The sequence below is a fragment of the Bacillus sp. FCW2 genome, assembly GCF_021228595.1.
Lineage (GTDB): Bacteria > Bacillota > Bacilli > Bacillales > Bacillaceae > Bacillus > Bacillus velezensis.
In genome coordinates this window covers 3,886,183-3,943,076 of record NZ_CP089436.1, presented here as the reverse complement: position 1 = coordinate 3,943,076, position 56,894 = coordinate 3,886,183, and the positions used below count along the sequence as shown (strand labels likewise).

General features: G+C 49.0%; 57 protein-coding genes (1 of these 57 running past the window's edge). 16 read left to right on the top strand and 41 right to left on the bottom strand.

Annotation, left to right across the window (positions count from 1 at the left end; genetic code table 11):
* The 3 genes from K3G25_RS19630 to K3G25_RS19620 form a co-directional block, all read right to left on the bottom strand.
* A protein-coding gene (locus tag K3G25_RS19630) for a BglG family transcription antiterminator (RefSeq protein ID WP_094296384.1) crosses the window boundary here: on the bottom strand, nt 1–1,683 show its 5' portion. 402 nt of this gene lie to the left of the window's left edge; only the first 1,683 of its 2,085 coding nucleotides appear in the window; it begins with the start codon at nt 1,681–1,683; the stop codon falls past the left edge of the window.
* A gap of 299 nt (nt 1,684–1,982) precedes the next feature.
* Nucleotides 1,983–2,885 carry an aldo/keto reductase gene (locus tag K3G25_RS19625; protein ID WP_021495104.1) on the bottom strand — a complete coding sequence of 301 codons (903 nt, stop codon included), beginning with the start codon at nt 2,883–2,885 and terminating at the stop codon, nt 1,983–1,985.
* A 114-nt stretch (nt 2,886–2,999) separates the two neighbouring features.
* A complete protein-coding gene (locus tag K3G25_RS19620; RefSeq protein WP_021495105.1) occupies nt 3,000–5,003 on the bottom strand; it encodes a penicillin-binding transpeptidase domain-containing protein in 2,004 nt (667 codons plus the stop codon).
* Nucleotides 5,004–5,159: 156 nt separating this feature from the next.
* Here K3G25_RS19620 and K3G25_RS19615 point away from each other — a divergent pair, with 156 nt between their 5' ends.
* Complete coding sequence (locus K3G25_RS19615; protein WP_017419255.1) at nt 5,160–5,480, top strand: antibiotic biosynthesis monooxygenase family protein; 321 nt, start codon at nt 5,160–5,162, stop codon at nt 5,478–5,480.
* Here the strand turns inward: K3G25_RS19615 and K3G25_RS19610 are convergent.
* The 9 genes from K3G25_RS19610 to K3G25_RS19570 form a co-directional block, all read right to left on the bottom strand.
* Nucleotides 5,451–5,666, bottom strand: coding sequence for a YczI family protein (locus tag K3G25_RS19610; protein WP_369719110.1), 216 nt, complete (start codon nt 5,664–5,666; stop codon nt 5,451–5,453). The genes K3G25_RS19615 and K3G25_RS19610 overlap by 30 nt on opposite strands.
* 194 nt (nt 5,667–5,860) lie before the next feature.
* Nucleotides 5,861–6,502, bottom strand: coding sequence for a GDSL-type esterase/lipase family protein (locus K3G25_RS19605; RefSeq protein ID WP_017419256.1), 642 nt, complete (start codon nt 6,500–6,502; stop codon nt 5,861–5,863).
* Between the two features lie 64 nt (nt 6,503–6,566).
* Entirely contained in the window at nt 6,567–7,316 is a 750-nt protein-coding gene (locus K3G25_RS19600) for an IclR family transcriptional regulator (RefSeq protein ID WP_017419257.1), read from the bottom strand.
* A gap of 17 nt (nt 7,317–7,333) precedes the next feature.
* Nucleotides 7,334–8,341, bottom strand: a complete 1,008-nt coding sequence (locus K3G25_RS19595; RefSeq protein WP_014720726.1) for a 5-oxoprolinase subunit C family protein — start codon at nt 8,339–8,341, stop codon at nt 7,334–7,336.
* Between the two features lie 2 nt (nt 8,342–8,343).
* The gene (gene pxpB / locus K3G25_RS19590) at nt 8,344–9,075 is read right to left on the bottom strand and encodes a 5-oxoprolinase subunit PxpB (protein WP_021495106.1); all 732 of its coding nucleotides are present in this window, start codon (nt 9,073–9,075) and stop codon (nt 8,344–8,346) included.
* A 29-nt stretch (nt 9,076–9,104) separates the two neighbouring features.
* Complete coding sequence (locus K3G25_RS19585) at nt 9,105–9,899, bottom strand: putative hydro-lyase (protein WP_269770603.1); 795 nt, start codon at nt 9,897–9,899, stop codon at nt 9,105–9,107.
* Nucleotides 9,900–9,903: 4 nt separating this feature from the next.
* Nucleotides 9,904–11,118: an NRAMP family divalent metal transporter gene (locus K3G25_RS19580; protein WP_014416919.1), complete on the bottom strand. Its 1,215-nt coding sequence runs from the start codon at nt 11,116–11,118 to the stop codon at nt 9,904–9,906.
* A 22-nt stretch (nt 11,119–11,140) separates the two neighbouring features.
* Nucleotides 11,141–11,905, bottom strand: a complete 765-nt coding sequence (locus tag K3G25_RS19575) for a 5-oxoprolinase subunit PxpA (RefSeq protein WP_007609444.1) — start codon at nt 11,903–11,905, stop codon at nt 11,141–11,143.
* Nucleotides 11,906–12,111: 206 nt separating this feature from the next.
* On the bottom strand, nt 12,112–12,861 hold the full coding sequence (locus K3G25_RS19570) for a Cof-type HAD-IIB family hydrolase (protein WP_014416918.1): 750 nt from the start codon (nt 12,859–12,861) through the stop codon (nt 12,112–12,114).
* Nucleotides 12,862–12,988: 127 nt separating this feature from the next.
* Between K3G25_RS19570 and K3G25_RS19565 the strand changes: the two genes are divergently transcribed.
* On the top strand, nt 12,989–13,153 hold the full coding sequence (locus tag K3G25_RS19565; RefSeq protein WP_003156294.1) for a hypothetical protein: 165 nt from the start codon (nt 12,989–12,991) through the stop codon (nt 13,151–13,153).
* Nucleotides 13,154–13,191: 38 nt separating this feature from the next.
* On the opposite strand, the gene K3G25_RS19560 is transcribed toward K3G25_RS19565, so the two are convergent.
* From K3G25_RS19560 to K3G25_RS19540, 5 genes are all read right to left on the bottom strand, one after another.
* Nucleotides 13,192–13,587: a 3-hydroxyacyl-ACP dehydratase FabZ family protein gene (locus tag K3G25_RS19560; RefSeq protein WP_045508470.1), complete on the bottom strand. Its 396-nt coding sequence runs from the start codon at nt 13,585–13,587 to the stop codon at nt 13,192–13,194.
* 68 nt (nt 13,588–13,655) lie between these two features.
* Nucleotides 13,656–14,777 (bottom strand): mannitol-1-phosphate 5-dehydrogenase, encoded by a 1,122-nt coding sequence (locus K3G25_RS19555; protein WP_021495109.1) that lies wholly within the window; start codon nt 14,775–14,777, stop codon nt 13,656–13,658.
* A gap of 1 nt (nt 14,778) precedes the next feature.
* Complete coding sequence (locus K3G25_RS19550) at nt 14,779–15,210, bottom strand: PTS mannitol transporter subunit IIA (protein WP_012116817.1); 432 nt, start codon at nt 15,208–15,210, stop codon at nt 14,779–14,781.
* 25 nt (nt 15,211–15,235) lie between these two features.
* Entirely contained in the window at nt 15,236–16,675 is a 1,440-nt protein-coding gene (locus K3G25_RS19545; protein WP_014720723.1) for a PTS mannitol transporter subunit IIBC, read from the bottom strand.
* Nucleotides 16,676–16,850: 175 nt separating this feature from the next.
* A complete protein-coding gene (locus K3G25_RS19540; RefSeq protein ID WP_003156306.1) occupies nt 16,851–17,192 on the bottom strand; it encodes a hypothetical protein in 342 nt (113 codons plus the stop codon).
* A gap of 176 nt (nt 17,193–17,368) precedes the next feature.
* On the opposite strand from K3G25_RS19540, the gene K3G25_RS19535 reads away from it, so the two are divergent.
* Genes K3G25_RS19535 through K3G25_RS19525 form a run of 3 tightly spaced genes read left to right on the top strand, consistent with a single transcriptional unit; the run spans nt 17,369 to nt 20,226 of the window.
* Nucleotides 17,369–17,941: a DeoR family transcriptional regulator gene (locus K3G25_RS19535; RefSeq protein WP_007609432.1), complete on the top strand. Its 573-nt coding sequence runs from the start codon at nt 17,369–17,371 to the stop codon at nt 17,939–17,941.
* Nucleotides 17,942–17,973: 32 nt separating this feature from the next.
* The gene (locus K3G25_RS19530; RefSeq protein WP_100262118.1) at nt 17,974–19,602 is read left to right on the top strand and encodes a copper resistance CopC/CopD family protein; all 1,629 of its coding nucleotides are present in this window, start codon (nt 17,974–17,976) and stop codon (nt 19,600–19,602) included.
* A 12-nt stretch (nt 19,603–19,614) separates the two neighbouring features.
* Nucleotides 19,615–20,226, top strand: a complete 612-nt coding sequence (locus tag K3G25_RS19525; RefSeq protein ID WP_007410287.1) for a YcnI family copper-binding membrane protein — start codon at nt 19,615–19,617, stop codon at nt 20,224–20,226.
* 45 nt (nt 20,227–20,271) lie between these two features.
* Here the strand turns inward: K3G25_RS19525 and gdh are convergent, their stop codons facing one another.
* The 4 genes from gdh to gabT form a co-directional block, all read right to left on the bottom strand.
* Nucleotides 20,272–21,057, bottom strand: coding sequence for a glucose 1-dehydrogenase (gdh, locus tag K3G25_RS19520; RefSeq protein ID WP_022552594.1), 786 nt, complete (start codon nt 21,055–21,057; stop codon nt 20,272–20,274).
* Between the two features lie 20 nt (nt 21,058–21,077).
* Nucleotides 21,078–21,941: a RhaT/GlcU family sugar-proton symporter gene (locus K3G25_RS19515; RefSeq protein ID WP_014416913.1), complete on the bottom strand. Its 864-nt coding sequence runs from the start codon at nt 21,939–21,941 to the stop codon at nt 21,078–21,080.
* A 154-nt stretch (nt 21,942–22,095) separates the two neighbouring features.
* On the bottom strand, nt 22,096–23,484 hold the full coding sequence (gabD, locus tag K3G25_RS19510; protein ID WP_109566696.1) for a succinate-semialdehyde dehydrogenase: 1,389 nt from the start codon (nt 23,482–23,484) through the stop codon (nt 22,096–22,098).
* 105 nt (nt 23,485–23,589) lie between these two features.
* A complete protein-coding gene (gene gabT / locus K3G25_RS19505; protein WP_022552592.1) occupies nt 23,590–24,897 on the bottom strand; it encodes a 4-aminobutyrate--2-oxoglutarate transaminase in 1,308 nt (435 codons plus the stop codon).
* A gap of 107 nt (nt 24,898–25,004) precedes the next feature.
* Here gabT and K3G25_RS19500 point away from each other — a divergent pair, with 107 nt between their 5' ends.
* Nucleotides 25,005–26,414, top strand: a complete 1,410-nt coding sequence (locus K3G25_RS19500) for a MocR-like transcriptional regulator GabR (RefSeq protein ID WP_022552591.1) — start codon at nt 25,005–25,007, stop codon at nt 26,412–26,414.
* A gap of 27 nt (nt 26,415–26,441) precedes the next feature.
* Here the strand turns inward: K3G25_RS19500 and K3G25_RS19495 are convergent, their stop codons facing one another.
* Entirely contained in the window at nt 26,442–26,756 is a 315-nt protein-coding gene (locus K3G25_RS19495) for an ArsR/SmtB family transcription factor (protein WP_012116810.1), read from the bottom strand.
* Between the two features lie 141 nt (nt 26,757–26,897).
* On the opposite strand from K3G25_RS19495, the gene K3G25_RS19490 reads away from it, so the two are divergent.
* The 4 genes from K3G25_RS19490 to K3G25_RS19475 all read left to right on the top strand — a co-directional run bounded on the left by K3G25_RS19490 (nt 26,898) and on the right by K3G25_RS19475 (nt 30,426).
* Nucleotides 26,898–27,185 (top strand): putative quinol monooxygenase, encoded by a 288-nt coding sequence (locus K3G25_RS19490; RefSeq protein ID WP_014416909.1) that lies wholly within the window; start codon nt 26,898–26,900, stop codon nt 27,183–27,185.
* Nucleotides 27,186–27,201: 16 nt separating this feature from the next.
* Nucleotides 27,202–27,948, top strand: a complete 747-nt coding sequence (gene nfsA / locus K3G25_RS19485; protein WP_014416908.1) for an oxygen-insensitive NADPH nitroreductase — start codon at nt 27,202–27,204, stop codon at nt 27,946–27,948.
* A gap of 160 nt (nt 27,949–28,108) precedes the next feature.
* On the top strand, nt 28,109–28,984 hold the full coding sequence (locus K3G25_RS19480; RefSeq protein WP_014416907.1) for a TetR/AcrR family transcriptional regulator: 876 nt from the start codon (nt 28,109–28,111) through the stop codon (nt 28,982–28,984).
* 17 nt (nt 28,985–29,001) lie between these two features.
* Nucleotides 29,002–30,426 (top strand): MDR family MFS transporter, encoded by a 1,425-nt coding sequence (locus tag K3G25_RS19475; RefSeq protein WP_121984532.1) that lies wholly within the window; start codon nt 29,002–29,004, stop codon nt 30,424–30,426.
* Nucleotides 30,427–30,467: 41 nt separating this feature from the next.
* On the opposite strand, the gene K3G25_RS19470 is transcribed toward K3G25_RS19475, so the two are convergent.
* From K3G25_RS19470 to K3G25_RS19455, 4 genes are read right to left on the bottom strand one after another with little or no spacing between them, the layout of a single operon-like run.
* The gene (locus tag K3G25_RS19470) at nt 30,468–31,412 is read right to left on the bottom strand and encodes a siderophore ABC transporter substrate-binding protein (RefSeq protein WP_021495116.1); all 945 of its coding nucleotides are present in this window, start codon (nt 31,410–31,412) and stop codon (nt 30,468–30,470) included.
* Nucleotides 31,413–31,433: 21 nt separating this feature from the next.
* On the bottom strand, nt 31,434–32,192 hold the full coding sequence (locus K3G25_RS19465; protein WP_022552588.1) for an iron ABC transporter ATP-binding protein: 759 nt from the start codon (nt 32,190–32,192) through the stop codon (nt 31,434–31,436).
* Nucleotides 32,186–33,133 (bottom strand): iron chelate uptake ABC transporter family permease subunit, encoded by a 948-nt coding sequence (locus K3G25_RS19460; protein WP_014416905.1) that lies wholly within the window; start codon nt 33,131–33,133, stop codon nt 32,186–32,188. Before K3G25_RS19460 ends, K3G25_RS19465 begins: the two co-directional genes overlap by 7 nt.
* Nucleotides 33,123–34,076: an ABC transporter permease gene (locus tag K3G25_RS19455; RefSeq protein WP_015239156.1), complete on the bottom strand. Its 954-nt coding sequence runs from the start codon at nt 34,074–34,076 to the stop codon at nt 33,123–33,125. The genes K3G25_RS19460 and K3G25_RS19455 overlap by 11 nt, the downstream gene beginning before the upstream one ends.
* 413 nt (nt 34,077–34,489) lie before the next feature.
* Between K3G25_RS19455 and K3G25_RS19450 the strand changes: the two genes are divergently transcribed.
* Together K3G25_RS19450 and K3G25_RS19445 are read left to right on the top strand one after the other, a co-directional pair.
* A complete protein-coding gene (locus K3G25_RS19450; protein WP_014416903.1) occupies nt 34,490–35,854 on the top strand; it encodes an aspartate kinase in 1,365 nt (454 codons plus the stop codon).
* Between the two features lie 79 nt (nt 35,855–35,933).
* Complete coding sequence (locus tag K3G25_RS19445; protein WP_369878517.1) at nt 35,934–36,044, top strand: YjcZ family sporulation protein; 111 nt, start codon at nt 35,934–35,936, stop codon at nt 36,042–36,044.
* A gap of 150 nt (nt 36,045–36,194) precedes the next feature.
* On the opposite strand, the gene K3G25_RS19440 is transcribed toward K3G25_RS19445, so the two are convergent.
* The 4 genes from K3G25_RS19440 to K3G25_RS19425 all read right to left on the bottom strand — a co-directional run bounded on the left by K3G25_RS19440 (nt 36,195) and on the right by K3G25_RS19425 (nt 39,702).
* Nucleotides 36,195–36,314, bottom strand: a complete 120-nt coding sequence (locus K3G25_RS19440) for a phosphatase RapC inhibitor PhrC (RefSeq protein WP_003156334.1) — start codon at nt 36,312–36,314, stop codon at nt 36,195–36,197.
* Complete coding sequence (locus K3G25_RS19435; protein WP_014304340.1) at nt 36,298–37,446, bottom strand: Rap family tetratricopeptide repeat protein; 1,149 nt, start codon at nt 37,444–37,446, stop codon at nt 36,298–36,300. Before K3G25_RS19435 ends, K3G25_RS19440 begins: the two co-directional genes overlap by 17 nt.
* A 158-nt stretch (nt 37,447–37,604) precedes the next feature.
* Entirely contained in the window at nt 37,605–39,032 is a 1,428-nt protein-coding gene (locus tag K3G25_RS19430; protein ID WP_100261600.1) for a two-component system sensor histidine kinase YclK, read from the bottom strand.
* On the bottom strand, nt 39,019–39,702 hold the full coding sequence (locus tag K3G25_RS19425) for a two-component system response regulator YclJ (RefSeq protein WP_014416901.1): 684 nt from the start codon (nt 39,700–39,702) through the stop codon (nt 39,019–39,021). The genes K3G25_RS19430 and K3G25_RS19425 overlap by 14 nt, the downstream gene beginning before the upstream one ends.
* 212 nt (nt 39,703–39,914) lie before the next feature.
* Here K3G25_RS19425 and K3G25_RS19420 point away from each other — a divergent pair, with 212 nt between their 5' ends.
* Both K3G25_RS19420 and K3G25_RS19415 read left to right on the top strand, forming a co-directional pair.
* Nucleotides 39,915–41,348 (top strand): ABC transporter permease, encoded by a 1,434-nt coding sequence (locus K3G25_RS19420; protein WP_232489476.1) that lies wholly within the window; start codon nt 39,915–39,917, stop codon nt 41,346–41,348.
* Between the two features lie 14 nt (nt 41,349–41,362).
* Nucleotides 41,363–42,046 (top strand): ABC transporter ATP-binding protein, encoded by a 684-nt coding sequence (locus K3G25_RS19415; RefSeq protein ID WP_022552585.1) that lies wholly within the window; start codon nt 41,363–41,365, stop codon nt 42,044–42,046.
* Nucleotides 42,047–42,149: 103 nt separating this feature from the next.
* On the opposite strand, the gene K3G25_RS19410 is transcribed toward K3G25_RS19415, so the two are convergent.
* The 10 genes from K3G25_RS19410 to gerKA form a co-directional block, all read right to left on the bottom strand.
* A complete protein-coding gene (locus K3G25_RS19410; protein ID WP_167409270.1) occupies nt 42,150–43,496 on the bottom strand; it encodes an MmgE/PrpD family protein in 1,347 nt (448 codons plus the stop codon).
* A complete protein-coding gene (locus K3G25_RS19405; RefSeq protein WP_022552583.1) occupies nt 43,493–44,644 on the bottom strand; it encodes a M20 peptidase aminoacylase family protein in 1,152 nt (383 codons plus the stop codon). The genes K3G25_RS19410 and K3G25_RS19405 overlap by 4 nt, the downstream gene beginning before the upstream one ends.
* A 17-nt stretch (nt 44,645–44,661) precedes the next feature.
* The gene (locus tag K3G25_RS19400; RefSeq protein ID WP_014416896.1) at nt 44,662–45,411 is read right to left on the bottom strand and encodes an amino acid ABC transporter ATP-binding protein; all 750 of its coding nucleotides are present in this window, start codon (nt 45,409–45,411) and stop codon (nt 44,662–44,664) included.
* 13 nt (nt 45,412–45,424) lie between these two features.
* A complete protein-coding gene (locus K3G25_RS19395) occupies nt 45,425–46,099 on the bottom strand; it encodes an amino acid ABC transporter permease (RefSeq protein ID WP_007410261.1) in 675 nt (224 codons plus the stop codon).
* A 22-nt stretch (nt 46,100–46,121) separates the two neighbouring features.
* A complete protein-coding gene (locus K3G25_RS19390; RefSeq protein ID WP_014416894.1) occupies nt 46,122–46,913 on the bottom strand; it encodes an amino acid ABC transporter substrate-binding protein in 792 nt (263 codons plus the stop codon).
* 28 nt (nt 46,914–46,941) lie between these two features.
* Nucleotides 46,942–47,433 (bottom strand): GNAT family N-acetyltransferase, encoded by a 492-nt coding sequence (locus tag K3G25_RS19385; RefSeq protein ID WP_014416893.1) that lies wholly within the window; start codon nt 47,431–47,433, stop codon nt 46,942–46,944.
* 13 nt (nt 47,434–47,446) lie between these two features.
* Nucleotides 47,447–48,772: an LLM class flavin-dependent oxidoreductase gene (locus K3G25_RS19380; protein ID WP_095273126.1), complete on the bottom strand. Its 1,326-nt coding sequence runs from the start codon at nt 48,770–48,772 to the stop codon at nt 47,447–47,449.
* Between the two features lie 168 nt (nt 48,773–48,940).
* Nucleotides 48,941–50,059 (bottom strand): endospore germination permease GerKB, encoded by a 1,119-nt coding sequence (locus tag K3G25_RS19375; RefSeq protein ID WP_053285474.1) that lies wholly within the window; start codon nt 50,057–50,059, stop codon nt 48,941–48,943.
* A 24-nt stretch (nt 50,060–50,083) separates the two neighbouring features.
* Nucleotides 50,084–51,310, bottom strand: coding sequence for a Ger(x)C family spore germination protein (locus K3G25_RS19370; protein WP_021495126.1), 1,227 nt, complete (start codon nt 51,308–51,310; stop codon nt 50,084–50,086).
* Nucleotides 51,297–52,937 carry a spore germination protein GerKA gene (gerKA, locus tag K3G25_RS19365; RefSeq protein ID WP_088056329.1) on the bottom strand — a complete coding sequence of 547 codons (1,641 nt, stop codon included), beginning with the start codon at nt 52,935–52,937 and terminating at the stop codon, nt 51,297–51,299. Before gerKA ends, K3G25_RS19370 begins: the two co-directional genes overlap by 14 nt.
* Nucleotides 52,938–53,058: 121 nt before the next feature.
* Between gerKA and K3G25_RS19360 the strand changes: the two genes are divergently transcribed.
* On the top strand, nt 53,059–53,280 hold the full coding sequence (locus K3G25_RS19360) for a YczF family membrane protein (protein WP_014720711.1): 222 nt from the start codon (nt 53,059–53,061) through the stop codon (nt 53,278–53,280).
* Nucleotides 53,281–53,372: 92 nt separating this feature from the next.
* Here the strand turns inward: K3G25_RS19360 and K3G25_RS19355 are convergent, their stop codons facing one another.
* Nucleotides 53,373–55,118 carry a right-handed parallel beta-helix repeat-containing protein gene (locus tag K3G25_RS19355; RefSeq protein WP_232489475.1) on the bottom strand — a complete coding sequence of 582 codons (1,746 nt, stop codon included), beginning with the start codon at nt 55,116–55,118 and terminating at the stop codon, nt 53,373–53,375.
* A 278-nt stretch (nt 55,119–55,396) separates the two neighbouring features.
* Here K3G25_RS19355 and K3G25_RS19350 point away from each other — a divergent pair, with 278 nt between their 5' ends.
* Nucleotides 55,397–56,875, top strand: a complete 1,479-nt coding sequence (locus K3G25_RS19350) for a peptide MFS transporter (protein WP_012116786.1) — start codon at nt 55,397–55,399, stop codon at nt 56,873–56,875.
* The last annotated feature ends 19 nt before the right edge of the window (nt 56,876–56,894 follow it).

Sequence of the window (56,894 nt, the reverse complement as noted above, 5' to 3'; positions counted from 1 at the left end):
GTCAAACATACGGTTCAAAAACAGCTCATACGCCGTGTTTGAATCAATGGATTTGATCGAAAAGTTCCGCAGCACGCTTTGGATAACCGCCGCGTAATGCGCCATACGGCCGGCCGCTTCCAGCATATCAGGCGTCTCCGGCTGCTTCTCTTCTCTTTTACCGTTTCTTTTTTTGTCAAGAATCAGCGGAATTTTTCTTTTGATGTACTGCTTGACCTGATCAGCGTCTTCTTCGTTTAAAAGCGGACTGACCATGACGTAATCAATGTTTTCATACGGGATCGGAACAGTGGATACGATCATGTCATACGCAGCGGTGTCTCGGTCCTTCAGTTCGATGAGGGAAGACATATCAAAGGAACGGATTTCCGGAAGCTCTTTTTTCAGCCTGGATGCGAGCATTTTGGACGACCCGATGCCGCTAGAACAGACGATCAGCGCTTTGATCTTCGCTTCTTCCCGTTTGATTTCCAGAGCGGAGCCGAAGTGAAGAACGATGAAAGCGATCTCATCATCAGAGAAAAGAAGCCCCGGAAAGAATTTTTCCATTCCTTCTTCTACGGCCATGTACAGCAGAAAGTAGTCGCGTTTAATTTGCTCGGTCATCGGGTTGTACATGTCGATATTTTCTTTTACCCGGTTGATCGCAGGCTCCAGATGGGCGATTAAACCGTCGTATAAAGAACCGTTTTCCGTCAGATCAATTTTAATTTTTTCAGAAATGAAGCCGATCAGCTGCTTCGTTTGCAAGGCCGTTTCAACCTCTATGTCTTCCGGTTTGAATTCCGTTTTGTATTTGCGGTTGGCGCTCCGCAAATGAATGGTGATATAACCGATCTCAGCTTCCGGAATTGAAACGCCGAACGCTTTTTCAAGCTCTTTTGCCATTTCCAGCGCAGAGCCGTACTCCCTCGTCTGCTGCAGCGCTTTTAGTTCCGAAGCCTCCATTGTGATGGTTTCTCCGAGCCTGATCCGGTCCATCGCAAAGGTTAAATGAACCGCAAGCGCCATGTATGAGCTGTCAGATAAGGCGATCGCGATTTTTTCCTTGAGCTGAATTAAGAGCCGGTCCATTTTCAAAAGTTCCGCTTTATTTACGACGCCGAACATTTTTTCAGCATCGTCCGGTTTTCCTTTAATATTCAATTCAACCGCTTCCAAAAAGCTTTGAATATCAAGGCGGTTGACGATGAGATTGCCGACGATTTTCCGTTTCGCATTTTCCGGCCCCGTCAGCTGAATGCCGAAGCCCCTTTTTCGGATCAGCGTCAAGCCGAAGGGCGCAATCCAAGTCTCCAGCTCATCCAGGTCATAGCTGATCGTCGCGTTTGTCACTTGCAGTTCGTTCGCCAGACTGTAGAGCTTGATCGGCTCTTGAGACTCTAATAGTGAACATAGAATTAAAAGTTTCCGCTCCTCAGCGCTGTATTCATGCTGTTCATAGGACAGGTCTGACAGGAGTTTTTGTTTGTCCTCCGGGTTTCCTACCGCTTTCAGTCCTTTGCCGGGCTGTTTATCAAGTGCCAGACCGAATGATTCCATCATCGGTTTGATTGTTTTCAACTCGCGGTGAACGGTTCTTGTGCTGACTTGTAAAGCTTCCGCCAGTTCATGCACTGTCTCGTACCGGTTCTGCAGTAATAGATGTTTCATTAATTTTTGTTCTCTCGCTGTCATATACATGAAACGCGCCTCCAGATTTTCTAGTTGTGAGAAGTATGGCATATGGGGAGTGCTGCCGGGGAAAGTGGTGTAAGTTATAATATAAAACGCTTTCAATGATTATTCAACCATTTTCAAATGGCAATTTGGCACTGGGCCGTGTGACAGTATTGAAAAAGAAAAATGTGTCAGATAATATGCCATGACGCTTGTTACTCTTGATCCGCACGGCTATACTTCAAAGTGACCTTACTTGTTTTTAGACATTGCACACCACATAAACAAACGCCCGGAAGATAGCTTCCGGGCGTTTGTTCTGTTTATGGAATATCGCAGCCTTGGACACCGGTATAAATCCGGAACCACTGATCATGGCTGAGTTTGTACGCGGAGGCACGCACCGCGGCGGAAATGCGGTTCTTTTTTCCGCTGCCGACAATCGGCATGATGTCCGCCGGGTGGGTGAACAGCCATGCGTACATGACTTCGTCAATGGAAGCGGCGCCGATTTCTTCCTGTACAGAACGAAGCGCGGCACGGATACGGACGTCCTTATCTGATTGTCCGGTAAAGACGCTCCCGCCCGCAAGCGGTGACCACGCCATCGGCGGAATGCGTTTTTCCTGACAGAAATCCAGCGTGCCGTCATGAATATTTTCCAGCTCGTACGCCGAGATTTCAATTTGGTTTGTGATGAGCGGATCATCCAAATAGGATTCGAGCATTCTGTACTGGTGCGCTTTAAAATTCGACACCCCGAAATATCTGACCTTTCCCGAGCTTTTCAGCGCGTGAAACGCTTCAGCCACAGCCTCCGGGTCCATAAGCGGGTCCGGTCTGTGAATGAGCAGCACATCCAGATAATCCGTATTCAGATTCAAAAGCGACTGCTCCGCCGACGCTAAAATGTGAGACTTCGACGTATTATAATGATGCGACTTGTTTCCGGGCCGTTCCGGTGATTCAATGACAATCCCGCATTTTGTGACGATTTCGATTCGCTCCCTTATTGAAGGCGAAAGGGACAAAGCGCCGCCGAACAGCTTTTCACACGTATAACCGCCGTATATATCGGCATGGTCAAAGGTGGTGATGCCTTGGCTGATACACCATTCAATCAGATTCAGCAGCTCTCCGTCTGAAACATTCCATTCGTTCAGACGCCAAAGCCCGTGTATCACTCTTGAAAATTCCAGGTCTTCAGCCAATTGAATGCGCTGCATGTGAAATCCCCCTTTTTCTTAGAGCCTCTTGTATCTCTGTTTTCAGGAATTGCCCATGCTGTTTCATTCTGCTTCGGCGGCCGATTTTCCTTTCAGCCCGCAAAAAATCGTCATTTAATGATTCTGAAACTGCTTTTTCGCTTTTTCAACGACGTAATGGCTTCCGCCGCGTTTTTTGACGTCTTGAATCATCATCGCGATCAAGAGGTCTTTCTTTTTATAATCGTAACCGACAAACCAGCCGTTTTCTTTGCCGTCTTTATCTTCTTTAGACGTTTTCAGCTCGGCTGTACCGGTTTTCCCGGCTACGGTAATGCCGCTTACGGCCGGCTGATATGCAGAGCCGCGCGGATCTTCAACGACGCCTCTCAGCCCTTTTGTGATTTCTTCGGCATTGGCTTCCGACACCACTTGCTTATGCCAGATTTGCGGTGTTTTTTCTCCGTCTTTGATCAATGTCGGTTTGACGAGATTTCCGTCTGTTACAAATGCGGTATAGTCAGCCGCTAAGTGCAGCGGAGACATCAGCATCTGCCCCTGGCCGTAGCCCGTATCTCCGAGAAGGATCTCGGAATCAAGCTTGCCGTTAGCGATTGAAGACTTTTCAATCGGAAATTGATACGGAATCTCTTCATCAAAGCCAAATGTTTTTAATCCTTTTGTAAACGCGTCCGCTCCGGCATCTATGGCATTTTGCGCAAAGTAGATGTTGTCCGATGTGATCAGCGCGTTTTCGAGATCCACTTCATTCAGGCGCTCTGATACGCGTGTGACATGGTAACCGCCCCAGCTTGAATCTTTCTGCCACTCTTTTCCGGTGATTTTTTTCTTTTCTGACGCTTTCAATGTGCCGTTTGTCAGGCCGACTGCCGCGGCGATCGGTTTAATCGTTGATCCCGGCGCATAAAGTTTGTTGAATTTCGCTGAAAACGGATTGTTTTTATCTTCATTCAGCTTTTTCCATTCTTTGCCGCTCCAGCCGAAAATAAAGCCGTTCGGGTCATAAGACGGTGCGCTGACGAGCGCGAGTGTCTCTCCCGTTTGCGGTTCGAGAGCGACTGCCGCTCCGCTGTCATCTTTCATAGAATCATACAGCTTCGTCTGCGTTTTCATGTCAATCGTTACATGAATATCCTGCCCGCTTTCGGCTTTCTTTTCAGCAATGACCTCACCTGTTTGCGGGACGTAAATTTTCCAGCCGGTCGTGCCGCGCAGCTTGTCTTCATATACATTCTCAAGGCCGGCGATGCCGATTTTGGAAGTATCGCTGTATTGGCCGTCTTTCGCTTTTTTCAGCTGCTCCGCTGTGATGGTTTTAATATAGCCGGTCAGATGGGCCGCTTTTTCGCCGTACGGATAGTAGCGGGAGCTGACTTTCGTTTTCGTCACGCCGTCTAATGCGAGCAGGCTTTTGACCTTGCTTTCATCATCCGGTCTGATTTTTTGAATCGGGACATAGGAGTCGTCTTTTACCCAGCCCTGGTTCAGTTTGCTTTTGATATCGTCTTCAGAAAGGTCCAGTTTTTCAGACAGTTTTTTGATCACGCTGTCTTTATCCTTGCCGAGTTTTCCAGGGATAATGCCGATTTCCGGCACCTCAGTATTCACGGCGAGACCTTTTCCGTCTTTGTCGTAAATTTGTCCGCGCTTCGGTTCTTCATTTGCGATCTGCACGGTTTTGTCATCGGAAAGCTGTTTGAAAATAAAAGAAGGATTCCAGTCGATGTTCCATGATTCTCCATCGTCTGTTTTTTCTTTTTTCAGGACGGCCGTGTTTTCAAAAGCGACCTTCCCTGCTTTTGTATCCATGCTGACCTTATAATCGATGTGCTGGAGGTCATCTTTTTTCTTGTCGTCTTCGTCCTGTTTTTCGGCAGTGACTTTCAGATTTTTAACCCCTGCTTGTTCATAAATGGTTTCATATCGCTTTACAAAATCCTTTTTGGATAGTTTTTTCTTTTCATCCTGGGTGAGGCTTTGGTACATCTTATCGTAATGACCGCCGTTCCAGTCTTTTACGAAATCTTTCATTCTGTCTTCGGCCGATTCCGTTTTCGAGCAGCCGATCAAACCTATGATTCCTGCGAGTAAAAGTAATAGGTATAACCCTTTTTTCACTGTCTATTCCCCTGCCTTCCAACTGTTATTTTCTCCTAAACCAAATCAGGCTGGCAAGGATTTTTTTCTCATAGTGTTTAAAATTTTTTTGTTTTTCCTGCCGTCACGGGCCATATTCTTATACAATGTATCTATTAAAAAAAGGGGGAATTTCAGATGATCAGAGAAGCAGCCATGCTGTATGTAAAAGAAGGTCTTGAGGGGGAATTCGAAGAGGCATTCCGCCGGGCGGAGCCGATTATCGCGGGCATGAAAGGTTATCTGTCCCATTCCTTGTCCAAATGTATGGAAAAGACGCATAAATATTTGCTGCTTGTGGAATGGGAGACATTGGAAGATCATACAAAAGGCTTTCGCGGATCGCCGGATTATCAGGAATGGAAAGCCTTACTGCACCGTTTTTATTCACCATTTCCCGTTGTGGAGCATTTTGAGGATCTATCAGACTCAGATCGCGTGAAGCGTAAAACCGATTAAGGAGATCGACCATACAAAAACGGCGGTATAGATATTGAATTTCCCGGAACCGTCGTTTTCTTTCCGTTTTTCCTCCAGCCCCTGAATGAACATGACCGCACCGAGAAACACGAGCATAACCGGCTGTATGACAGAGGTATGTTCCGCATACGTAAATGCGGCGGCCGCAAGTATAATAATTAGCATCGCGAGTGACAGTTTTAAGGCGCGCAGCAAAGCAATCCATCCTTTCTGTTATCATTTTTTGAACACAATTCTATTTCTGTCTTTATCCCCCATTATTCTAGCGTATTTTTTGCGCGGATAGAACGAAAGTCGGACAATTTTAAGTTTGTTTTAAGGAGCACGAAAAGCGCGCTCCCGATGAAAAGGAGCGCGCGTTATGAGCGGGCGAGGCTTCCGTATCCGAGCGCCCGCAGGACGCATGCCATGACTTCATATCCCTTGCTGTTGGGGTGTACGCGGTCATGAGAGAGATATTCATTCATTTTTCCTTTGAAAGCGCTGTGGACGTCGGCGATTTTGACGTGCGGCGCCGATGCGAGTGTGCTGAGGTGCGCATTATAAGAGGATATCCATTTTTCTGCAATGGAGATTCCCGGGAAAGGATTGTATAAATTAAAGACGCGGATCTCATAAGGAGACGGGTGCGGCCCTTTTAAGGCAGCGATCTTGGCTATCATCTTTTCAAAGTTCTCATGGCAGTGACTGGACACGCTGGTGAACACCGAAGCGTCCGATGTTTGCTGATATGCCTGAACCGAATCGATCAAATCGTTGCCGCAGCCTGTAATCGTAATCATATCAGCAGCCTGAATCCGCCTCTGAATGTACGGCAAGGACATAAGCCCGAGAATTTCTCCCGTCTCAAGGCCTGATTTGGCAAAGATGGATACGTCAGTTCTTGTCTGTAAATCTTCTGCCAGCATACGCCCGAACCGCTGGACAAAACCGGCGGAAAACGGCCCGGCCCCCCTCCCCGTCGTCAAAGAATCCCCCAGCGCCGTATAAACAAGTCCCATTTACTTTCCTCCACTCGTTACTATCGATATTGTAATGTACGCGAGTGAAGAAAAATTGGCTCGGTCAATAACCCAATTTCTCAGAAATATGCTGTGCTGCGTTTTTGACCTTTTCGGTTAAATATGGCAGCCTGTCCTCTGAAAACCGGGCTTCGAAGCCGGCGATGCTGATTCCGGCAGCCACCTTACCTTCGTGATTGAAAATCGGCGCTCCGATCGCCGCCGTGTAATCTTCTAATTCCGAATAGCTGATCGTATACCCTGATTGCAAGGATCTTTCAATGGATTGAAGAAGTTCAGCCCGATCCGTCATCGTGCCTGAGGCGATTGCGGCAAGCTTTGTCTTCTGAATGTATGTGTCAATCTCCTCTTTTGGCAGAAACGATAGAATGCTTCTGGCGCACGCTCCCGCGTACAGCGGCGACCGGCGGCCGATTGCCGTATACAGGCGGACGGTTTGGGTGCCTTCAATTTTCTCGACGTAAATGGCTTCATCTCCGTCCCTCATGATCAGCTGAACGGCCTCATCCACTTCGCCGCACAGCTCTTCCATAATCGGCTTGGCTATTTTCCTGATATCCAGACGTTCAGAGACGAGCTGGCCGAATTGTAAAAAGATCAGACCAAGCTGATAACGGCCGTCCGCCGCCCGGGTGAGAAACCCCGTTTCCTCCAGTGAGCTTGCCATGCGATGAACCGAGGTCTTCGGCATTTCCGATAGAGAAACCAGCTCATTTAAGCTCAGGCTCGGTTCAGTCAGAAACAAATGAAGCAGTTCCATTGATTTGATGACGGTTTTGTTTTTGTTTTCCATGGTCTTTAGCCCCTTTGTCAGATCAGCCATTCCATTTTGAGCCTTGCTTTCAGCTCCTTCAGCTGCTGTTCCTTCTCCAAAAGCAGCATTTCCGCTTCCTCCAGCGAAACGGCCCGGAACGTGATATGTTCCCCCGGCATCGTTTGGGCGACGAGAGGAAGATCGGCGGATATGATATGCGCCATCCGCGGATAGCCCCCCGTCGTCTGTCTGTCAGCCAGCAGAATAATCGGATTGCCGTCCGGCGGCACCTGCACCGTTCCGAACGTCACGGCCTCAGATACCATCTCCAGCGGCTCCCGCAATTCAAGCGGAGCGCCCTTCAGCCGGTAGCCCATTCGGTCGGATTGAGGCGTGACCGTATATGACTCTTGATAAAAACGCAATTTTGCTTCTTCTGTAAAAGCGTGAAATTGAGCGCCTTCAAGCACTCGTATGACCGGATTTTTTTTCAGCGGCAGAAATCCCCTGCTGCTGACAGACCAATCAGGCGCTGAGAAACCATGCTGTCCGAAAGAATCGCTCAGACGGTACGCGATTGATTCCGAACATGGCGTCATACGGCCGAGCGGCAGCTCATCATCTTTTTGCAGCGCTCTTCCGCAAAAACCGCCGATCCCCGCTCTGACATACGTGCTTTTGCTTTCCATGACGGCGGGCACGTCAAATCCCCCCGCGACGGCGAGATATGCGCGGCTCCCCATCTTGCACGGCCCGAACGAGACGACGCTGTTTTCCTTTATCAAAACCGGTTTCCACAGAGGAGCGGGCTCCCCATTAATATGAAGGGCAAAATCAGCTCCCGTGACGGCAATAACCGCAGGTTCTGAAAATTCAAAGGAAGGCCCGGGCCCCATGAGCGTAATTTCCAGCCCCGCCTCTTTTTCTTGATTTCCGGCAAGAAGATTGGCGATGCGCAGAGAGATCGTATCCATTGCGCCGCTTCCCAGTACACCGTATTTCTGATACCCCGTCCGCCCCGTGTCCTGAACCGTCGTCAAGAGACCGGGTTTTACCACTTTCATACTCATTCGGCTCCCTCCTTGATGCGGCTGTATTCCTCTGCCGTGATCCGGACGAATTTCACCGTATCGCCCGCTCTCAAAAGACTCGGCGGATGTTCTTCCGGCCTGAAAAGCCGGAGCGGGGTGCTGCCGATCAGCTGCCAGCCGCCGGGAGTGGATATCGGATACACACCGGTCTGCATTCCCGCGATTCCTACTGAACCGGCCGGGATGGACGGCCTTGGCGACGCCTTTCTCGGCGCTCTGATCCGCTCAGACATTCCTCCTAAAAACGGAAATCCCGGCGCAAATCCGAGCATATAAACGAGATATTCGCCTTCAGTATGAATGCGGATGACGTCTTCCGGGGTCAGATCGTTCATCTCAGCGACCTCTTCTAAATCGGGACCGAAATCACCGCCGTAGCAAACGGGGATTTCCATCACCCGGCGCTCTTCCTGGCGGTCGGTCATTATATGACTGAGACGTTCTGTCACTTCTTTCTTGACCAGGGCAAAAGGAGAGACGCCTTTTTTTATGTTTGAGACGGCATACATATCATAAAAGATCGTTAAGCTTGTGAATGCCGGAATACATTCAACGAAGCCCGGAAACGGCCGTTCTTCCATACAGGCTGCCGCCGCATGCACCCGGCTGTTGACCTCTTCGCTGATGTGCCCGCCAAAGCGGATGATAACGGCGGAATCACCGTACGGCTGTATATCAAGCGCTGTATTTCCGCTATACTGCATCATTGTCATCACCTCGTTGTATTCTTTCTCACTTACAGGACAGCAAGCGATTCATTTCGTATATCGGTGATCAGCATGTGCCCCGGTGAATGTGTTATTACGATGTCAGGCTTTGCTTCCATGATCACCGCCTGGGGTGTAACGCCGCAAGCCCAGAATACGGGAACTTCACCTTCCCGCACCGTTACGGCATCTCCAAAATCCGGCTGATGCAAATCGCTGATACCGATGCTTTGCGGATTTCCGAAGCGGACGGGGGCGCCGTGCACGGCGGGAAAACGTGACGTGACCTGCGCCGCGCGGACTGCAAGCCTTTCCGGAATCGGTCTCATGCTGACGACCATCTTTCCCGAAAACGGGCCTGCGGGAACACAGTCAATGTCTGTTTTATACATGGGGACATTCACACCCTCATCGATGTGCCTGATTGGAATTTGCTGATTGATAAGGGCTTGCTCGAATGAAAAACTGCAGCCGATCAAAAACCCGACATCATCATCCTTCCAATACGGCGTAATATCCGTTACCTCTTCAGTAAGCACGCCATGCCGATAAATCCTGTATTTCGGCAAGTCCGTCCGGATATCAGCTCCCGGCGCCGCTATTGCCGGAACGGGTGAACCCGCATCCGTCACGTCAAGCACCGGACAAGGCTTTTGATTGCGCTGGCAGAATAAGAGAAAATCAAAGGCAAGATCCTTTTGCAAAACGACGAGATTGGCTTGTGCGTAAGAAGCGGCCACCCCCGCCGTCGGCCCGGTCATCTGCCCCTTCCTGATCAGCTGTCTGATTTCTTCGGGGCTCATGTCTCTCATATGTTTTTTCATATCATCAGCTCCATAGCTGCGGCATCTGCGTGAATAATGTATAGATGCCCATAACCGCCATGACAACCACTACGATCGCCCCTGCAATCGTGAGCCAGATCGGATGCTTGTAATCGCCGACGATTTTTTTCTTATAAGCGCCCAACAGAATCATCGCTAATGCAAGCGGCAGAATTAAGCCGTTAAGCGAACCGACCGCGACCAAAATTTTGGCAGGCTGGCCGATCGTGACAAAAATAAGAGTGGATACGATGATAAAGCCGATAATTACGCCATGTGAGTGCTTTTCGATTTTTGTTGAAAACGATTTGAAGAATGACACCGATGTATAGGCGGCGCCGATGACAGACGTGATAGCGGCAGACCACATGATGACGCCGAAAATTTTATAGCCTACATTTCCCGCCGCAAGCCGGAATACAGAAGCTGCGGGATTATCAGGATCAATGCTCAGGCCCTTTGAGACGACGCCGAGCACGGCGAGAAACAGGGCAATCCGCATAATCGATGTAATCAGAACGCCTGTGATGGAGCTTTTCGTGACCTGGGGGATGACTTCTTTCCCTTGGATGCCTGAATCAAGCAAACGGTGGCCGCCGGCAAATGTAATGTACCCGCCGACTGTGCCGCCGACAAGCGTCACGATCGCCAGCACACTGATATGATCAGGCATAAAAGTTTTCACAACGGCGTGTCCGACCGGCGGAGCCGTCGTTACGGCAACATACACCGTCAATACGATCATGACGATGCCGGCGATCTGCATAAAACGATCCATGACTTTTCCGGCTTCCTTTATGACAAAAATCAGCACCGCGACCGCTGCGCTGATTAAAGCGCCGATCTCCGGTTTGATCCCGAATAATACTTGAAGACCGAGACCCGCGCCGCCGATGTTTCCGATATTAAACGCAAGTCCGCCGAGCACGACCAGAAAAGCAATGGCATAACCGGCGCCCGGAAGCACCATATTGGCAATCTCTTGGCCGCGCTTTCCGGAAACCGCGATAATCCGCCATACATTGGTTTGCGCGAAAATGTCCAAAATAATAGAAATTAAAATGATAAAGCCGAAGCTTGCCGCCAATGTATTGGTAAACGTGGCCGTTTGCGTCAGAAAGCCGGGCCCGATTGATGATGTCGCCATCAAAAATGTCGCGCCTAAAAGAAGCGACCATCTGCCGGAAGCCTTTCCGGCTGTTTTTTTCTTTTGCTCCATGCTGTCTTCCTCCCTCTGCTGCTCAGTCTTTTGCAAGCGCGCTGATTTGAATGTCTGCCGCTTTTAATTCTTTTTTGATTGTTTTTGCGAATGTGAGGGCGTGGGCTCCGTCTCCGTGAATGCAGACCGTGTCCGCTTTCAGGCTTACAGCTTGTCCCTTACGTGATGTCACCGTGCTGTCTTTCACCATTTGAATCACTTGACCGACCGCTTTTTTGTCATCCTGAATCAGCGCATCCGGCTCTGAACGCGGCGTCAGCGTGCCGTCTTCCTGATAGGTGCGGTCCGCAAACACTTCGCTTGCCGTCCTCAGTCCGATTCGATCTCCCGCTTTAATCAGCTCGCTTCCGGAAAGCCCGAAAAGAATAAGCCCGGGATCAAAATGACAGACCGCCTGAGCGATGGCTTCTGACAGGCCGGGATTGACGGCGGCCATATTATATAAAGCGCCGTGCGGCTTCACATGCTGCATCTCGACACCTTCTGCTTTTAAAAAACCTGACAGCGCGCCGATTTGGTACAGCGTCAGATCATACGCTTCCTCGGGTGTAATCGCGATCTGCCGCCGCCCGAATCCCTGAAGATCGAACAGTCCCGGATGAGCGCCGATTTTCACGCCTTTTTCCGCCGCAAGCGCAACCGTTTTGCGCATCACGCTGGGATCACCCGCATGAAAGCCGCAGGCGATGTTTGCAGATGTCACATAGTCCAAAATCTCTTCATCCAGCCCGATTTTATAAGCACCGAAACTCTCTCCTAAATCACAATTGATGTCAATCTGAAACATAAGATCCCTCCTGTATTGTAAACGTTTTATATTATTATCATTCCGCTATTCGGAATGACTATTCCGAATTGTTGGATTTCTCTTCATTATATTTAATTCTGACAGGTTTGAACATCCTTTTGTCAGAAAACCTACCATGGACCTAGTCACAAATCTGACAAAACAAAAAAGAGAGAGTCTCATACTGAGACTCTCTCTTTTTTCTATTATAACACCCAGTGGCGGATCGCTTTGGCGACCCCGTTTTCCGTGTTGAGATCAGTCACCCAGTCAGCTGTTTCTTTCACAATGTCCTGCGCATTCCCCATGGCGACGCCGACACCCGCTTTTTCAATCATGGCAATGTCATTCAGACTGTCACCCATGGCCATCACATTTTCCATCGTGAAGCCGAGTTTTTCCGATACCTTCGCAAGCGCAGCCGCTTTGTTGATACCGAGGGCATTGACTTCGATGTTGATCGGACTTGAGTTTGTGATCTCGAGCTCCTTGTATTCTTTGAGCTCTTTCAGCACCTCATTCCGCACTTCGTCATCCTCGATTTCGAATCCGAACTTAAGCCACTGATGATCCGTAATCGTTTCCGGGAATTCCCCTCTCCACACTCTATCGACGGTAGAGGCCCAGAAATTCGTGTTGTGCTTATTCCGCAGATCCCATAATTTTTGAATATGATCGGTATGAAGAAGCTTGCGCTCAACCAGCTCAAAGTTGGAATCCCAGATTTCGCTGCCGTTTGCCGTGATTAAAAAGGATGACAGCTCGAGAGACTCAGCCAGTTCGCGGCAGGTCATCAGCGTGCGTCCTGTGCTGATGACGACGTGAATTCCTTTCGCCTCCGCTTCCTTGATCGCCCGCCGGTTTTCCTCCGGGATGAGCTGCTCGTCATTGAGCAGGGTTCCGTCCATATCAATCGCGATCAGTTTAATATCTGCGTCTTCTCTTTGTATCGGCATATATGTACCTCACTTTTTATAATGTAGTCGTCTCTATTTTAATACATATGACCCGCAGGAACAAAAAACCGCTTCCTGCGTTTGGCGGGGAGAACGTTGAGGAAAAGAAATATTGAGGTGATGGAGGATGAAAGAAAGAAAACAAAAGAACAAACCGAATGAAAATCCTGAACATCATGATTTAACCGATCCGATTCCGCTGGAAGAGCTGAAAGAAAACGCCAATGACGAAAAACACAAACATGACCAAAGGGACAATTCACAAAGTGAAAGAGATTATGATACAAAATAACAGACTTGTCCGAAAGCCGCCGCTGGAGGCGGCTTTTTTTACGATGGCTGGATAAATATGCTGAGCTCAGCTTCCGCCACAGGCTTCCCGGCAACGGAAGCTTTCGCCCGGCCGAACACAAAACCGCGTCTGATTCGCGTGACCTCAAAAAAAAGATCCAGACGGTCTCCCGGCAAAGCGGCACCTAACCTTTCCGCTTTCTTCACCGCGGATAAGAGACCGAGGCCGTCACCGCCGGTAATTCCCGCGCAAGCCGCCGTTTGGGCCATTGCTTCAACGACGAACGAAAATGGCATCTCTCTTTGGGATTCAGTTATAAACCAGTCATTTTCACTGATGTTTTTGTAAGCAGCCGCCCATTTTCCGGCTTCACTGTTCGTCGTGCCGTCAATCAAAAGAAACGGAAAACGATGGGGCAATAGCTTCTGATTCATCACGCAGCCTCCCTTCTCTCTCATTATAACGCAAGAAAAAACCCGCGTCCCCCGACGCGGGTTCATTTTTATTGATTGAGCTTTTTGAGCACGATGCCGTGCAGCGGTTCATGCGGCTGAATACCGCAAATGTCTTGAAGAACGCCGCTCGTGCCTTTTTCCGCGATAAGCTTTTGCAGCTCAACCGCTTCCGGATCATCCTGATAGTCAAAGCGCAGGGCGGCGGCGATGCCTTCTGCCAGCGCGTTCGGTTCTTTTATTTTTTTGGCCGGCCCTACTAATCTGTCATTCGCTCCGAGTTTTCTAAGCGGTGATCTGGCGACTCTTGTCACATCATCCGTGATGTATTCATTTTCAAAGCGGCCGATGATTTTCTTCATGTACTGCTCGTGTTCGGATTGCTTAAAGCCGTACGCTTTCACCAAGTACTCGCCCGTTTCTGAAAGTGCATCGTACACGACACGCCGGATTTCCGGATGGCCGATGGCCTCTTTGACGGTTTTTAATCCGCGCTGATAGCCGACGTACGCCGTAACGGCATGGCCGGTATTGACGGTAAACAGCTTTCTCTCGATGAAAGGCGTAAGATCATCCGTAAACAACGCACCTTCCAGTACCGGCTGGCCGCCGGCAAAGCCGGTTCTGTCTATGACCCATTCAAAAAACGGTTCTACGGATACTTTCAGCGGATCTTCATGGTGCTGAATCGGCACAATCCGATCCACCGCAGAATCCGGGAAGCCGACCGTCCGGTTCACGAGTTCCCGCTCCGCTTCCGTCAAATGTCCGAAAACTTCTTTTTTCAGAAAACTGCTTCCGCCGATCATATTTTCACAGGCAATGATATTGAGAGGATCAGAGGACGTTCTGCGCTTCAGCCCTTCCGCGATGGACGGGGCGATGAGTCTGAGAACGTTCGGGCCCACCGCCGTCGTAATGATCGCTGCTTCATTGATCAGCCTGTACAGCTCTTGTTCTTGCACCGCGCTGTTGATGGCTGAAACGGGGCCGATGATTTCGGTCTGCCGGCCGCCGTCGGCAAGCTCCACGGTATATTCCTTCTTTTCATTGAGAAGGCTGACCATCGTTTCATTCACATCAGCGAAAACTACCTCATAGCCGGAATGATGGAGCAGGGCGCCGATAAAGCCCCGCCCGATGTTTCCCGCTCCGAAATGAAGGGCAATCATGTCAGTTCACCTCGCTGAAAATAGCGGCCAGTTCTTCTTCCGTCTTTGCACTGATCAGCCGTTCGATGTTTTCTTCCTCTGAGCAGATGATGGCGATGTTTGACAGGATGTCTAAGTGTTCATTGTTTTTTCCGGCGATACCGAAAACGACCTTTGCCGTATTGCCTTCACCGTATTCAACACCGTCCGGAATCTGGATGACGGAAATGCCTGAATGAAGCACCTCATCCTTTGCATCTTCCGTGCCGTGCGGGATCGCGATGAAATTCCCCATAAACGTGGATGATGTTTCTTCACGTTCGAACATTTTTTCCACATAGCCGTTCTTCACGTAGCCGTTATCAATCAATGTCTGTCCCGCGAGGCGGATGGCATCCTCTTTTGAGTTCACCGTCTGGTTCAGTTTGATGTTCGCTTTAGCCAATACTTCCATGATGAAGATCCCTCTTTCTGTTTGATTAGTTTTTAAGCTTTTCAATCAGTTCATCGTATTTCGGACTGTTCAAGAAATTATCAACCGAAATGTGCACCGCCTGCGGCAGCTTCGCTTTCGCGCGGTCAGTCAGGTCCTTATGCGTAATGACGATATCCGCGTCATTCGGCAGATTATTGATCGACGTATTTGTCACATCAATATCCAGGTCTGCTTTTTTCACTTTGTTTCTTAAAATGGAGGCGCCCATTGCGCTCGATCCCATACCCGCGTCGCATGCGAAGATAATGCGGCTGACTTGGTCGGCGGAAATATCAGCGGCGCTGTTTTCCGGCTCTTCCTCTTTGTCTGCCAACGCGGCCGCCGCTTCGCTTTTCCTGCCTTTCATTTCCTGCATTTTTTCCGCCGCGGCTGTCAAATCTTCTTCACCCGCTTTAGACGATTTCAGAATAAGCGCCGAAACGATAAACGATACGGCCGCGGCAACGATGACGCCCGCCAGCACGCCGAGATAGCTTCCTTTCGGCGTCAGCGCCAAAATGGCGATGATGCTTCCCGGAGATGATGCGGCGACAAGACCCGCGTTAAAGATCGAGAATGTAAGCAGTCCGCTCGCTCCCCCGGCGATCGCCGCGAGGATCAGCATCGGTTTCATTAAAATGTAAGGGAAATAGATTTCATGAATCCCCCCGAAGAAATGAATGATCGCCGCTCCCGGAGCCGTCGATCTTGAAGAGCCTTTCCCAAAGAACATATATGCCAGTAAAATACCGAGTCCCGGCCCGGGGTTCGCTTCCACTAAGAACAGAATGGATTTACCCGCTTTGGCGGCCTGCTCGATTCCGATCGGACTTAAAATGCCGTGGTTGATCGCGTTATTCAGGAACAGGACTTTCGCCGGTTCTACGAAAACGCTTGCAATCGGCAGCAAATTCGCGTGGACAATGACTTCCACACCCGCCGCCAGCAATTTGTTAAGAGACAGGACGACCGGGCCGATCGCATAAAACGCGATAATCGTCAGCACAGCTCCGATAATTCCCGCCGTGAAGTTGTTGATCAGCATTTCAAAACCCTGTCTGACTTTATCTTTAAACACACGATCTAATTGTTTAATGAGATAACCGCCCAAAGGCCCCATAATCATTGCCCCTAAGAACATCGGAATGTCCGCTCCGACAATGACTCCGATGGCCGCCGTCGCTCCGACGACTCCCCCGCGGTGATCGTAAATCATTTTTCCGCCCGTATATGCGATTAAAAGCGGCAGTAGATACGTAATCATCGGGCTTACCAATGTATTCAGCTGCGGATTCGGAAACCATCCCGCTGGAATAAACAGCGCGGTGATAATTCCCCATGCGATAAATGCGCCGATATTCGGCATGATCATACCGCTTAAATAACTGCCGAACCGCTGTATCTTCACTTTCATGCCAGCTTGCTGTTCTTGCTGCATGTTCATTCCCTCCCTGTTTGCTTGCCTTCAGATGAAAATAAATAAGACACGGGGTTTCTCTCTCCCCTGTGTCTTCATCATAAAACGCTTACAATCCCCATTCAATGAAAAGTAAAGAGGAGTTTGGCACAGAGACTGTGACAAATCCTTAACAAAAAAAAGACACCTCATCAAAGGTGTCTTACCGCTTTCTGTATATAATGTGTCCTTTTGTGACAACGAGTTTGGCAATGAGCCGCTCACTGACAATAAACACCGGATACGCACATACGAGCGCGAAAATGGCGGCCGGCACATACCGCGCTGCCGGAAACATCGGCATGACGGCGGTTCTGGCCATCTGCACAAGATAAATCAAAAGCACCGTGATCGCAATGGCCGCAGCCATAATCGGAGCGGATACTTTATATTCACGCAATTTCACATGGCAATGCCCGCACTGAAACTGGCACGGGATCATGGATGATCTGACCATGTCGCCTGTAATCGGCTTGCCGCAGTTCGGGCAGGTCGTTTCTTTCATGTTTATTCCTCCATTCAACTCTTCTATTATAACAGAGTCTGACTACGTCTTTTACATTTGTGATTGTTCAACATTTTTTCACATATTTTATCATCAGGCTCTTGTGTGCATTTGTGAAAACATCTACTCTTAGAGGGAGGTTCATCACTCATTCGCATAAAAAGGAGGATGCAGAATTGCTTCCGATTCACAGACAGCAAACCTTGCTTGAATGGCTGAAAGAAGAGGGCGCGCTGAAAATCTCTGACATAAGCGAGAGATTCGGCGTCTCCGAGATGACCGTGTACAGAGACGTCAATCAGCTGGCGGATGCAAACCGGATTATCCGGACACCCGGCGGCATTACGCTCCCGCCCGCTTCAGAACGAAGCGCCAATCAATGCGGCTATTGCCTGCGGCCGATTCAGCATTCGTATTCTGTTCAGCTTATTACCGTTTCACAAGCCGTTGAGCAGATGTGCTGCATTCATTGCGCGATTTTGCGGTATGAGGATAAAAAGGAAGAAGTGTCCCACGTCATTTGTAAAGATTTTCTTCTTCAGACGACGCTGACGGCCGCTTCCGCATACTTTTTAGTCCATGCCGATATTGACCTTCACTGCTGCCGGCCTCAGGCGATTCCCTTCTCAACGCTTGATTACGCAGAACGGTTTCAAAAAGGATTCGGCGGGGTCATTTGCACCTTTGACGAGGCGGCGGACATCATCTTACACGACAGGCAGAAGGGATGCACCTGCAGCAAGACATAACAACAACCAACCGGAAGGCGGTGTCATCATCCATGAGACAGAACAAACGCTGGCTCATCTTTTTGCTGTTCCTTGTTTTGATTCCGAAAACAAGCTTCGCCCACGCCTACATCACAAACTCAAATCCGGGTGAGAACAGCGAATTAAAACAAGCGCCGAAGCAGATTGAAATTGAGTTTAATGAACAGATTGAAGAAGGCTTCCACTCCATTAAGGTCTATAATTCATCCGGCGAACGGGTTGACGCGGGCAAAACGGTGATTCAAAAAAATGATGCCCGCATCATGACCGCGGTATTGAAAAAAAACCTGCCGCATGATATTTACAGAGCGGAATGGAACGCGGTATCGGCCGACGGACATCCGGTATCCGGCGTCATCCCTTTCAGTATCGGAAAAGCCGGCGGAGAACTTCAGGAGCAGACATCATCGCAAGCGGCGCTTCATCCCGAAGCGGCCATCGACCGCGGTATTTTGTACACCGCTCTCTCCCTGTTTATCGGCACGGCTTTTTTCCATCTGTTTTGGTACAGAAATAATAAAGATTCATCAAAAGCAAAACGAACTGTAAAGCTGCTCGTGATTTCTTTATGTTTAACGGGGCTCGCGCTTATCTGCCAGCTCCCGATTCAGACGAAAGAAAACGCGGGCGGCGCTTGGAGCGCCGCGTTTCAGCCGGACTATGTAAAAGAAACGCTTCTGAAAACGGCAGGCGGGTACGTCTGGATGATCCAGATCAGCTTATTTATCCTGCTCGCCCTGTCCATGATCCCGCTGTTGAAGAAGAAAGCATTCCGGTCATTTGCGTACTGGACGGCGCCGCTGTTGTTCTTCTTCGCTTCGCTTTTGGCAAAAGCATTCGCCGGGCATGCGGCCGTTATCGACGAAAAAGCGGTCGGCATCGCAATGGACTTTCTCCATTTATCGGCCGCGTCTGTATGGATGGGCGGTATCGCCGCGCTTGTGCTGCTTCTTTCATCAGAGTGGAGAAAACCCGATAAAACCATCGCTTGGGAAACGGTCAGACGGTTTTCTCCTTGGGCGTTCGCCTCTGTCGGCGTGCTGTTATTTTCAGGTGTACTGAACGGATTTTTCATTATCCGCACGTTTGATTCACTCTTTCACACCGCTTACGGTAAGACGCTCCTTTTGAAAATCGGACTGTTTGTCATCATGCTTGCGTTCGGCGCCGTTCACGTATGGATGACGAAGTTCAGCAGAAAAAGGAGCATCAGCGCAACGATAAAGGCCGAATGGGCACTGGGCATCGCGGTATTATTCACAACCGCCGTCTTCACAAGCCTGCCCAGCCCGCCGCCGACTGCGCCATTGCCTTTTAACGGCTCAGAAACGATCGGAAACGGGGAAACCCTGTCCTTGCACATTACGCCGAACCAGCCGGGGAAAAATGAATTTCAAGTCATTGTCACCGATCACAACGGCAGCTTGGTAAAAGACATTCAGCAATTTACGGTCACTGTTTACCAGACGGGCTTCAGCGGCAAACAGCATGAAAGCACCTTTGATTTGAAGAAGACGAAGGAAGGCACATTTGAAGCCGCCAACCTATCCATCACCGAAAAGGGAAACTGGAAGATCAAAGTCCACGGGCTGACAAACGATTTTAATGAAATCAACCAAATATTCTCAACGACAAACTAAGGAGTGTATCTCATGTTGAAAAAAAAGGCTTTATTATTCATATCCGCCGTGACCCTGTCACTCGTCGGTTTTACGGCGACAGCAAGCGCCCACGTCTCAGTCAAACCCGCGGAATCCGCGGCCGGTTCTTGGGAAACGTACACGATGAAAGTGCCTGTGGAAAAGAATGAGCCGACAACGAAAGTCGTGCTGAAAATGCCCGCAGGCGTTGAATTTCAGCAGTATCAGCCGATTCCGGGCTGGAAAACATCCGTATCCAAACATGATGACAAAGCGGTCTCCGTCACTTGGGAAGCAAAGGACGGCGGCATTCAGCCCGGCCAATTCCAGCAGTTCACGTTCGTTGCGAAAAATCCTGAAAAGAGCGGAGATGCCGCTTGGGACGCTTACCAATATTACAAAGACGGCAGCATTGTAGAATGGACGGGTGATGAGAAAGCCGACACGCCTCACTCAATTACGAAAATCACGAAATCGGCCAGCGTGACGGATGCGCACGGAGCTGAACAGTCAAACGAAGAAAGCAAATCCGGCGTATCAGCGCTTGATATTGCGGCCATCGTTCTGTCAGCTGCGGCGATTATCCTTTCCATCGCGGCGCTTGTAAAGAAAAAACGCGCGTAAGCAAAAAGCGATCCGGCTCTAAAGAGCCTGCGATCGCTTTTTTTCTTATCCGCGTCCTGCCTGGAATGACGGATATTTTGTCATTCCGCCGTCAGCAAACAGCGTAATGCCGGTTACGTAGCTTGATTCCTTTGAAGCGAGCCAGACGGCGACAGCCGCGATTTCTTCCGGCTCACCGATATATCCCATCGGAATCATGCTTTCCACATCTTTTCTCTGAACGGGATCCGCAAATTTTTCCGCGTTGATCGGCGTATTGATGGCGCCCGGCCCGATGTTGTTGACACGGATGCGCTTCGGCGCGTACTCAAGCGCCAGCGTTTCCGTCATCAATTTGATGCCGCCTTTACTTGCCGCGTAGTGAACAAACAGCGGCCATGGAATCATTTCATGTACGCTTGACATGTTAATGACGTTTCCTTGAATATCATTCTCTACGTAATATTTAATGGCTTCGCGGCTTCCTAAGAAAGCGCCGGTCAGATTGGTATTGATGACTTTGTTCCAGTCTTTGAGCGGCATTTCATGCGACTGAACCGGATTTTCCATGCCGGCGTTATTGATCATGACATCCAATGTGCCGAATTCCTTCACCGCGGTCTGCACGATGTTTTTGACATCTTCTTCTTTTGTGACGTCTCCTTGAATGACGACCGCTTCGCCTCCCGCTTTTTGAATCTCTTCTTTAACGGTTTGGGCGTCTTTTTCATTACTATAGTAGTTAACCACGACTTTCGCCTGCTCCTGTCCGAAGCGGATCGCCATCGCTTTTCCTAATCCTGATGAAGCTCCCGTAATGGCAACGACTTTTCCTTTTAAATCCGTATACATGTTCAAACCTCCTGCATTTGTTATGAATTTGATTTCGCAACGCCTAAGAATACCGCGGCTACAATGATCAGGATAATCCCGATGGCAATGGCGACCAGCTGACGCTTCGTTTTGCTCTCACGGAGAATGAAGATTCCGCCGAGCGTGCTGATGACGATCCCCATTTGAGAGAGGGAAAAACTTGTCGCAACTCCGACGCGCGGCTGTGAGATGAACAGAAACATATTCCCGAGCGCCCAGATGATTCCCGGCAGAATGTTCTTGAGGGCGTACTTATTAAACGGTTTATGCTTGTACGTCAGGAGCAGTCCCCCGATGACCATCCCGATCGCCTGCGGCAGAAGCGCTGACCATCCGGATACGCCGAACAGCCGGGCCACAACGACATAGACCAAATAACCGAGCGTGGAGATCAGCAGGATGACAATGCCTTTTTTTAAGTTTCCCGGTTCTCCGTCCGCCCGCCCCTTTTTATCTTCTAAAGATGTGAGCACAATCCCGACGATGATAAAAATAAGGGCGAGAATACCCAGCGTAATCGCGATCGGGGTTGACCATTCTTTGAATACGATCACACCGAACAAAGAAGTCGAGACGAGCTGCATTCCCGTTGATATCGGCATCGTTTTTGAAACGCCCATCAGCTGTATGCTTTTAAGCTGATTGCTTTGGCCGAGCGACCAAAACAGCCCCGAGATGATGCCGACAATAAAAATGCGCCCAGACAGCACCGGGTGGACAAACAGATACAACACAAACGAAACGATGAGCGCCCCGATTGTCGTTCCCAGCGTCTGGCTGTAAGGCCCGCCGCCTAATTTGACGTTAAATAACACGATGCTCCCCCAAAATAAAGCCGGGAGAAGAGCCAGTAATATATCCATGATGGCGACCTTCTTTCAATCGTATTTGCTGTTATTTTGTCTGGAATCGTACCGATTATTCCCGCAAGATCAAAAAAGCCTGCCGGCGATATTCACCGGCAGACTGCTCAATAAAAACAGCCCCGCTTAGAAGCGGGGCTTTCTTTTCGGCTCATTAAAGTCCGATAGACATGTATTTGGTTTCCAGGTACGGTTCAATGCCTTCCGTACCGCCTTCACGGCCGATGCCGCTTTCTTTCATTCCTCCGAACGGCGCTTGAACCGCGGACGGACCGCCGTCATTCCAGCCGATGATGCCGTATTCAAGCTGTTCAGAAATATAGATGCCGCGGCGGTAGTTTTCTGTGAAGAAATAAGCCGCAAGCCCGAACGGCGTATCGTTCGCAAGCTTGATCGCTTCATCAATATCTGAGAACGTAACGATCGGCGCAACCGGGCCGAATGTTTCTTCATGCATGATGTTCATGGATGTATCTACATTTGACAGCACGGTCGGCGTCACGAAATAGCATCCTTTTTCATCGTTTTGGTCATACGTTCCGCCCGTCAGCACTTTTGCGCCTTTTTCCACGGCGTCATTAATTTGGCCGACGATTTTATCGAAGCCTTTTTTGTTGATGACAGGGCCGACGTTTACGCCTTTTTCAAGACCGTTTCCGACTTTGAGTTTCGCAGCTTCTTCACTCAGTTTTTTCGCAAACTCGTCTTTCACGGATTCGTGTACGATCAGCCGGTTCGCACAGACGCAGGTTTGGCCGGCATTTCTGAATTTAGAGGCCATTGTTTGGGCTACCGCCAGATCAAGATCAGCGTCTTCATCCACGATCAGCGGCGCATGTCCGCCAAGCTCCATTGACATATGTTTTACGGTGTCGGCGCTGTTTTTCATCAGGATTTTGCCGACAGGCGTTGAGCCGGTAAAAGTAATTTTGCGGATTTTCGGGCTGCTGGTGAAGACGTTTCCGATTTCGGCTCCGTCACCGATCACCACTTGCAGCACGTCCTTCGGAATTCCCGCTTCATATGCGAGACGCGCAAGGGCGTAAGCGGAAAGCGGCGTATCCTCCGCCGGTTTGATGATGAACGTACAGCCTGCCGCCAAAGCGGGCGCGGCTTTTCTTGTAATCATCGCATTCGGGAAATTCCACGGCGTGATCGCGGCTACCGGGCCGACCGCCTGACGGGTGACGACAATCCGTTTGCCCGTTGTCGGCGCAGGTACGGTTCTGCCGTAAATCCGTTTTGCTTCTTCGGCGAACCATTCAATATAACCGGCGCCGTATAAAACTTCTCCGACCGCTTCTTCGTACGGTTTGCCGTTTTCTTTCGTAATTAATTCCGCAAGTTCTTCTTTATTTCCAACAATCAGCTCATACCATTTTCTCAAAAGTGAGGCACGTTCTCCCGCTGATGTTTTGGACCATGATTGAAACGCTTGATGTGAACGTTCAATCGCTTTTTCAACATCTTCGGCCGTCTGCTGGGGGATGCTTTCGATCGCCTCTCCCGTTGCCGGGTTGTACACTGTTAATTGTTCTGGCATATTGAACATTCCTTTCTCTGCTATAGTAAAGCCATTGAATGCTTGTTGATGTATCTCACACTTTCATGATAGCAGACACATCCGCCGGCATTCCAATAATTGAACTCACAGAGCTGCTTCGATAATGGAAAGGCCTTCTTTGAGCTGCTCATCCGTCACGACAAGCGGCGTCAGGAATCTGATAATGTTGCCGTTAATGCCGGCCGTCAGCAGCAGCAGTCCGTTCTCGTTCGCCGTTTTAGCGATCGCCGCAGCTTTTGCTTTGTCCGGTTCCCGCGTGTCCGGATCTTTGACAATTTCGATGGCCGCCATCGCGCCGAGTCTGCGCACTTCTCCGATGCAGGCATGCTCTTTTTTCCACTCGATCGCTTGATGCTCGATGATCCGGCCGATCTCCTCGGAACGCTGATTCAGCCCTTCTTCTTCAATAATATCCAAGACCGCGAGCGCAGCCGCACAGCCGAGCGGGCTTCCCGCATATGTGCCCCCGAGTTCACCCGGCGCGGCGGCATCAAGCATTTCCGCCCGGCCGATGACGCCGCTCAGCGGCAATCCGGCCGCAAGTGATTTGGATACGGTGATCAAATCAGGAACGGCTCCGAAATGCTCAATCGCAAAATATGTTCCCGTTCTGGCAAAACCGGTCTGAATCTCATCCGCTACAAAAACGATGCCGTGTTTTTTACAAAAAGCGGCGACGTGCTGCACGAAACGTTTTGACGGAATGATGAAGCCGCCTTCTCCCTGAACCGGCTCCATTACGACACAGGCGACGGTTTCCGGTGCAACTGCGGAGATAAAGAAATCCTCAAAAGCGCTGATGATAAAGTCGTCATACTGCTCGTCGCTCATGCCGGCCGGCTTTTGATAATAGTAAGGAAACGGCGCCTGATACACCTCTGAGGCAAATGGGCCGAAACCGAATTTATAAGGCTTCACCTTGCTCGTCATGCTCATCGTCATGTTCGTGCGGCCGTGGAACCCTCTTGTAAATGACACGACAGCCTGGCGCTTCGTATATTTTCTGGCGATTTTCACGGCGTTTTCCACCGCTTCCGCTCCCGAATTGAGAAAAATCGCTTTTTTCGCATGATCTCCCGGCGCAAGGGCGCAAAGTTTTTCGGCCAGCTCAATATAAGACGGATACATCATGACGTTAAATCCCGGGTGAATCAGATCCTCCGCCTGTTTCTTCACGGCCTCCACCACTTTCGGATGGGAATGGCCGACATTCAGCGTTCCGATCGCTCCGGCAAAATCAATGAATCGTCTGCCGTCCAAATCGTACAAAAGCGCCCCTTCCCCTTTTACGGCCATGCCGCGGTTTCCGTTGCCGACCCCCTTGGAAACGAATTGATCCCGTTTTTGCTGCCACTGGGCAGTTGTCACTTCCGTTGATGCTGTTCGACTCATAGATTCCATCCCCCTGCATTGTTTTCTTATCATTCTGACTTCTTTTTGGTATGATGAAAAGTACCAAAATCAATTTATCCATGGTATCAGAAAGGGGCAGGGTCTGGATGCTGACGATTTCCATTGATCATTCGGAAACGGCGGATTATATCTATCAGCAGATCTATCAGCACATAAAAGCGGCCGTTTTGAAGCGCAGCCTGATGCCTCATACAAAGGTGCCGTCTAAACGGGAGCTTGCCGAGACGCTGAAGGTCAGCGTGAATTCAGTGAATTCAGCTTATCAGCAGCTGCTTTCGGAAGGTTATTTATATGCAGTCGAAAGAAAAGGCTTTTTCGTGGAGGAAATTGATACGGTTTATCATGAAGAAGCGCCTTCGCTTCTATTGCCTGATGATTTGAAAGAGCGGGAGACGGATAAGAGCGGCTGGATTTCGTTTTCTCATATGAGCGTGGATACGGCGCATTTCCCTCTGAAAAGCTGGTTTCGCTGTGAGCATAAAGCAGCCGCCCGTTCATTTCATACACTCGGAGAACTCGTCCACCCGCAAGGTTTATATGAAGTCCGTGAAACAATTTCGCGGCTTATTTCCCTGACAAGGGGCGTTACATGCCGCCCGGAACAAATCGTGCTCGGGGCGGGCACGCAATTGCTGGTGCAGCTGCTGACGGAACTGCTGCCCGAAGACGCGCCCTACGCCATGGAGAACCCGGGATATATGAGGATGTACCGGCTGCTGCAAAACCTCGGGAAAAAGGTTGCGACGATCAGCCTTGATGAAAAAGGCATGTCCATGGACGAAATCGAAAAACGCCGGCCCTCTGTATTGATCACTACGCCTTCCCATCAATTCCCCTCAGGCGTGATCATGCCCGCTTCCCGGCGGATTCAGCTTTTAAACTGGGCCGCCGAACAGAACGGCCGCTTCATCATTGAAGATGATTATGACAGTGAATTTAAATATGACGCCGATACGATACCGGCGCTTCAAAGCCTTGACCGGTTTCAAAATGTCATCTACATGGGGACCTTTTCAAAATCCCTTTTCCCAGGTCTGCGCATCAGCTATATGGTTCTGCCGCCCGGGCTTTTGCGGACGTTCAAAGAGAGAACGTATGACCTGCATACGTGCAGCACGCTTGCCCAGCTCGCGCTGAAAGAATTTATCGAATCAGGTGAATATCAGAAACATATTAAAAAGATGAAGCAGCATTATAAGAACATGCGGGAACGCCTCATTTCGGCTTTGGAAGAAACATTCGGAGATAGAATCAGTGTAAAGGGCGCCAATGCGGGGCTTCATTTTGTCACTGAGTTTGACTGCGCCCGTTCAGAAAAAGAGATATTGGCACGGGCGGATGCAGAACAGCTCGATCTGTTTGCGATGAGCCGGTTCCGTCTGAAAACGGGAGGCGATTCAAATAAGCCGCAGCTCATTCTGGGATTCGCCCGCCTGAAGGAGAGCGATATTCAAGAAGGCGTCTACAGACTTTACCGGGCAGTTTTCGGCGCATAAAAAAACCCCCGGAATTCGGGGACTTATTTACCAGCGGTCCGGCTCTGTCTGCAAAATCGCCTCCAGCAGGCCGGGAAACGCCGCTTGTAAATCATCTTTGCGCAGGGAATAATAACGGTGCTTCCCGTCTATGCGCACTTGGGCGATCCCCGCTTCCCGCAGCACTTTGAAGTGATGGGACAGCGTTGATTTAGCGACCCGGACATCAGCGCAGGTTCCGCACGTTTTTTCTGTTGTTTCCGCCAATTGTTTGACCAGCTCTAAGCGGAGCGGATCACTCAGAGCATGAAGAACCTTTGTCAGCTGTAAGCGTTCGGTTTCAGGATGGTTTGGAATGTTCATGAGTCAAATGTAACACATAAAAGCGGCGGGTGACAATTTAGGCGGTGAGGGTTTTTCCTTTACCATTCGCAGCGAACCATGTTACAGTTAGTTCGATAACATTCGAACTATAACAAATTAACCCAATCAGGAGGAATAACAATGATCGTCTTACAGGCTTACATGAAAGTAAAAGCGGATAAACGCGAGGAATTTTTAGGAGAAGCGCAATCACTTGTTCAGCATTCACGCGCGGAAGAAGGAAATGTGCAATACGACCTTTTCGAAAAAGTCGGTGAGGAAAATACATTCGTCATGCTTGAGCAATGGAAAGATGAAGAAGCGATGAAATTCCACAACGCAACTGACCATTTCCAAGGATTTGTGGCAAAAGCAAAAGAACTGCTGAGTGCGCCGCTTGACGTCGTCCGCACAGAACTGTCAGAGTAACGAAAGGATGAATGACATGAACGAAGTCCTTCAATTATTAACAGACCACCGTTCCATCCGCAGCTACACAGATGAACCCGTATCGGATGAACAGCTGGACCTTATCATCCAAGCCGCTCAAGCAGCGCCGACTTCCATTAACGGCCAGCAATTTACCGTTATAGCGGTGAAAGATAAGGAACGGAAGAAAAAAATATCCGAATTGGCGGGCGGCCAGCCGTGGATTGACCAAGCGCCGGTTTTCCTTTTATTCTGCGCTGATTTTAACCGCGCCAAAATTGCGCTTGAAGAATATAATGATACACCGCTTGAGATCACGAACGGTTTAGAGTCCGTACTTGTGGGAGCCGTAGATGTCGGGATTGCGCTGGGTACGGCAACGGCTGCAGCTGAATCAATGGGACTCGGCACTGTGCCGATCGGCGCCGTGCGCGGCAAGCCGGACGAACTCATTGAATTGCTGAAACTTCCGAAATACGTTTTCCCGGTTTCCGGTCTCGTCATCGGCCATCCGGCAGACCGCTCCGCGAAAAAACCGCGTCTGCCGCAAGCAGCCGTTCTGCATCATGAAACGTATCAAGAAGAAGATGTAAGAACACATATCGAGGCCTATGACAAGCAGATGTCCGAATACATGAAAAAACGCACCGACGGACAGGAAACGAGAAACTGGTCACAAGGCATCACCTCCTACTATAAGCAGCTTTATTATCCTCACATTCGTGAAATGCTTGAAAAACAAGGATTTAAGACGGATAAATAAGCGGATCAGCCTGCCGGAACACTCCGGCAGGTTTTTTCTATTTCTCAAACAAAAGCGTTGACACTATGTAAAAATTTTTGTTAATATTTTCATCATATACTCATTGGTTTTCTGTGAACCGATGGGTTTTCTATTGTGACGAAAGAAGGAATCTGGGCTTATGAATGATAAGAAAACGGATATTCTGCTGGCGGCAAGAAAGCTTTTTTCCGGGAAAAGCTTTTCGTCAGTTTCGATGCAGGCGATCGCAGAGGAGTGCAAAGTCTCCAAAGCATCTTTATATAAGCTGTTTGAATCAAAGGAAGACCTGCTCCTGGAGCTGCTCGACTTTAACCAGAAACAGATGGTAGCCGCGGCTTCATTATTGAATGAAGAAACAAGCCTCTCCCCTGAGGAACGGTTTGCCAAAAAACTGATGGCTGAGCTTGAAGGCTTCAGGCGCAATCAGCAGTTTTTTAATATGCTGATGTACGGAAGCCCCTCTTCCATTAATGAGCGGGTAAAACGGCATATTCACAGGGCCCGCTCCACCTTTATCTGCTGGCATCGCGATTCACTGATTCAGACGTACGGCGAAGACATTATTCCTTATGTATGGGAGCTGGTGATCGTCCTGCAGGGGCTCCTGAGAGAATGCATCACGCTGATTAAGCTGGAAAAAGAACCGCTCGCCCTGGAGCCGCTCACGGAGTTTATCATCCGCCATCTCAATCTCATCGTCGAAAACAGGACAACCGAAACCGCTTTGCCTCAGGAGATGATTGACCTTTATATCGCCTCCGCTTCCTCATTTGAGCCGAAAGGCAAAACCGTATTACTGGCTGAAAGCCTGAAGGAACTGAAAGAAGCCGTCTCAGCCCTTCCGGAGGAAAAATATGACGCCGCAGGACTCGCTTCCGCGGCGGCTATGTTGGAGAAAGAATCAGCGGACAAACAGCCGCGGGATTTTCTCATCAAAGCGCTCATCGGTTATTTGGAGCAGGCCGGACCGCTGCACCAGCCGCTTGCAGCCGTTAAAACATTGCTCAAACTATAAAGAAAGAAGGAATCAGCTTGAATAAGAGTATTAAAACTGCACCATACAACCGCTCTGTCATTGTCGGGATTCTTTTGGCGGGTGCGTTCGTCGCCATTTTGAACCAGACACTGCTTATCACGGCGCTGCCGCACATTATGAATGACTTCAATATAGACGCCAACAAAGCGCAATGGCTGACAACGTCGTTTATGCTGACGAACGGGATTTTGATTCCGATTACCGCGTTTTTAATAGAGAAATTCACAAGCCGCACCCTCTTGATTTCCGCCATGAGTATTTTCACGGCGGGCACCATTGTCGGCGCATTCGCCCCGAACTTTCCGGTGCTCTTAACGGCCCGGATTATTCAGGCGGCCGGCGCCGGAATTATGCTGCCTCTCATGCAGACGGTATTTCTCACGATTTTCCCGATGGAAAAGCGCGGCCGCGCCATGGGTATGGTCGGCTTGGTTATTTCGTTCGCGCCGGCGATCGGCCCGACGCTTTCCGGTTGGGCGGTCGAAACATTCTCTTGGCGGTCTTTGTTTTATATTATCTTCCCGATCGCAGTCATCGATTTGCTTTTAGCGATTATTCTGATGAAAAACGTCACGACATTACGAGAAACACAGATTGATATTTTATCTGTGATCTTATCGACCCTCGGATTCGGCGGTCTGCTTTACGGCTTCTCAAGCGCCGGTTCATCAGGGTGGACCAGTACTGAAGTGCTGACTTCACTGCTTGTCGGAGCGGCCGCGCTGATTTTCTTTATCGCAAGACAGATGAAGCTCAAAAAACCGATGCTGGAATTCCGCGTGTTTTCTTTCGGGATTTTCAGCCTGACCACCCTGCTCGGAACGCTTGTTTTCGCGCTGCTGATCGGAACGGAAACCATTCTCCCGCTTTACACGCAAAAAGTCCGGGGCGTATCCGCGTTTGATACCGGATTAATGCTTTTGCCGGGCGCGATTGTGATGGGGATGATGTCTCCGTTTATCGGCCGGGTGTTTGACAAAATCGGCGGAAAAGGCCTTGCGATGACCGGATTCTTCATCATCCTGCTCACGTCCCTGCCGTTTATGAATCTCACGGACTCGACGTCTCTCATTTGGATTGTCGTCGTTTATACCGCGCGGCTTTTGGGAACAGCCATGATTATGATGCCGGTAACGACAGCGGGAATCAACGCCCTGCCGCGCCACTTAATTCCGCACGGCACAGCCATGAACAATACCGTCCGCCAAGTCGGCGGTTCTATCGGTACGGCGCTTTTAGTTTCCGTGATGAGCAGCCAGGCCGCGCACGCAAATGCGTCAACTCCGGCAAACGCCGCCCTGCACGGCATGAATGCGGCATTTGTCGTAGCCGCCTGCATCGCGCTGGCCGGCTTCCTCCTATCTTTTATATTGAAGAAAAAACCGCGTCAGCCCGAGCAGCAGCAGGCCGTTACGCGGTAAACCAAAAAGAACCCGATCACGTATGTGACCGGGTTCTTTTTTTACTTCTCGATTCCGTCTTTTACTTCTTTCACCATTTGCGCCATGGATTCCAGGCCGCCTCCTGATAAATACCATGTAGCTGAATCAAGGTAGACAACATGGTTGTTTTTCACGGCTTTCACCGATTTTACATAATCATTCTCAACCACTTGTTTTGTTGAAGATTTTGTGCCGATCGCTGTTCCGCGGTCAACGACAAACATGTAATCAGGGTTTGTTTTGGCGATATATTCATAGGAAATGCTTTGTCCGTGCAGTGAGGCTTCAATGTTTTTGTCAGCCGGTTTGACGCCGAACACATCATGAATGAAGCCGTATCTTGATTTAGATCCGAACGCGCTGATTTTGCCGTCGTTCGCCATCACCACTAACCCGTTTTTATCCGTGCTGCTTGTCTTTTTCTTCAGATCCGCAATAGATTTGTCAATTTTCGCTAGCTTATCTTTCACTTCATTTTCTTTGTTAAAGATTTTGCCGATCACTTCGGTGTTGTGCTTGAATCTGTCAACGTAGTTTGTATAGTCATCATCAAGATAAATCGTCGGCGCGATTTTTGAGAACTCTTTATAAGAATCAGATTGTCTGTGGGCGATAATGATTAAATCCGGATCAATATCCGCGACTTTTTCAAAATCCGGTTCTTTTAAACCGCCGGTATTGGCGTATTTATCACTTTTATATGAAGATAAGTATTTTGGAAGGTTTTGTTTCGGAAGTCCCGCCACGTGATCCTGTAAACCGAGTTCATCCATCGTGTCCAGCATTCCGAAGTTGAATACGACGACTTTTTTCGGATTCTTCGGCACTTTGACTCCTTCTTTGTTCAGGTCATCTTTGATTGTGATTGTTTCTTTTGATTTGCCTGATGTTTTGTCCCCGTTTCCGCATGCAGAAACAACAAAAATCGTAACTAGCGCAATGAATAGCAATGCGATTTTTTTCATGGTTTTCACCTCATCTGGTTTTTAAGAAAAGTACACACCGATCCGCTGACTGTCAATCTCTTGAATCGGGATGGTCATATCATAAATATCTTCAAGCACGGAGGTTTCAATGATCTCCTCCGCCGGCCCTTCTTTGACGATCCGGCCGTTTTTCAGTGCGACGATATGGTCTGAATATACGGATGCGAAGTTGATATCGTGAATCACTACGACGACCGTTTTTCCGAAGTCTTCCACAAGCCGCTTCAACAGCTTCATCATTTCAACGGAATGCTTCATATCTAAATTGTTCAGCGGCTCATCGAGAAAAATATAGTCGGTATCCTGAGCGATGATCATCGCGATAAATGCCCTCTGGCACTGGCCTCCGCTGAGCTGATCGAGGTATTTATCCTTTAAATCATCCAGCTTCATATAACTGAGGGCCTGGTTGATATGCACCCAATCTTCATCCGTCAGTTTCCCTTGGGAATACGGAAATCTGCCGAAGCTGACCAGGTCTTTAATTGTCAGTCTGATATTGATTTGGTTCGTCTGCTTCAAGATGCTGATTTTTTTCGCCAGATCGTTGCTTTTACAGGCCCCGATCTCTTGCCCGTCGACCGTGATTTCCCCGGAATCCGTCTTAATCAGCCGGCTCATGATAGACAGCAGCGTGCTTTTTCCCGCGCCGTTCGGACCGATAAATGAGGTGAGCCTGCCCTTTTGAATGGATAGAGACGTTTTCTCAAGGACGACTTTCCCTCCGTATTGTTTGCTTACATTTTTGACCTCTACCATGATTTATTCTCCTTTAACAGCAGATAGATAAAATAAATCCCGCCGGCAAAATTAATGATGACGCTCAGCGTCGTGGAAAACGTGAACACTTTCTCCACGACGAACTGGCCTCCGACGAGCGCGACGATGCTGATCAGGACAGAACCCGCGATTAAATACGTGTGCCTGTAGGTTTTTAAAAACTCTCTCGCCAGATTGACGACAAGCAGTCCTAAAAACATAATCGGCCCCACAAGAGCCGTAGAGACAGACACAAGAATGGCGACGACAATGAGCATCTGTTTCACAAGCTTATCGTAGTCAATCCCCAGGTTGACGGCGTGCTCCCTGCCGAGCGACAGCACGTCAAAAAACCGCGTGAACCGCCAGACATAAATGCCCGTCAGAAGAAAGACAGCACCGGCAAACCATAAAAGATCGGTGTTGATATTGTTAAAGCTGGCAAACATTTTGTCCTGAACAACCTGGAACTCATTCGGATCAATCAGCATCTGCATAAAGGATGACAGACTGTTGAACAGCGTGCCGAACACGACGCCGACAAGCAGAAGGAAAAACACGTTCCGCCCCTCGCCTTTAAACATGAGCTGATACAAAACGAGTGACAAGAGCACCATCAGCCCGACGGAGATGACGAAATTAAGATTTTTGTTCATCATGACGATATTCATTGAACCGAACAGGAACACGATGACGGTCTGAATGAGCATATACAGGGAATCGAGGCCTAAAATGCCCGGTGTCAGTATGCGGTTATTTGTAATCGTCTGGAAGATGACCGTTGAAAACGCGATCGCTCCTCCGGTAAGCATCATGGCAAGCACTTTGAAGCATCGTCTCGGCAGGGAGTATTCCCAATTGCCCAGTCCGTAGAACAGGAAGAATCCGATACATATCATGGCGAGCGCCGCCAGCAGCGTAATTTTTTTATTATGACTCATATGCTTTTCTCCTTAACAGCATATACAGGAAGATGCCGCTGCCGATAACACCGACCATCAGGCCGATGGAAATTTCGTACGGGAAGATGATCACCCTTCCCAAAATGTCGCAAAACAGCACAAAAACAGCGCCCAGCAGAGCGGTGTGAGGCAAGCTGCTCCTCAGGTTGTCCCCTTTGTAAATCGACACCATATTGGGAATGATCAAACCGAGAAACGGCAGCATCCCGACGGTCAGGATCACCAGTGAAGCGATGAGCGACACGATAATCAGACCGATATTAACGACGCGTTTGTATTTCAGGCCGAGATTGACGGAAAAGCTCTCTCCCATTCCCGCCACCGTAAATTTATCCGCATACACATAAGCGATGATCACCAGCGGGATACTCAGATATAAAAGCTCATACCGGCCTTTGACGACCAGTGAAAAATCTCCCTGCAGCCAAGATGACAGGTTTTGGATCAGATCGTATTTATATGCGATAAACGTGGCGATTGAGCTGACGATGTTCCCAAGCATTAAACCGACGAGAGGAATAAAAATCGCATCATTGAACTTGATTCTCTCGAGGATTTTCATGAAAAGGAAATTTCCCGCCAACGCGAAAACGAAAGCGATAGACATTTTCACAAGCGGACTCGCTGACGTAAAAAGCATTAATGAAATCAAAATTCCGAGCCTTGCCCAGTCCATCGTTCCCGCAGTCGTCGGCGATACAAATTTATTCCGGCTGATCTGCTGCATGATTAATCCGCAGATGCTCAGGCTCATGCCGGCGATGATAATGCTCACCAAACGCGGCAGCCGGCTGTCAAATAATGTACCTGCCTGTTCTTTATTTAAATGAAAAATATCCAGCGGCGACAAATCTTCTACACCGATAAATATAGAAGTACACGCCAAAACCGCCAGTAGCAAAAGTAAGTAACGTAGCTTCATGCTGCCTCCCTGCACCCATCACAAACGGTATGACTGATTGCCAAACAACTCCCATATATCCCACTCGTAATGATTATCATTATCAACGACAATTATAATCTTATCATCTTTCCAAGCGCAGTCAATACAGTTTTGCTTTCAAAAGCGGTCATCCGCGGGCCGTACACTAAATTGTCTTACAATCAGTCTATCAAGAATTTGCAGGATTTTCTATAACCTTCATTTGGCTGCTTATCATTTTTTGCACATGATGACACGCTTAAGGGAAACAAATCTGACAAACAGCGGCAAAATTCCTCCATGAAAATACAAATGTTCTCCCCACGTAGAAAAAATCCTTGATTTACATGTTTGAAAGAGAGATAATAAAAATTAAATTTGTGAGAAAATTTAAATATTAGGGGATGTAAATCATGAAAGTTGTAAAATTCGGAGGCAGCTCTCTTGCGTCAGGAGCCCAGCTTGAGAAAGTGTTTCAAATCGTGACGGCTGATCCCGCGCGGAAAGCCGTCGTCGTATCGGCACCGGGAAAACGCTTCTCGAACGATACAAAGGTGACGGATCTGTTAATCCGCTGTGCGGAGCATTATTTGCAAAAAGGTGCAGCACCCGAGCTTGCCGAAACGGTCATTGAACGGTACGCAGCCATCGCGCGGGAGCTGAACCTGGATTTCTCTATTATAGAAAGAATCCGCAGTGACCTATTCGCTCTCTTAAACAGCTGTAAAACCAATCCCGAACAATATATGGATGCGGTGAAGGCGAGCGGCGAGGACAACAACGCGAAGCTGATCGCAGCCTACTTCCGGCGCCAGGGCGTTAAAGCGGAATATGTAAGTCCGAAAGAAGCGGGGCTGTTTGTGACGAATGAACCCGGAAGCGCGCAGGTGCTCCCTGAGTCTTATGATCATTTGTACCGTCTGAGAAACCGTGAAGGCTTGATCATTTTTCCGGGATTTTTCGGTTACACGAAGGAGCATGAGATTGTGACGTTTTCCCGGAGCGGTTCTGATATTACCGGCTCCATTCTCGCCAACGGCTTAAAAGCTGACCTGTACGAAAACTTTACTGATGTGGACGCCGTCTATTCCGTCAACCCGTCAATCGTGCGGCATCCGAAAGAAATTAACGAACTGACGTATCGGGAAATGCGTGAGCTCTCCTATGCCGGATTTTCCGTTTTTCATGATGAAGCGCTGATTCCCGCATTTCGGGCCGGCATCCCCGTTCAGATTAAGAATACGAATAATCCGGATGCGAAAGGAACACGCGTCGTCAGCAGCCGTGACAATACGAACGGGCCAGTCATCGGCATCGCAAGCGACACGGGCTTTTGCAGCATTTACATAAGCAAATATTTAATGAACCGGGAAATCGGTTTCGGCCGCAAAGCCCTTCACATTTTGGAGGAAGAAGGATTGACGTATGAACACGTTCCATCCGGCATTGACGACATCACAATCATCCTTCGGCACAATCAGATGGACTCAGAACTGGAACACAGGCTCGTCACCCGTCTGAAGCAGGAGCTTCAAGCAGATGAAGTCACAGTCAGGCACAATCTGGCGCTGATTATGGTCGTCGGGGAAGCGATGCGCCATAATGTCGGCACAACCGCCAGGGCATCCAAAGCACTGTCGGAAGCCGGCGTCAACATCGAGATGATCAATCAAGGGTCCTCGGAAGTCAGCATGATGTTCGGAGTGAAAGAAGAACAGGAAAAACACGCGGTGCGGGCGCTGTATGACGAATTTTTCGCCGGAGTCTTACTCTCATAGGACACCGCCTCTTTTTTCTCTTGTCCACTAATATCCCTTACAAAGCAGCTTCTTTTACATATTGTATGGTATAGACAATATGGAGGTGAAGCTCATGTCAGGATATTCAGGAGTCAGCTCTTTCGCTTTGATCGTTGTTTTATTTATCCTGTTGATTATTGTTGGTACTGCCTTCGTTGGCGGTTTCTAAGCATCACTCCGTCTATATGAGGACGCTGCGGGTTTTGACCTGCGGCGTTTTCTTTTGTTTTCCGCCGCTGTCCGAGCCCGGCCGCGCAAAAAAAAAGACTGCCGGGAATATTCCCAGGCAGTCTTTTCCTTTGTTCAGGTTATTTTCTTCTCACGTCATTCCTCTTTCAGCTACATGGAATTCAGCCTGATCTGTCTGGCCTGCACCTGTCACTGTAAAAATCGCGGCGGCTGCTAAACAAATAACAAACCATTTAGATTTCAATTTCATACAAACCCTCACTCCTTTGTATTTGTTTCCTTGCCTCTTCGACTTTCAGAAAATAGTCAGAAGAAATTTTAAAGCAATTTTGTTCATAGTAATATTTAGCTGCTTCTAGTGCTAAATCCTCTATATCGGCGTATAAATTTTTATCTTCCAGGTAACGGAAACACGCGCTGATTGTTTCCTCATCCGGTTTCGCCTGATACAGAGCCTGCAGCCATTCGAATTTTACCGTGTAAACGGGATCGTCTGTTTCTTTAGCATATTCATATCCCCGCTTGTGATATTCCGACGCTTTTTCTTTTTTTCCGAGTTTAAAGTAAATGAGTGTGATTAGAAAATATGCTTGAGGAAGAGAATTGACGATTCTTTGTGATTCAAATGTATCGACCGCCCGTTCAAAGTACGGAATCGCTTCACCGATGCGGTCCTGATTGTAGTAGCACAGTCCGAGGTTATACAGCGCCCTCCCGACAAGCTGCGCTTTTTGTTCTTTTTCGGCCATTTGCAGAGCGTGCTGAAAATGTTTGGCCGCCTGTTCAAAGCGCCTTTCATCCATTAAATTGACGCCGAATACAAAATGGCATTGAATGATCCGGACGTTATATGTGTCCTGCTCTACGTAAATTTCATAAGCGTTTTTTATATGTATCAAAGAAAAATACGTTTGTTTCATATGATAATAAGCTTCGGCCACTTTAAAATAAAACTCCGCCCGTTCCACGTGGTCCGATACGAAGGCCAGTTTTTTCTCAGCTTGTTTATAATATGTAATCGCTGAGATAAATTCTCTTTTATCAAATTCAAACATGCCTTTGAAAAAGTTGACATAATAATCGAGAAGCCCTTTGAGGCCGGCCTGGCTGTTATCAATGTTATCAAGAATTTCCGACAGGGTCGGCTGGTCTTCTATCTTCAGTTTTTCCAGCGGCTCCAAGTAGTCCAGCATCAGCTGATGGCGAAATTCCATGAGGGAATAATAAAGCACTAAGTTCGAATCAGGCTCCATACGGTCAAGCTCTTGTTTGATCTCGGCTTTCAAGATCTCCGCATCCGGCACGCTGAATGTTCTGATGTATCGATACCACTCGTTAATTTTCTGCCCGACTGCTGAAGAAGGAATTAACCCGCTCTTCATTCCTTCACCCTCCCCATCCAAGACCTGTTTACCAGTTATTTTATCACGTTTCCGTCTCTTTCCATCCCGAAAAACACGCAAACTTTGTTTCGGCAGAGCGCAATTTTCCGAGTGGAGTTAAAACAGACGGCGGCCAGACGGGACCGCCGGTTTCAAGATTATTCATTTTTCGTATTCAGCGGAAGGCGGATTGTAAAGGTCGTGCCTTTTCCTTTTTCGCTGTTAATATCTATCGTACCCTTGTGCATTTCGACGAGCTGCCTGACGATGGACAGGCCGAGTCCGTATTCGCCGTATGCCGTATTCCTCCGGGACACGTCCGCCTTATAAAACCGCTCCCATATATGCTCAATTTCCTCTTTGGAGATGCCGATCCCGGTGTCTTCGATTTCAATCACCGTTTCTTTATAGCCTTCATACCCGCGCAGCGTGATGTCTCCCTTTTGCGTAAATTGTATGCTGTTTTTCGTGATGTTGACGAGAATCTGGATCAGCCTGTCATAATCGGCGAACACTTTGACGCCGTCCTCCACTTGAATCCGCAGCTGATTTTGTTTTTCCTCCGCCTGCTGATTGAGATGCTCTTTAATAATTTCAAACACCTCGATGAGCGGCAGGCTGAGCTTGTCCAGTTTGATTTGCTGGGATCTGATTTTTTCATAATCCAGGTTTTCTTTCACGAGCCTGAGCATCCGCTTCGTTTCTTCGCTGATCAGCGAGAAGCATTTCTCTTTATCTTTTTCCGGGATGGTGTTGCTGTTAAGCCCCTCCACAAGTCCGTTAATGGTCGTCAAAGGCGTTCTCAGCTCATGGGAGACATCGGCGATAAATTGGCGCCTCCGTTTTTCGAGGCGGTCAATCTGCTCTCTCGATTGCTTCAGATTTTTGGCCATGATGTTGAAATCGGACGCCAGCATGCCGATTTCATCGCCGCCGCTGTTCTTGAGCGAAATATCGTAATCACCGGATGCCACTTTTCCGGTCGCATCCCGCAATGTCTGAATCCGCTTGACGTGAAATTTAGATAAAAGCCAGCTCAGCAGAATCGTGATGATAAGGGTGCTGATGATCGCGTAAATCATATAGCGGTTGACCTGACTGATCATCTGCTCGACCCCTCTGACGGGAGACACGAGCAGCACCGCTCCTTTAAATTGATCGTTGATAAAAAGCGGTTTTGCGACAAGCGATACTTCCAATCCTTCCGTATTAAAACGGTTCATTTCTGCTCTGATCTGAACGGTTTTCCCTTGCTTCAGCATGTGCCACTCTTTACTTTTCAGCTTCTCGCGCGGCGGCATATCGTCAGGAAAAAAGTAAGGCTGCTGATGTTCATCAAAAATAATAAATCTGGTCTCGCGCGTTTTTAACATGTCCTGATACGGATACAGGCGGCGCAGATCAAGATCGCGGCCGTTCAGCTCACTTGTGATCTGCTGGGCGTAAGATGACAGCTCATCCACTTTATTTTGATACGCAAAATCTTTCACAAAGTGCGAAAACAGGGAAATGATGATGAAAAAGGCCAAAATCAAAATGCTGACATGGCTTAACAGCAGCTGATATAAGTATTTAATCCTCATCAAATTTGTATCCTACCCCCCACACCGTGTATAAAAACGGTTTTTCGTCACTGGACAGTTTTTTGCGCAGCCGTTTAATATGAACATCAACCGTACGTTCATCGCCGTAAAATTGATAGCCCCACACCTGCTCAAGCAGCTGCTCTCTCGAAAAAACCTGGCGCGGGTTTTGTGCGAGATAAAAGAGCAGATCGAATTCCTTCGGCGTCAGATTCTCGACAGGTTTTCCGTGCAGAAACACTTCCCGCGTCTTCTTATTGATTGAAAAACACGCCGTTTCGATCAAGTCGTCGCTTTTTACGGCCTGCCCCGTCGCCCGGTATCTTCTGATCACCGCTTTAATCCGCGCTACTAGTGTCAGCGGGCTGAACGGCTTGGTGACATAGTCGTCGGCCCCCATTTCAAACCCGATCACCTGATCAGACTCCGTGTCCTTTGCGGTCAGCATAATAATCGGCACACTGCTCGTCTCTCTTATTTTCCGGCAGATCGTCACTCCGTCCATGGATGGAAGCATAATGTCCAGAATGACCAAATCCCAGTCCTCTTCCGTAAACCGCTGATAGCCTTCCACTCCGTCATGGACAAATTCGGCTTCAAACCCTTCTTTAAAAAAGAACATTTCCGTCATGGTGCATACGCTTATATTATCTTCTATCATTAATATCTTCATTTGTTCCTCCGCTTATCTTGACGCTTTTTCTTATAATAGCACCATTTTACCCGGATGTTTTCGGGTTTCACAAATGTTAGTTTTTATTTCATCACCCGGAAATAGTTTGTTCATATTTTTTTCATACATTTCTCCTACTATATACATATCGGATGGCCGGTGCTAAAGAAGGCCGGTTTTACAAGATCTGACATCCATACGGAGGAACAGACATGAACTTTATAAAAAGAGCCTTTTGGAGCATGAAGGCAAAAAAGGGAAAAACATTTTTGCAGCTGGTTGTGTTTTCAGTGATTTGCATTTTTGTCCTGTCCGGTCTTGCGATCCAGTCAGCGGCAAAGAAATCAAGCGAACTGGCAAGGCAGCAGCTCGGCGGGAGCGTCACACTCCAGGCTGACCGCCAAAAGCAAATAGCGCAGCAGCAAAAAGACGGTGAAAAGAGGACGTTTGAATCAACGCCGATTCCCGTCTCAGATGCCAAGAAGCTTACATCTTTACAGCATGTTAAAAATTACAACTTCCTCACGACAGCGTCAGCAAATGCAGAAAGCTTTGATGCGATAAAAAGCTCAGGCGAATCAGCCGATAACAGTTCCGGCGCCGGCCGTTTTCAAGGTGGCGGAAGACAGATGATTTCAGCGAATATCTCGATCGAAGGCGTGCTCTCTACGGCATTGCTTGATGATTTCACGGACGGGAGCTCAAAAATCACTGACGGACGCGCCATCACAAAAACAGATGCGGACGCAAAAGTCGCCGTGATTAATGAAACGCTGGCAGATCAAAACAAGCTGAAGGTCGGCGGCTCCATTACCGTTTCCTCAGCAGCGGATGATTCTGTGAAAACGAAGCTTAAAATTGTGGGAATCTATAAAACAACATCATCAGGAGACGATCAGGCACAGCATTTTTCATTCTTAAATCCTGACAATAAAATCTATACGCCTTACACCGCCGCGGCGGCGTTAAAAGGGTCTGATAACAAAAACAAAATCAGCTCAGCCGTTTATTATATGGATGATGCCAAATATATTGACTCATTCGTTGCGGCTGCGAAAAAAACATCTGTAGATGATAAAACCTACGCGCTGACGACAAATGATCAGGTGTATCAGCAAATGGTCGGCCCGATTGAAAATGTCGCGTCATTTTCTAAAAACGTGGTATACCTTGTATCCATCGCGGGCGCGGTCATTCTTGGGTTGATCGTGATGATGTCGATCAGGGAACGCAAGTATGAAATGGGTGTCTTGATGGCGATCGGCGAAAAGCGCTGGAAGCTCATCGGACAATTCTTAACGGAAATTCTGGTTGTCGCGGTTATCGCCATCGGGATCGCATCCGTCACGGGCAGCCTTGTGGCGAATCAGCTCGGAAATCAGCTTCTTTCCCAGCAGGTCAGCTCAGCCGGTGATTCGCAGCAAACAAGCGGCTGGGGCGGAGGAGAAATGCTGCGGGGAGGCGGCATGTTCGGTCAGCATTCATCCGGCGCGGATGTCATCAGTACAATGCAGGTAAACGTCTCGCTGAATGACCTTCTGATTCTTGGCGGGATCGGCGTCGCAATTGCCGTCATCGCCACATTACTGCCGTCTGTATCAGTCATGCGGCTTCACCCTAAAACGATCCTGACCAAGCAGGAATAAGAGGAGGCAGCATAATGAGCCTATTAACCTTTCAACAGACCGGCTACTGGTACCAAGACAAATCACAGCCGCTGTTTCAGGATATAACGATCAGCTTTGAAAAAGGGAAGTTTTATACAATTGTCGGCGCCTCCGGAACGGGAAAAACAACGTTTCTGTCTCTGGCGGGCGGCCTTGACACACCTAAAGAGGGAAGCATCCTTTATAACGGAGAAGACATCTCCAAAATCGGATTAACCAAATTCAGAAATCAATATGTCTCTATCGTCTTTCAATCTTATCATCTGATCCCGTATATGACGGCGCTCCAGAATGTCACAACGGCGATGGAGATCACCGGCTCTAAGGAGAACAACAAAGATGCGTTCGCGCTCAGCATGCTGAAAAAAGTCGGCTTCACCGAACAGCAGGCCCGTCAGCGGGTGCTGACATTAAGCGGCGGACAGCAGCAGCGCGTTTCAATTGCGCGGGCTTTCTGCTGTGACACGGATTTGATTTGCGCGGACGAGCCGACGGGAAATCTCGACGAGGATACGTCAAAGGAAATCGTCCGGCTCTTTCAGGACTTGGCGCATAAAGACGGCAAATGCGTCATCATGGTTACGCACGACGAACAAATTGCCAAAGTTTCGGATATCAACATCCGCTTATCAAGAGGAGGTTTCACGGTAAAAGAAAACGGCACGGCCGTTTCCTGATACCGCGCCCCTGCCAGCGCAGACAGGGGCGCACCCTATATCCCCCTATTCAATAGAAGTGAACGTAAAAAGAGCGAGGGCTGCATCCCCCCGCTCTTTTTATTTATATCAGCTGTAAATAACGGTCCATATTTGATTGTCGGGCTGCTTTGATCAATTCTTCCGCCTTTTCCTCTTCCCCCGGCAAAGCGAGCCGGAGTTTGTCTTCAATGTCTTTTTCAGAAAGGCCGTTTCCCGGCGCTCCCTTCGGACAGTCGATACGTGTTTCATAGACATGACCGCCGGAAGCCGTAACCCGTACAATTGTAAAACGGCCCTTCGGAACGGCGTTTTCAGCCGGCTGAATTTGGTCATCGCAGCTGCGGTGAATCCGCTCAAATCCTTTTTGAAAGGATTCCGGAATCGGCTCGGAGGTGAAATGTTCAACTGAAAAATCCTTACCGTGCAAAGCTAAGGTGATCACATATTCCACGCTGAATCTTCCCGCTTCGCCTGTTTTCGGACGCTGTTCTGTCAATGCGGCGTCACCGCCCGGCGGATAAATCACGTCGATCCGTTCCGTTTGGCCGAAAGTGAGACCATGTTCGGCCTTCAGCTTGAGAATGGCGTCCGCCGCATGATGAGCCGCCGAGCAAAACGGATAAACCTTAAACCAAAGTCCCGGGCTCACAATCCGCCAAGGTTTTCCCCACCCGTTTACAAGCAGGGTTTCTGCCCGTTCAAGATCGCCGTACAGTCCGAAAAAACCTTTCTCCCCGTCGAGCGCATGAACTGAGCCGCCGAAACCGGCCTTTGCAAGCTTTACGGCGAACAATCCGGCTTGAGCGGCCAGTCCGGCGTGGAGCGGCTTCATTTCTGTCCCGAATTGCACTCTCATGCCTCCGGAACGGGCAGCCGCAAACCCGATTGCTTTCTGCAATTGGGTTTGATTCAGATTCTCCGCGAATCCGACGGCGCATGCAGCCGCAATGGCACCTAACGTTCCTGTATTGTGCCAGCCTTTCTCGTAATGATGCCTTCCAGCTGACTCACCGAGCCGCGCCATCACTTCGATTCCCGTCACATAAGCACCGAGAAAACGGCTTTTGTCTATACGGCCGGCTGATGCGGCTGCAATCAAAGCCGGAAGGATGACTGCGCTCGGATGTCCTCTTACATCAGAATGAACATCATCAAAATCAAGCGCATGTGCGATGAAGCCGTTAATGAGCGCGGATTGGGACGGCGCGGTTTTTTGATTTCTGCCGATAAGCGGCGCTATCGGCACCCCGCCTTCTTCTTCGGCCAGTTTTACCAGCTTTTCAACTCCTTTATCCCGTCTCCCCGCAAAGGCTGCCGCTGTAAAATCAAGCAGTCCTTTGCGCGCTTCTTTCATCGCTTCAGCGGATGTTTCCGGCACAGACGACATGACGGCCTGAGCAAGCCCGGCCGTCAGATTTTCCGTATTCAATCCGTCTGCTCCAATACGTTGACGGTCAGCCGGGCGAAAAACTCAGCCGCTGCCGGGAGCGCTTTTTCGTCGAGTGTGAAGGCGGGATGGTGCCATTCTTCTGTTCCGTTTGTTCCCATCCAGACGAAGAAGCCGGGGATTTTTTCTTGATATAATGCGAAGTCTTCGCCGCCGGGCGACTGTTCTGCCCGAACGGTTTGAAGCCCGAGATCTTCAGCCGTTTGTTCCGCCGCCTGAATGAAACGGGCGTCGTTCATCACTGACGGAAGGTAGGGATACCAGCGGAATTCGGATTCTGCCCCGAACCCTGCCGCGATTCCTTCGGCAACCCGCTTCATATGTTTCGGAACAGCGTCACGCGCTTCCTTTTGAAACGTCCGGACGGTGCCTTCCATTTCAACATGGTCCGGGATGACATTCCAAGAGCTGCCGCCCTGAACTCTTGTGATGCTGACGACGGCATTGTGAAGCGAGCTGATATTTCTGCTGACAACTGATTGCAGGCCGCCGATGATCTGTCCTGCCGCCTGAATCGGATCAATGCTGTTGTCAGGGATTCCGGCGTGGCCGCCTTTTCCTTTAACAGTGATTTCAAAGCGGTCGACACTCGCCATCAGCGGGCCTTCTTTCAGACCGACCGTGCCGACGGGGAGGTCAGGTTTGTTATGCATGCCGAATATCGCCGATACACCGTCAAGCGCGCCGGCTTCAATGACCTGTCTTGCTCCGGCGGCGATTTCTTCCGCGGGCTGAAAAATAAACCGCACCGTTCCTTTCAGCTCATGCTTTCTCTCATTTAATAAGAAAGCCGTGCCGAGGATAGATGCCGTATGGAAATCATGGCCGCAGGCGTGCATCACGCCGCTGTTTCGCGAAGCAAACGGAAGGTTTGTTTTCTCTTCGATCGGCAATGCGTCGATGTCCGCTCTGACGGCGATGACGGGGCCGCTTTTGTCTCCTTTGATTTCAGCGATCACTCCGGTTTGAAGTTTCGGCACATCAAGAACCGTGACTCCTTCTTCCTCCAGCCAGCGGCGGATTTTATTCGTCGTTTCGTATTCCTCGCCTGACAGCTCAGGGTGCTCATGAAGGTCGCGGCGGATATTGATTAAACGTTTGTTTAATGATTCATACGTTTCATTTGCCATTTCTTCTTCTTCCCTTCTTAGACAAGTTCGGCGGGCTCTCCCACTTGCTTAATGAATTTTTTCGTCCGTTCGTTCTGCGGATTGTCAAACAGCTCTTCCGGCGTTCCCTGTTCGATGATGCGTCCGTCTGCCATAAAAATAACCTTGTCGGCCACTTCACGAGCAAAAGCCATCTCATGCGTGACAATGATCATGGTTGTCTGTTTTTCGGCAATTGATTTGATGACTTGGAGCACTCCGGCTACAAGCTCAGGGTCAAGGGCCGAAGTCGGTTCATCCAGTAAAATCGCGTGAGGATCAACGGCCAAGGCGCGCGCAATCCCGATCCGCTGCTGCTGCCCGCCTGACATCGTAATCGGGTAGCTGTCCGCTTTGTGTTCTAAACCGACTTGCCGCAGCAGATCCATACCGATCTGTTCCGCTTCTTTTTTCGGTTTCTTTTGCGCGGTGATCAGCGCCTCTGTCACATTTTGCAGGGCGGTTTTGTTTTTGAACAGGTTGTAATTCTGAAACACCATCGCCGTCTGCTGGCGAAGCTTATGAACGTCTTTGCGCGAATAGGACGAGGCATTCAGCTTTGCATCACCGATTTCAATGATGCCGTCATCCGGGCGCTCCAGCAGATTCAAACAGCGGAGGAGCGTTGATTTTCCCGAGCCTGACGGGCCGATGATGGCCGTGACTTCGCCGCTTTTGATCTCAAGATCGATCCCGTCAAGTACGGTAAGGTCTTTAAATGCTTTTCGAATATGTCTGACTTGTATCATCCTGAGCCTCCTCCTATGTGCGATAAGGCTTGCTGATCGCCCGTTCGAGCAGATCCTGCAGCACACTGTAAATAATCGTAAGAATCCAGTACATGACCGCGACGGCTAAATACGTCTCAAAATATTTGAGGTTGCCTGATGCGTACATTTTTCCTTGGGCGAACATTTCCATCACTCCTAATGTAAAGGCGAGCGATGTTTCTTTTAACAGGCCGATAAACGTATTTCCCGTCGCGGGAAGCGCGTTTCTGACGGCTTGCGGGAAAATGATCCGTCTGTACGCCTGGGATTTTGTCATTCCGACAGACAGACAGGCTTCAAGCTGCCCCTCATCGACTGAGTTGAGCGCCGCGCGGAAGATTTCAGCCAAGTAGGCGGCATTTTTCAGGCTTAACCCGATAATCGCCGCAGTTAACGCCGTCATCTTGCTCATTCCGGGAAACAGCTGAGGCAGGCCGTAATAAATTAAGAAAAGCTGCACGAGCGTCGGCACGCCCCGGAAAAATGAAATATACACCTTTGACAGCTGGTGAAGCACAGGAACACGATTTTTTGTGATAAGCGCTAATATAAGGCCGCCGATCACGGCAAATACCATGGCCGCGACGGCCATAAGTAATGTGATCGGCAAGGCTTCGATTAACGCGGGAAAAGCTGAAAACATAAATCCCCAATCAATGCTGTTCATTCTCGATTTTCACCGCCGTTTCTTAATGCTTTGCTTCCGTTGTGATATCTTCGTTAAAGTACTTTTCAGACAGCTTTTTCAGCGTGCCGTCTTTCCGCAGGTCTTCAATGGCTTTGTTTACTTTTTTACGGATTTTATCGTGAGCCGCATCTTTCGCAAACGGGAAAGCGACTTTTTCATAGACAATCGGGTCTCCTGCTAATTTCAGAGGCAGACCGGTCTTTTTGATCTGGGCGATCAGGACGCTGCGGCTGTTTACATAAGCGTCAACCCGTCCGTAAGCCACGTCTTTCAGCGTACCTTCTTGTGTTTCATATGTTTTAATGTTGATTTTTTTATCCGGGTCCTTGCTCTCAAGGTTTTTCGCGTGGTTTGAGCCCAGAACGGCCGCCACTGTTTTTCCTTTCAGATCGTTGACTGATTTGATGTCTTTGTTATCGTTTTTGACGACGATTTGAGTGCCCGCATACGAATACGGTTCTGTGAAGTTATACGTTTTCTTGCGTTCGTCCGTGACAGCTACTTGGTTAGAGATGGTGTCGAGTTTGCCGGTCTGGAGCTCTCCCATCAGACCGCTGAATTCAAGCAGCTTCCAGTCCAGTTTCATGTTGATTTTTTTCGCGACGGCTTCCATGACATCCACGTCAAAGCCGGTCAGCTTGCCGTTTTCTTTATATGCGAACGGATAGCTTTGTCCCGTGGCGCCTACATGCAGTACGTTATCGCCGCCTTCGCTTTCTTTTCCGTTTCCGCATGCTGATAAGACCGCCAAAAGCGCGGCAGACAGCAGCAAAGCCCATGTTTTCTTCTTCATTGAAATCCCGCCTTTTCCTATTAAAATGTTAATCCTGCAATTGTTTTTTTAAATAAATGGTGATGTGCCCTTTTCCTAAATCCTTTTCGCCTGCACGGACGTAGCCTTTCCGCTCGTACATGCCGATCAGCCACGGATGCTTGTCCGCTGTGCCCAGTGACACGAAAGGCGCTTTTAATGTATCGCGGAGCACTGTATTCTCCAGCCACTCCAGCATGTCCGAGCCCGTCCCTTTTTTTCCGGTTTCAGGATCGACGGCGAACCACCAAATATGAGGGACACCATACGGCCCGGGATTCGGCCCCCACGGCATCCGCAGAGAAATCGTCGCCAGAATCCGTCCGTCTTCTTCCAAAACGTAACAGGCGTTTTTTTGTATGTTATTCAAAACGAGCTCCTTATCCGCCGTGGCAGCGGCAAAGTTGATGCCGAGCTTGCGGATCGGTTCATACGCCCGCAGTGTCAGTGAAAGCAGCTCATAAGCGTCTGCCTCCGTTGCGAGCCGGTATTGTCTTGACATGATGAGCCCTCCTTTAGCCGGCATATCGGTTTGCCGGTTTTTCCAGTCCGAAATGTTCTCTGAGCGTCGTTCCTTCATACTCTTTTCTGAACACGCCCCGTTCTTGTAAAATCGGAATCACTTTGTCTACAAAAAGAGTGAGACCTTCAGGCAAAAGCGGCGGCATGATGTTAAAACCGTCACAAGCTTGTTTTCCGACCCATTCTTCCATCTTATCGGCAAGCTGTTCCGGCGTTCCGACAAAGATATGATGGCCTCTTGAACCCGCCACATATTTGTAAAGTTCGCGGATGGTCATGTTATCGCGTTTGGCCATCTCCTGAACGAGCTTGAACCGGCTTTTAACGGCATTCGACGCATCCGCATCCAATTCAGGCAGCGGGCCGTCAAGCGGGCAGGCGGAAAGGTCGACGCCGCCCAGATAGTTTTGCAGAATGTTCAGGCCGACAGACGGAATGATGAGGTCTTGGAGCTCTTCATATTTTGCCTTTGCTTCTTCTTCGGTATCGGCGATAACGGGAAAAATTCCCGGCATGATCGCGATTTTTTCAGGATCACGGCCGAAAGAAGCCGCTTGTTCTTTAATAGATTGATAGAAATCCTGCGCGGATTCCAAATGATTTTGCGCGGTGAAAATGACCTCCGCCGTTTTGGCGGCCAGCGCTTTTCCGTCTCCTGATGATCCGGCCTGAATAATGACCGGGCGCCCTTGAGGTGTGCGGGCGACATTTAACGGCCCTCTCACGGAGAAATATGTTCCTTTATGGTTCAATTCATGCATTTTGTCTTTATCAAAAAATGCTCCTGATTCTTTGTCACGGATAAAGGCGTCTTCCTCCCACGAATCCCATAATCCTTTGACGACTTCAACGAATTCTTCCGCGCGCTGATATCTGAGATGGTGCTCAAGATGCTTTTCGCCGCTGAAATTAAGCGCGGTCGATTCAATCGAAGATGTGACGACATTCCAGCCCGCGCGGCCGTTGGAAAGATGATCAAGTGATGCAAATTGCCTCGCGATATGGAACGGTTCGCTGTATGTGGTAGATGCGGTCGCCGTCAGACCGATGCGGGATGTGACCTGAGCGAGCGCCGACAGCAGCGTAAACGGCTCAAAGCGCGTCAGCACATTCGGATGTGATTTGCCGTCTATTGATAAACTGTCCGCCAAAAACAGCATGTCCAATTTCCCCCGCTCAGCCGTTTTCGCCAGTTCTTTGAAATAATCCAAATTCATGCTCGCGTCCGCCGGTGCCTGAGGATGTCTCCAAGAAGCGACATGATGGCCGGTGCCCGCGAGAAACACACCGAGTTTGATTTCTTTTTTCTTTGTCATGATGGATCTCCTTCTATTCTGAAATACGGTTCGGAAAATATTAACACCACTAAACCTATATTTCCTAGTAATTTTATAAGAATAAATCAAAATGTACAATTGTCAGGCAAGTTTGTCAATGCATTAAGACAAAAATCATGATATTTAAAAAAACCCGGCGCACCGGCCGGGTTATTTCTTCGAAACTGTATAGACGGTCCCTTTGACCTTTTTCTTAATAACGGCAATGATAAGCAGCAAAACGGGGAACAGCACTTGAAACGGAAGATGAATATAGATCGGCACAATGTTTAAGCCTTCATTCATGTGTTCCGAAAAATTGCTTGCGATGCTGATGGAGAGAATCAGCACCCCCAATCCGACCGGGAAGACCAGCTGGGACGGATTTTTTTCTTTAAACAGCGTGGACACGCCCACGACAACCGCATATGTAAAAAGGCTGACTTTGAAAAAACCGCCGATGACGAGCACGAGCATGAAAAAGACATCCAGCCGGTCTAAAAACTCTTCCACTTTAATTGTCTGTATGGTGCTCAGCAGCGGAAATTGAGAGCGGAGCATTAAGTTGACGTCCAGCACACAAATATTAATCGCCACTGACATTGCCAAAATCAGGCCGCTGATGATAATCGCCAGAAATCCGGTTTTCTTCACCTTTTTCCGATCTTTTAAATAAGGGAAAATCATGACAAACACGATTAATTCACCGAACGGGATGAACATCGTCTGTTTAAACACGGAATAAATGACCGTTCCTGCACCCTCCGCTAAAACGGGCTGGAGAAATCTGAGGTTTATCGTGCCTGAGCTGATAATGAGGATCAGCCCGACGGCTGTCAGGAAATACATAATGCCAAACAGCAGCTCGCCGGCTCTCGCTATCACTTCAATTCCCTTTCTGACCGCAAATATCGCGGCGATCATCAGCATGGCATTCACAATTAAAAGCGGCGTGTCCTGGTAGGCGAAGGTGACAAGCATTTCGCCAAAATCCCGCAATACGCGGGCCGCGATATAAGCAAAATAGAGAATATAAAGAAGGGAGACAGCCCAGCTCAGATGTCTGCCGATCAGTTCGTTCATGTAATCTCTCGGAGAAGACTCAGGAAAAAATTGATACAGCGCCTGATAAACGTAGAAAAGTCCGAGACCGATAACGCACCCGAGAAGCACGGACAGCCACGCATCCCGCCCGGCCATCGTGCCCGGCGGGATCAATAACGAACTGCCCAATTCAAACAAAATGATCATAATAAACAGCTGACGCGTGCCGATTTTCGCATTTTCCATACGCTTCGCTCCTTTCTCCTCAAATCAATCATGCTCAAGCTTGTCTGAGAGAGGATTATTCCGCAAGCCCGTTCTTCTGATAATGACTTCCGTTTTGACATCTACGGGGAGATTGGGGAAATATTCTTCATCCCACTTCCCTTTGAACTTTTTCCATTTGTCCGGATGCTTCCGATAGATCAGGTCTCCGAAGCCGACGAAGTCATTCTTATGGGCTTTTATATCTTCAATCGATTTGGTGATATCTTTCTCAAGCTGCACGCTGAGCGCCTTTTGCATCGTCATCAGCACTTGCGGATCAGACAGATGGAAAGGGTATCTGACAGCGTCCACCAGCCCCTCGACCTGAGCATGCACGTGAATATACGGTTTTCCGTTCGGAAAAGTGGCCGTCACCTTTGTATTCTGGCGGGTGACCTGCAGACTGATTGCATGCTTCACGTTCTTCCAATCCGCATTGATGAACGTATGTTTGATCCTATTGAGCAGCCATACAGCCCCCACACTGTCGTCATCCTCAATCCAGTAATCCAGCCTCCCATCCTTTTTGAACACCGCCAGTCCGTCCGCTGACAGCACTGCTTTCGGTTCAGTCGTCTGCGTATTTTCCATCGTAGGACCGGCTTTATCGTCTCCGTGCATTTCATAACCAGGAATAAACGGCGACCCGGTCGGAGAAGCGAGATCAATCAGAACGTCCTGAAGGCTGGTTTTAATGACTCTGCCGTATTGTTCCTGCGTGAAGCTGAGCGTCTTGTTCACTTTATTGGAAGGGATTTTATCAATCGGCGTCAGCACTTTAATAATGTCTTCAGCCTTGCAATTATGCGCGATCACAACGGTTGCAGTCGTCCTGAATTCGGTGTCGCGGTCAAGATTGTCCAGAATAAAACTGAGCCCTTCCTCTTTCGCCAGTTTTTCACTGAACACCACGAGATTCGTATGCGCAAAATAGAGCCTTCTGGACACTTTCATCGAGCCTTTTCTCAAAGCTTCCGTCATATTGTCTCCGGACACCGAATAGACGGAAACCGGAGGCCGGTCTCCCGCTCCGCCGCCCTGCAGACCGCCGGCCACATTTCCCGGATTGATAATTTGAAAATGAAGGACATATTTTCCCGTTTCGGTCCGGTCAATACCGATGGCGGAGATCACCGCCAAATCGGTCAGCTCCCTTTTATCCCAGCATCCGGATACAAACATAAGGGAAACCATCGTACAAAGGATAAGCATCCATTTACGTCTTTTCATTACCGTCGCCCTCTTCTAGATCTTTATTAACCATTCCTCTGGATGTCTCCGGTTTCGGTCTTTGATGTTCCCCTTGGCGCCTGTTGTTTTCCTGCACGAGCAGTCCCGGCCTTTTTTCATCCGCCCATAACGGAGCGCGGAGGAGGGAATCTTTCAGCCCGCCCGGGGTTAAAGGAGCGAGCGGGGACATATACGGAAATCCGAATGAACGCAGGCCGCACAGATGGACAAACATCATGATAATGCCCAGAATCAGCCCGTAAAATCCCATAACCGCCGCCGACAGAATAAAGAGAAACCGGATCAGCCGCGCAGATATCGCCATGTCAAAAGCCGGGGTCGCAAAGCTGGCAATCGCCGTCAGCGCGACGACGATAACCATGGCCGGGGAGACGATGCCGGCCTGCACGGCGGCCTGGCCGATGACAAGCGCTCCGACGATGGAAACAGCGGAGCCGACAACTCTCGGAAGCCGGACACCCGCCTCCCTGAGAATCTCAAAGGCCACTTCCATCGTCAGCGCTTCAATCACGGCCGGGAACGGCACGGTCTCCCGCTGGGCCGCGATGACAATCAGCAGCTGGGTCGGAATCATTTCCTGGTGAAAGGTCGTCGCCGCCACATAAATCCCCGGCGCCACCAGTGAAATGAAGAAGATCAAAACCCGCAGCACCCTGATGCTAGTGGCGATATCAAATCGTGAATAATAATCCTCAACGGATTGAAAAAATTGAATAAATAATGCCGGCGCGAGAAGAACGAACGGCGTTCCGTCCACGACAATCGCAAATCGTCCTTCCAGCAGATTCCCCGCCACAACGTCCGGCCGCTCTGTATGATATACGGTGGGAAACACAGAAAACGGCGCGTCTTCAATGAGCTGTTCAATGTAGCCGGATTCCAGAATGCTGTCGATGTCAATGTGCTTCAGCCGCTTGCGGACTTCCTTAATCAGCTTTTTATCGCAAATTCCGTTAATATACATCAGCGCGACATCCGTATTCGTTTCGTGTCCGATCTCCATTTTTTCAACCCATACATCAGGCGTTTTTACATACCTGCGGATCATGGAAATATTGGTTTGCAGAGATTCAGTGAATCCCTGCCGCGGGCCGCGGAAAGAGACCTGGGTGCTCGGCTCTTGAATGGACCGGTGCTCTCCCCCTTCCGTGCTGGCGATCAGCGCCTTGTCAGCCCCGTCGACAAAAATGAGCGTGCTGCCCGCCACCAGCCCGGCATAAAGACTTTTCCATTTTTCTTCCTCTTTCACCCCGCCGATCGCAAGCGTTTTATCGTATATCAGGCAGACCGCTTGTTCCGGCTGAACGGACGGGATGTCGATTAAATCCTCCAGAAGGGATTGGCTGACAAGCTGTTCGTCTACCAAACCGGCGATATACACAATTGCGGCCGGAAGCTCTTCTTTTCCGATTTTCAGCCGGCGGATGACGACATCGGCACTGTTGCCGAACCTCTCAGACAGTTTCTTCATATTTTGCTTTAAGCTGAGGGAGATCGGCTCATCCCGCTCTTTGTCCGGCTGGCTGTCCGCTTCTTTTCTGCCTTCATTGTCACGGTCGTTTTGATCGGCTTTTTTTTGTTTCTTCTGCTTAAAAAATGGCGGCATATCGCAAAAAACCTTTCCTCGTTTTTTTCATATTCTTCCTGTACGGCAAAAGATTATGCACGGCGGAAAGTCTGTATAAGTTCTGCGTAATCGAAAAGGATAAAAAGGGAGAGTGATGCGCATGAAAATATTGGGGGTTTCATTTTTTTTGCTTGCTGCCTGTCTGATCATTTCAGTGACGATGGATATGCTGCAAGGTTTCAGTTTCTATGGAGCGGTCCAAAACAACCTGTCCGCTTTTAAATTGACCACCTTCTCAGAATGGCTGATGCTGTTTTTATTCGCCCTCTTTTTAATCAGAGAAATGATCGTTTTATATAAATCAGGTAAAAAAGATGCCTGACAGGCGCACGGCTGTATTGTGTCAAAAAAGAACACATCCCTCCTTCTTTCGGAGTTCATGTGTTCTTTTTATGTTTCCGGCGCAGATTGTTTTCAGATGAGGATATTTCCGCTTTCCGTATCTGTCGTGTGTTTCACAATGACGCCTTTGATAATGCGGTTGCCGATGATTTTAGTACTTACGGAGGAATTGGTTTGGATGGCGGAAGCAGAAGCGGCGGAAAGGTTGTTGATGGTATTGCCCGACACGAGGGAATTGGAGGCTCCGTTCAGATAGATGCCGATCGGGCTGCCCGCCGTTCGGTTGATCGTAAGCGTATTGTCTATGACTTCATGCGTGCCTGAGTTCAGATACACGGTAACGATAAGCGGTGATGATTCAAAGCGGTTGCTGATGACAGAGGTTCCCGAGGATGTTGAACTGAAAATGGGATAGTTTTTGTAGCTTTTGAAGAGATTTCCCTTGATGACAGCCCTGGCGTCATTTGTCACAGATACGGCATAGGACTCCGCAGCGCCCTGATACGCATTCGGAATCAGCGTATTTCCTTCAATAACGGCATTTCCGCCTGTAACCCATATGCCCCGGCTGAACGATTTCAGCACATTTTGTTTTACGGTGATATTGCCGGCCGACATACTGATTCCGTCCGTTACCTGATTCAGAGTGTTATTCATAAAGACGGCGTTTTCCGACAGCGTCGCCCGCATCCCCGTGCTTCGTCTCGTTTCGGAACGTCCGTTTTCAATGACATTGCCGTCAACGGTCACATCTTCTGCCTGATAGACGGAAATGCCCGTATTTTCAAATTGATTGATTTTGTTATGGGTGACGAGGACGCTTTTTCCCCTTACATCTATTCCGGTGGAAAAACCGGTAATCAGATTGTTGGAAATGACGGCATTGCTGCTGTCCTGTCCTTGTGACACACCTTGTCCGGCGACTGCGGTCCTTGAGCCGCCGTCTGACCGAAAGAAGACATTCCCCGAAATGACGGTATGTGCCCCATACCCGTAGCTGATTGTGTTATCGGAATGATTTCCTTCAATTAACACATTATATCCGTTAAAGTTGGTGACTGAGCTTGCGGCGTTTCCGGAAAAGAAGTTGTTGCGGACCGTAATGTGAAGAGCTTCTTCATAATCAATATCGCCTTCTCCGTACGATTCAATATCGATTCCGAATTTCGGAGCCGTTCCGTTCCCTTGCCCGGCGTCTTCAATCACGCATTCTTCCACCGTAACGGTATTGCAGCCGGTGATTGAAATGTTGTTCCGCCTCGATTGCCTGATCTCACAGCGGCGGATGGTCACCTGTTCTGAAGTTTCGTAATCACTGTTTGTTTTTAACCCGAGCGGGCTGACAATTATGCCGTCTCCCGTAAAATCGGAAATCTTCACATTTTCGATCAGCACATTGCTGCTGCCTTCAATACAGATTCCAAACCCCCATTCATGGGTCGACCGCAAAGGGACATTGGTATACGTGTGTTCATCCCGTTCCCCGATGATCCGGCCGCCGGTGATGGTGACATTTTCACGCCTGCCTATATAGAAAGCCGAATAGCCCCAGGAGCTGTTCGGCGCCACTTTAATCGTGCATTCCGGATCTAAAACGATGGTGAGATGGCTCGGCACGTTAATCCCGGCGTTCCGAAACGGCTGGCTGCTGTCCCCGCCAAGCGTGCCGTTGATTTTATACGTTCCGGGCGGAAAAAACACCGTATGACAGCCTTCGCTTACGGCTCTGGCCAAGCATTGGTTGATGACGCCCGTCACGTCGGTTTTTCCGTCTGCCGCCACACCGCAATCCGTTATATCCAATATACGATTCGGCAAGTGATAATCTCCTCCTTCCTCTCTTATTGTCATCTTATTCCGCCATATCCCGCTCCGCCTGTACATACTTTAAATTTTATTAAAAAAGTTTATAAAGATAGTTTAGTCAGATAATATAACAAAATAAGTCATTGGAATTAGGAAAATTCGTCTATATTCAACGTTTTAATATCTTTTCATTCTGGAATTTTTTGAATTCAGTATAAATTATATTGACACAAGTATTATATAAGAATATGATTTTTGTAATACACTTTTTTAAGAAAGGGTTGGCTCAGGTGGCATCTATTGATAAGGACTCTATAACAGAAACTGTGCCGCAACGAGGCTTTTTCGGTCATCCCCGCGGCTTGTTCACACTGTTTTTCACCGAATTTTGGGAGCGTTTCTCCTACTATGGTATGAGAGCCATATTGCTTTACTATTTATACACGGAAGTCGCTCATGGCGGTCTCGGCTTTGATAAAACGACCGCAGTTGCCATCATGTCCATATACGGGTCTCTCGTATACATGTCGAGCGTCATCGGCGGATGGCTGGCCGACCGGGTATTCGGCACGGCAAACACCGTATTTTACGGCGGAATTTTAATTATGTTCGGGCACATCGCTCTTGCCTTCCCTGGCAGCACGGCGGCGTTTTTTACCAGCATGGCTCTGATCATTATCGGAACCGGCCTGCTTAAACCAAACGTATCCAGCGTTGTCGGAGATTTATATACGAAGGAAGACGAGCGCCGCGACTCAGGTTTCAGCATCTTTTACATGGGCATCAACCTCGGCGGATTGCTTGCGCCGCTAATTGTCGGAACACTCGGACAGAAGTACAACTACCACTTAGGCTTCGGATGCGCCGCGGCCGGTATGTTCCTCGGACTGATTGTTTTCGCTCTTACGAGAAAGAAATACCTCGGCAAAGCAGGCTCCAATGTACCGAATCCGATTTCTAAATCATCAGTGATCGGCACGGGAATCGGAGTGGTCATCGCAGCAGCCGTTATCATCGTTCTGATCCAAACCGGCTGGCTGACGATCCAGCGTGTGATTGACACCGTCAGTATCCTCGGCATTGTCATTCCGGTTATTTACTTTATCGTGATGTTCACAAGCAAAAAAGCGACGAAAACGGAAAAATCACGGCTTGCGGCTTATGTTCCGCTGTTTGTTGCAGCGGCAATGTTCTGGGCGATTCAGGAGCAGGGCGCGACGATTCTTGCTTTATATGCGGATCAGCGCACGAGACTTTCCTTTGCGGGCATGCATCTTGAGTCTTCATGGTTCCAGTCTCTGAACCCATTATTCATCGTTATTTTCGCGCCGGTGTTCGCCTGGATCTGGATGAAGCTCGGCAAACGCCAGCCTTCAACACCGATTAAATTCGCGATCGGCATTATCCTTGCCGGATTATCATTTTTAGTCATGGTGCTTCCGGTTATGGGCGGAAGCGGCGAGCTTGTGAGCCCGCTTTGGCTTGTGCTCAGCTTCCTTTTGGTTGTGCTTGGTGAGCTTTGCCTTTCACCGGTCGGTTTATCCGTCACAACAAAACTTGCGCCTGCCGCTTTCTCAGCGCAGACGATGAGCATGTGGTTTTTAACAAACGCCTGCGGTCAAGCCCTGAACGCAAAAGTAGTCGGTTTGTTTGATAAGATTTCTGAAGCGGCCTACTTCGGCTCAATCGGTCTTGTTTCGATCATTCTCGGTATTATTTTGATTCTTCTGTCTCCCGTCATTAAACGGGCGATGAAAGGCGTACAATAAAAGAAAAGCCTGCGGAATC

What these genes read in the sequence shown, in the direction of transcription:
- K3G25_RS19360 (WP_014720711.1), top strand. Translation starts at nt 53,059, where the DNA reads ATGAAAATATTGGGGGTTTCATTTTTTTTGCTTGCTGCCTGTCTGATC.
- K3G25_RS19550 (WP_012116817.1), bottom strand. Translation starts at nt 15,210, where the DNA reads ATGGAAGTATTGGCTAAAGCGAACATCAAACTGAACCAGACGGTGAAC.
- K3G25_RS19445 (WP_369878517.1), top strand. Translation starts at nt 35,934, where the DNA reads ATGGAGGTGAAGCTCATGTCAGGATATTCAGGAGTCAGCTCTTTCGCT.
- K3G25_RS19570 (WP_014416918.1), bottom strand. Translation starts at nt 12,861, where the DNA reads ATGCCGATACAAAGAGAAGACGCAGATATTAAACTGATCGCGATTGAT.
- K3G25_RS19415 (WP_022552585.1), top strand. Translation starts at nt 41,363, where the DNA reads ATGAGCCTATTAACCTTTCAACAGACCGGCTACTGGTACCAAGACAAA.
- K3G25_RS19525 (WP_007410287.1), top strand. Translation starts at nt 19,615, where the DNA reads ATGTTGAAAAAAAAGGCTTTATTATTCATATCCGCCGTGACCCTGTCA.
- K3G25_RS19580 (WP_014416919.1), bottom strand. Translation starts at nt 11,118, where the DNA reads ATGGAGCAAAAGAAAAAAACAGCCGGAAAGGCTTCCGGCAGATGGTCG.
- K3G25_RS19370 (WP_021495126.1), bottom strand. Translation starts at nt 51,310, where the DNA reads ATGAAAAGACGTAAATGGATGCTTATCCTTTGTACGATGGTTTCCCTT.
- K3G25_RS19600 (WP_017419257.1), bottom strand. Translation starts at nt 7,316, where the DNA reads ATGGAAAACAAAAACAAAACCGTCATCAAATCAATGGAACTGCTTCAT.
- K3G25_RS19385 (WP_014416893.1), bottom strand. Translation starts at nt 47,433, where the DNA reads ATGTCAAGACAATACCGGCTCGCAACGGAGGCAGACGCTTATGAGCTG.
- K3G25_RS19470 (WP_021495116.1), bottom strand. Translation starts at nt 31,412, where the DNA reads ATGAAAAAAATCGCATTGCTATTCATTGCGCTAGTTACGATTTTTGTT.
- gabD (WP_109566696.1), bottom strand. Translation starts at nt 23,484, where the DNA reads ATGCCAGAACAATTAACAGTGTACAACCCGGCAACGGGAGAGGCGATC.
- gdh (WP_022552594.1), bottom strand. Translation starts at nt 21,057, where the DNA reads ATGTATACGGATTTAAAAGGAAAAGTCGTTGCCATTACGGGAGCTTCA.
- K3G25_RS19625 (WP_021495104.1), bottom strand. Translation starts at nt 2,885, where the DNA reads ATGCAGCGCATTCAATTGGCTGAAGACCTGGAATTTTCAAGAGTGATA.
- K3G25_RS19400 (WP_014416896.1), bottom strand. Translation starts at nt 45,411, where the DNA reads ATGATACAAGTCAGACATATTCGAAAAGCATTTAAAGACCTTACCGTA.
- K3G25_RS19545 (WP_014720723.1), bottom strand. Translation starts at nt 16,675, where the DNA reads ATGAACATGCAGCAAGAACAGCAAGCTGGCATGAAAGTGAAGATACAG.
- K3G25_RS19605 (WP_017419256.1), bottom strand. Translation starts at nt 6,502, where the DNA reads ATGGGACTTGTTTATACGGCGCTGGGGGATTCTTTGACGACGGGGAGG.
- K3G25_RS19460 (WP_014416905.1), bottom strand. Translation starts at nt 33,133, where the DNA reads ATGAGTCATAATAAAAAAATTACGCTGCTGGCGGCGCTCGCCATGATA.
- K3G25_RS19515 (WP_014416913.1), bottom strand. Translation starts at nt 21,941, where the DNA reads ATGGATATATTACTGGCTCTTCTCCCGGCTTTATTTTGGGGGAGCATC.
- K3G25_RS19395 (WP_007410261.1), bottom strand. Translation starts at nt 46,099, where the DNA reads ATGAACAGCATTGATTGGGGATTTATGTTTTCAGCTTTTCCCGCGTTA.
- K3G25_RS19450 (WP_014416903.1), top strand. Translation starts at nt 34,490, where the DNA reads ATGAAAGTTGTAAAATTCGGAGGCAGCTCTCTTGCGTCAGGAGCCCAG.
- K3G25_RS19565 (WP_003156294.1), top strand. Translation starts at nt 12,989, where the DNA reads ATGAAAGAAAGAAAACAAAAGAACAAACCGAATGAAAATCCTGAACAT.
- K3G25_RS19435 (WP_014304340.1), bottom strand. Translation starts at nt 37,446, where the DNA reads ATGAAGAGCGGGTTAATTCCTTCTTCAGCAGTCGGGCAGAAAATTAAC.
- K3G25_RS19440 (WP_003156334.1), bottom strand. Translation starts at nt 36,314, where the DNA reads ATGAAATTGAAATCTAAATGGTTTGTTATTTGTTTAGCAGCCGCCGCG.
- K3G25_RS19540 (WP_003156306.1), bottom strand. Translation starts at nt 17,192, where the DNA reads ATGAAAGAAACGACCTGCCCGAACTGCGGCAAGCCGATTACAGGCGAC.
- K3G25_RS19585 (WP_269770603.1), bottom strand. Translation starts at nt 9,899, where the DNA reads ATGAAAAAACATATGAGAGACATGAGCCCCGAAGAAATCAGACAGCTG.
- K3G25_RS19455 (WP_015239156.1), bottom strand. Translation starts at nt 34,076, where the DNA reads ATGAAGCTACGTTACTTACTTTTGCTACTGGCGGTTTTGGCGTGTACT.
- gabT (WP_022552592.1), bottom strand. Translation starts at nt 24,897, where the DNA reads ATGAGTCGAACAGCATCAACGGAAGTGACAACTGCCCAGTGGCAGCAA.
- K3G25_RS19595 (WP_014720726.1), bottom strand. Translation starts at nt 8,341, where the DNA reads ATGAAAGTGGTAAAACCCGGTCTCTTGACGACGGTTCAGGACACGGGG.
- K3G25_RS19610 (WP_369719110.1), bottom strand. Translation starts at nt 5,666, where the DNA reads ATGCTAATTATTATACTTGCGGCCGCCGCATTTACGTATGCGGAACAT.
- K3G25_RS19500 (WP_022552591.1), top strand. Translation starts at nt 25,005, where the DNA reads ATGCTGACGATTTCCATTGATCATTCGGAAACGGCGGATTATATCTAT.
- gerKA (WP_088056329.1), bottom strand. Translation starts at nt 52,937, where the DNA reads ATGCCGCCATTTTTTAAGCAGAAGAAACAAAAAAAAGCCGATCAAAAC.
- K3G25_RS19375 (WP_053285474.1), bottom strand. Translation starts at nt 50,059, where the DNA reads ATGGAAAATGCGAAAATCGGCACGCGTCAGCTGTTTATTATGATCATT.
- K3G25_RS19420 (WP_232489476.1), top strand. Translation starts at nt 39,915, where the DNA reads ATGAACTTTATAAAAAGAGCCTTTTGGAGCATGAAGGCAAAAAAGGGA.
- K3G25_RS19495 (WP_012116810.1), bottom strand. Translation starts at nt 26,756, where the DNA reads ATGAACATTCCAAACCATCCTGAAACCGAACGCTTACAGCTGACAAAG.
- pxpB (WP_021495106.1), bottom strand. Translation starts at nt 9,075, where the DNA reads ATGATGCAGTATAGCGGAAATACAGCGCTTGATATACAGCCGTACGGT.
- K3G25_RS19530 (WP_100262118.1), top strand. Translation starts at nt 17,974, where the DNA reads ATGAGACAGAACAAACGCTGGCTCATCTTTTTGCTGTTCCTTGTTTTG.
- K3G25_RS19425 (WP_014416901.1), bottom strand. Translation starts at nt 39,702, where the DNA reads ATGAAGATATTAATGATAGAAGATAATATAAGCGTATGCACCATGACG.
- K3G25_RS19490 (WP_014416909.1), top strand. Translation starts at nt 26,898, where the DNA reads ATGATCGTCTTACAGGCTTACATGAAAGTAAAAGCGGATAAACGCGAG.
- K3G25_RS19555 (WP_021495109.1), bottom strand. Translation starts at nt 14,777, where the DNA reads ATGATTGCCCTTCATTTCGGAGCGGGAAACATCGGGCGGGGCTTTATC.
- nfsA (WP_014416908.1), top strand. Translation starts at nt 27,202, where the DNA reads ATGAACGAAGTCCTTCAATTATTAACAGACCACCGTTCCATCCGCAGC.
- K3G25_RS19465 (WP_022552588.1), bottom strand. Translation starts at nt 32,192, where the DNA reads ATGGTAGAGGTCAAAAATGTAAGCAAACAATACGGAGGGAAAGTCGTC.
- K3G25_RS19390 (WP_014416894.1), bottom strand. Translation starts at nt 46,913, where the DNA reads ATGAAGAAGAAAACATGGGCTTTGCTGCTGTCTGCCGCGCTTTTGGCG.
- K3G25_RS19560 (WP_045508470.1), bottom strand. Translation starts at nt 13,587, where the DNA reads ATGAATCAGAAGCTATTGCCCCATCGTTTTCCGTTTCTTTTGATTGAC.
- K3G25_RS19615 (WP_017419255.1), top strand. Translation starts at nt 5,160, where the DNA reads ATGATCAGAGAAGCAGCCATGCTGTATGTAAAAGAAGGTCTTGAGGGG.
- K3G25_RS19575 (WP_007609444.1), bottom strand. Translation starts at nt 11,905, where the DNA reads ATGTTTCAGATTGACATCAATTGTGATTTAGGAGAGAGTTTCGGTGCT.
- K3G25_RS19405 (WP_022552583.1), bottom strand. Translation starts at nt 44,644, where the DNA reads ATGGCAAATGAAACGTATGAATCATTAAACAAACGTTTAATCAATATC.
- K3G25_RS19480 (WP_014416907.1), top strand. Translation starts at nt 28,109, where the DNA reads ATGAATGATAAGAAAACGGATATTCTGCTGGCGGCAAGAAAGCTTTTT.